At 57.7% G+C, this 57156-nt stretch carries 54 protein-coding genes and 2 tRNA genes (1 of these 56 only partly in view); 26 read left to right on the forward strand and 30 right to left on the reverse strand.

Annotated features, from left to right (window positions below; translation table 11 throughout):
- Positions 1 to 228 precede the first annotated feature (228 nt).
- The 6 genes from APU02_RS02365 to luxS all read left to right on the forward strand — a co-directional run bounded on the left by APU02_RS02365 (position 229) and on the right by luxS (position 4003).
- Positions 229 to 305, forward strand: a tRNA-Arg gene (locus APU02_RS02365).
- A 62-nt stretch (positions 306 to 367) separates the two neighbouring features.
- Positions 368 to 444: transfer RNA gene (locus APU02_RS02370), tRNA-Arg, on the forward strand.
- A gap of 269 nt (positions 445 to 713) precedes the next feature.
- The gene (gene yqaB, locus APU02_RS02375; RefSeq protein WP_060569131.1) at positions 714 to 1280 is read left to right on the forward strand and encodes a fructose-1-phosphate/6-phosphogluconate phosphatase; all 567 of its coding nucleotides are present in this window, start codon (positions 714 to 716) and stop codon (positions 1278 to 1280) included.
- Positions 1277 to 1705: a YqaA family protein gene (locus tag APU02_RS02380; RefSeq protein WP_060569132.1), complete on the forward strand. Its 429-nt coding sequence runs from the start codon at positions 1277 to 1279 to the stop codon at positions 1703 to 1705. Before yqaB ends, APU02_RS02380 begins: the two co-directional genes overlap by 4 nt.
- 76 nt (positions 1706 to 1781) lie before the next feature.
- Positions 1782 to 3338 carry a glutamate--cysteine ligase gene (gene gshA, locus APU02_RS02385; RefSeq protein ID WP_060569133.1) on the forward strand — a complete coding sequence of 519 codons (1557 nt, stop codon included), beginning with the start codon at positions 1782 to 1784 and terminating at the stop codon, positions 3336 to 3338.
- 149 nt (positions 3339 to 3487) lie between these two features.
- Positions 3488 to 4003 carry an S-ribosylhomocysteine lyase gene (luxS, locus tag APU02_RS02390; protein WP_060569134.1) on the forward strand — a complete coding sequence of 172 codons (516 nt, stop codon included), beginning with the start codon at positions 3488 to 3490 and terminating at the stop codon, positions 4001 to 4003.
- 100 nt (positions 4004 to 4103) lie between these two features.
- On the opposite strand, the gene emrB is transcribed toward luxS, so the two are convergent.
- The 4 genes from emrB to APU02_RS02410 all read right to left on the reverse strand — a co-directional run bounded on the left by emrB (position 4104) and on the right by APU02_RS02410 (position 9051).
- On the reverse strand, positions 4104 to 5642 hold the full coding sequence (emrB, locus tag APU02_RS02395) for a multidrug efflux MFS transporter permease subunit EmrB (protein ID WP_042288532.1): 1539 nt from the start codon (positions 5640 to 5642) through the stop codon (positions 4104 to 4106).
- Between the two features lie 16 nt (positions 5643 to 5658).
- Entirely contained in the window at positions 5659 to 6831 is a 1173-nt protein-coding gene (emrA, locus tag APU02_RS02400) for a multidrug efflux MFS transporter periplasmic adaptor subunit EmrA (RefSeq protein WP_042289046.1), read from the reverse strand.
- A 123-nt stretch (positions 6832 to 6954) separates the two neighbouring features.
- Positions 6955 to 7485: a transcriptional repressor MprA gene (mprA, locus tag APU02_RS02405; protein ID WP_042288528.1), complete on the reverse strand. Its 531-nt coding sequence runs from the start codon at positions 7483 to 7485 to the stop codon at positions 6955 to 6957.
- Positions 7486 to 7866: 381 nt separating this feature from the next.
- Positions 7867 to 9051, reverse strand: coding sequence for an MFS transporter (locus tag APU02_RS02410; RefSeq protein WP_060569135.1), 1185 nt, complete (start codon positions 9049 to 9051; stop codon positions 7867 to 7869).
- Positions 9052 to 9261: 210 nt separating this feature from the next.
- On the opposite strand from APU02_RS02410, the gene APU02_RS02415 reads away from it, so the two are divergent.
- Positions 9262 to 10662, forward strand: coding sequence for a DUF1996 domain-containing protein (locus APU02_RS02415; RefSeq protein WP_060569136.1), 1401 nt, complete (start codon positions 9262 to 9264; stop codon positions 10660 to 10662).
- Positions 10663 to 10714: 52 nt separating this feature from the next.
- Here APU02_RS02415 and proX read toward each other — a convergent pair whose 3' ends face one another.
- The 8 genes from proX to APU02_RS02455 all read right to left on the reverse strand — a co-directional run bounded on the left by proX (position 10715) and on the right by APU02_RS02455 (position 18737).
- The gene (gene proX / locus APU02_RS26010) at positions 10715 to 11710 is read right to left on the reverse strand and encodes a glycine betaine/L-proline ABC transporter substrate-binding protein ProX (protein ID WP_042288521.1); all 996 of its coding nucleotides are present in this window, start codon (positions 11708 to 11710) and stop codon (positions 10715 to 10717) included.
- A gap of 9 nt (positions 11711 to 11719) precedes the next feature.
- A complete protein-coding gene (gene proW, locus APU02_RS26015; RefSeq protein ID WP_060569137.1) occupies positions 11720 to 12784 on the reverse strand; it encodes a glycine betaine/L-proline ABC transporter permease ProW in 1065 nt (354 codons plus the stop codon).
- A complete protein-coding gene (gene proV, locus APU02_RS02430; protein WP_060569138.1) occupies positions 12777 to 13979 on the reverse strand; it encodes a glycine betaine/L-proline ABC transporter ATP-binding protein ProV in 1203 nt (400 codons plus the stop codon). The genes proW and proV overlap by 8 nt, the downstream gene beginning before the upstream one ends.
- Positions 13980 to 14332: 353 nt before the next feature.
- On the reverse strand, positions 14333 to 15292 hold the full coding sequence (gene nrdF, locus APU02_RS02435; RefSeq protein WP_042288515.1) for a class 1b ribonucleoside-diphosphate reductase subunit beta: 960 nt from the start codon (positions 15290 to 15292) through the stop codon (positions 14333 to 14335).
- Positions 15293 to 15302: 10 nt separating this feature from the next.
- Positions 15303 to 17447, reverse strand: coding sequence for a class 1b ribonucleoside-diphosphate reductase subunit alpha (gene nrdE, locus APU02_RS02440; RefSeq protein WP_060569139.1), 2145 nt, complete (start codon positions 17445 to 17447; stop codon positions 15303 to 15305).
- Positions 17420 to 17830: a class Ib ribonucleoside-diphosphate reductase assembly flavoprotein NrdI gene (gene nrdI / locus APU02_RS02445; RefSeq protein ID WP_042288511.1), complete on the reverse strand. Its 411-nt coding sequence runs from the start codon at positions 17828 to 17830 to the stop codon at positions 17420 to 17422. Before nrdI ends, nrdE begins: the two co-directional genes overlap by 28 nt.
- The gene (gene nrdH / locus APU02_RS02450; RefSeq protein WP_060569140.1) at positions 17827 to 18072 is read right to left on the reverse strand and encodes a glutaredoxin-like protein NrdH; all 246 of its coding nucleotides are present in this window, start codon (positions 18070 to 18072) and stop codon (positions 17827 to 17829) included. Before nrdH ends, nrdI begins: the two co-directional genes overlap by 4 nt.
- Positions 18073 to 18410: 338 nt before the next feature.
- Positions 18411 to 18737, reverse strand: coding sequence for a DUF883 domain-containing protein (locus APU02_RS02455; protein ID WP_042288505.1), 327 nt, complete (start codon positions 18735 to 18737; stop codon positions 18411 to 18413).
- 162 nt (positions 18738 to 18899) lie between these two features.
- On the opposite strand from APU02_RS02455, the gene APU02_RS02460 reads away from it, so the two are divergent.
- Complete coding sequence (locus tag APU02_RS02460) at positions 18900 to 19244, forward strand: DUF2002 family protein (RefSeq protein ID WP_042288502.1); 345 nt, start codon at positions 18900 to 18902, stop codon at positions 19242 to 19244.
- Between the two features lie 32 nt (positions 19245 to 19276).
- Here the strand turns inward: APU02_RS02460 and alaE are convergent, their stop codons facing one another.
- The gene (alaE, locus tag APU02_RS02465) at positions 19277 to 19726 is read right to left on the reverse strand and encodes an L-alanine exporter AlaE (protein WP_060569141.1); all 450 of its coding nucleotides are present in this window, start codon (positions 19724 to 19726) and stop codon (positions 19277 to 19279) included.
- 498 nt (positions 19727 to 20224) lie between these two features.
- On the opposite strand from alaE, the gene stpA reads away from it, so the two are divergent.
- Positions 20225 to 20626 carry a DNA-binding protein StpA gene (stpA, locus tag APU02_RS02470; RefSeq protein ID WP_042288495.1) on the forward strand — a complete coding sequence of 134 codons (402 nt, stop codon included), beginning with the start codon at positions 20225 to 20227 and terminating at the stop codon, positions 20624 to 20626.
- A gap of 35 nt (positions 20627 to 20661) precedes the next feature.
- Here the strand turns inward: stpA and APU02_RS02475 are convergent, their stop codons facing one another.
- Positions 20662 to 21198: a rhodanese family protein gene (locus APU02_RS02475; RefSeq protein WP_060569142.1), complete on the reverse strand. Its 537-nt coding sequence runs from the start codon at positions 21196 to 21198 to the stop codon at positions 20662 to 20664.
- 9 nt (positions 21199 to 21207) lie between these two features.
- A complete protein-coding gene (locus tag APU02_RS02480; protein ID WP_060569143.1) occupies positions 21208 to 21507 on the reverse strand; it encodes a metalloregulator ArsR/SmtB family transcription factor in 300 nt (99 codons plus the stop codon).
- 181 nt (positions 21508 to 21688) lie between these two features.
- Here APU02_RS02480 and APU02_RS02485 point away from each other — a divergent pair, with 181 nt between their 5' ends.
- Together APU02_RS02485 and lysM are read left to right on the forward strand one after the other, a co-directional pair.
- Positions 21689 to 21847, forward strand: a complete 159-nt coding sequence (locus tag APU02_RS02485) for a YqaE/Pmp3 family membrane protein (RefSeq protein WP_042288486.1) — start codon at positions 21689 to 21691, stop codon at positions 21845 to 21847.
- 131 nt (positions 21848 to 21978) lie between these two features.
- Positions 21979 to 22428 carry a peptidoglycan-binding protein LysM gene (lysM, locus tag APU02_RS02490; protein WP_042288484.1) on the forward strand — a complete coding sequence of 150 codons (450 nt, stop codon included), beginning with the start codon at positions 21979 to 21981 and terminating at the stop codon, positions 22426 to 22428.
- A 6-nt stretch (positions 22429 to 22434) separates the two neighbouring features.
- Here lysM and csiR read toward each other — a convergent pair whose 3' ends face one another.
- The 5 genes from csiR to glaH all read right to left on the reverse strand — a co-directional run bounded on the left by csiR (position 22435) and on the right by glaH (position 28416).
- Positions 22435 to 23127, reverse strand: a complete 693-nt coding sequence (gene csiR, locus APU02_RS02495) for a DNA-binding transcriptional regulator CsiR (RefSeq protein WP_042288480.1) — start codon at positions 23125 to 23127, stop codon at positions 22435 to 22437.
- A 45-nt stretch (positions 23128 to 23172) separates the two neighbouring features.
- Positions 23173 to 24573 carry a GABA permease gene (gene gabP / locus APU02_RS02500; RefSeq protein ID WP_042288477.1) on the reverse strand — a complete coding sequence of 467 codons (1401 nt, stop codon included), beginning with the start codon at positions 24571 to 24573 and terminating at the stop codon, positions 23173 to 23175.
- Positions 24574 to 24676: 103 nt separating this feature from the next.
- Positions 24677 to 26128 carry an NADP-dependent succinate-semialdehyde dehydrogenase gene (gabD, locus tag APU02_RS02505; RefSeq protein WP_060569144.1) on the reverse strand — a complete coding sequence of 484 codons (1452 nt, stop codon included), beginning with the start codon at positions 26126 to 26128 and terminating at the stop codon, positions 24677 to 24679.
- 24 nt (positions 26129 to 26152) lie between these two features.
- Positions 26153 to 27421, reverse strand: coding sequence for an L-2-hydroxyglutarate oxidase (gene lhgO, locus APU02_RS02510; RefSeq protein ID WP_060569145.1), 1269 nt, complete (start codon positions 27419 to 27421; stop codon positions 26153 to 26155).
- Positions 27422 to 27438: 17 nt separating this feature from the next.
- Positions 27439 to 28416: a glutarate dioxygenase GlaH gene (glaH, locus tag APU02_RS02515; protein WP_060569146.1), complete on the reverse strand. Its 978-nt coding sequence runs from the start codon at positions 28414 to 28416 to the stop codon at positions 27439 to 27441.
- Positions 28417 to 28695: 279 nt separating this feature from the next.
- Here glaH and APU02_RS02520 point away from each other — a divergent pair, with 279 nt between their 5' ends.
- Positions 28696 to 30183: an alpha/beta hydrolase gene (locus tag APU02_RS02520; protein WP_239692841.1), complete on the forward strand. Its 1488-nt coding sequence runs from the start codon at positions 28696 to 28698 to the stop codon at positions 30181 to 30183.
- Here the strand turns inward: APU02_RS02520 and APU02_RS02525 are convergent.
- The 3 genes from APU02_RS02525 to APU02_RS02535 are packed head-to-tail and all read right to left on the reverse strand — an operon-like array spanning position 30180 to position 33128.
- Positions 30180 to 31694 (reverse strand): tripartite tricarboxylate transporter permease, encoded by a 1515-nt coding sequence (locus tag APU02_RS02525; RefSeq protein ID WP_042288462.1) that lies wholly within the window; start codon positions 31692 to 31694, stop codon positions 30180 to 30182. The two genes, APU02_RS02520 and APU02_RS02525, sit on opposite strands and share 4 nt — an antisense overlap.
- 10 nt (positions 31695 to 31704) lie before the next feature.
- A complete protein-coding gene (locus APU02_RS02530) occupies positions 31705 to 32136 on the reverse strand; it encodes a tripartite tricarboxylate transporter TctB family protein (protein ID WP_042288459.1) in 432 nt (143 codons plus the stop codon).
- A 14-nt stretch (positions 32137 to 32150) separates the two neighbouring features.
- Complete coding sequence (locus tag APU02_RS02535; protein ID WP_060569148.1) at positions 32151 to 33128, reverse strand: tripartite tricarboxylate transporter substrate binding protein; 978 nt, start codon at positions 33126 to 33128, stop codon at positions 32151 to 32153.
- A gap of 153 nt (positions 33129 to 33281) precedes the next feature.
- Between APU02_RS02535 and tctD the strand changes: the two genes are divergently transcribed.
- The gene (tctD, locus tag APU02_RS02545; protein WP_042288453.1) at positions 33282 to 33956 is read left to right on the forward strand and encodes a transcriptional regulator TctD; all 675 of its coding nucleotides are present in this window, start codon (positions 33282 to 33284) and stop codon (positions 33954 to 33956) included.
- Positions 33943 to 35355 (forward strand): sensor histidine kinase, encoded by a 1413-nt coding sequence (locus APU02_RS02550; RefSeq protein WP_060569149.1) that lies wholly within the window; start codon positions 33943 to 33945, stop codon positions 35353 to 35355. Before tctD ends, APU02_RS02550 begins: the two co-directional genes overlap by 14 nt.
- Positions 35356 to 35444: 89 nt before the next feature.
- Here APU02_RS02550 and APU02_RS02555 read toward each other — a convergent pair whose 3' ends face one another.
- Complete coding sequence (locus APU02_RS02555) at positions 35445 to 35801, reverse strand: hypothetical protein (protein WP_060569150.1); 357 nt, start codon at positions 35799 to 35801, stop codon at positions 35445 to 35447.
- A gap of 190 nt (positions 35802 to 35991) precedes the next feature.
- On the reverse strand, positions 35992 to 36186 hold the full coding sequence (locus APU02_RS02560) for a DUF1482 family protein (protein WP_060569151.1): 195 nt from the start codon (positions 36184 to 36186) through the stop codon (positions 35992 to 35994).
- Between the two features lie 373 nt (positions 36187 to 36559).
- On the opposite strand from APU02_RS02560, the gene APU02_RS02565 reads away from it, so the two are divergent.
- Both APU02_RS02565 and APU02_RS02570 read left to right on the forward strand, forming a co-directional pair.
- Positions 36560 to 36757, forward strand: a complete 198-nt coding sequence (locus tag APU02_RS02565) for a hypothetical protein (RefSeq protein ID WP_060569152.1) — start codon at positions 36560 to 36562, stop codon at positions 36755 to 36757.
- 1 nt (position 36758) lies between these two features.
- Positions 36759 to 37514: a hypothetical protein gene (locus APU02_RS02570; RefSeq protein ID WP_060569153.1), complete on the forward strand. Its 756-nt coding sequence runs from the start codon at positions 36759 to 36761 to the stop codon at positions 37512 to 37514.
- A gap of 37 nt (positions 37515 to 37551) precedes the next feature.
- On the opposite strand, the gene APU02_RS02575 is transcribed toward APU02_RS02570, so the two are convergent.
- Entirely contained in the window at positions 37552 to 38388 is an 837-nt protein-coding gene (locus tag APU02_RS02575) for a MurR/RpiR family transcriptional regulator (protein WP_060569154.1), read from the reverse strand.
- A 290-nt stretch (positions 38389 to 38678) separates the two neighbouring features.
- Here APU02_RS02575 and APU02_RS02580 point away from each other — a divergent pair, with 290 nt between their 5' ends.
- From APU02_RS02580 to iolB, 10 genes are all read left to right on the forward strand, one after another.
- Positions 38679 to 40184: a CoA-acylating methylmalonate-semialdehyde dehydrogenase gene (locus APU02_RS02580; RefSeq protein WP_060569155.1), complete on the forward strand. Its 1506-nt coding sequence runs from the start codon at positions 38679 to 38681 to the stop codon at positions 40182 to 40184.
- 11 nt (positions 40185 to 40195) lie between these two features.
- The gene (gene iolD, locus APU02_RS02585; protein ID WP_060569156.1) at positions 40196 to 42121 is read left to right on the forward strand and encodes a 3D-(3,5/4)-trihydroxycyclohexane-1,2-dione acylhydrolase (decyclizing); all 1926 of its coding nucleotides are present in this window, start codon (positions 40196 to 40198) and stop codon (positions 42119 to 42121) included.
- A 254-nt stretch (positions 42122 to 42375) separates the two neighbouring features.
- Positions 42376 to 43362, forward strand: coding sequence for an inositol 2-dehydrogenase (gene iolG, locus APU02_RS02590; protein ID WP_060569157.1), 987 nt, complete (start codon positions 42376 to 42378; stop codon positions 43360 to 43362).
- A gap of 31 nt (positions 43363 to 43393) precedes the next feature.
- Positions 43394 to 44323, forward strand: coding sequence for a substrate-binding domain-containing protein (locus APU02_RS02595; protein WP_060569158.1), 930 nt, complete (start codon positions 43394 to 43396; stop codon positions 44321 to 44323).
- Between the two features lie 54 nt (positions 44324 to 44377).
- Positions 44378 to 45925, forward strand: a complete 1548-nt coding sequence (locus tag APU02_RS02600; RefSeq protein ID WP_060569159.1) for a sugar ABC transporter ATP-binding protein — start codon at positions 44378 to 44380, stop codon at positions 45923 to 45925.
- Positions 45926 to 45936: 11 nt separating this feature from the next.
- Entirely contained in the window at positions 45937 to 46965 is a 1029-nt protein-coding gene (locus APU02_RS02605; RefSeq protein ID WP_013098254.1) for an ABC transporter permease, read from the forward strand.
- Between the two features lie 8 nt (positions 46966 to 46973).
- Positions 46974 to 48107: a Gfo/Idh/MocA family oxidoreductase gene (locus tag APU02_RS02610; protein ID WP_060569160.1), complete on the forward strand. Its 1134-nt coding sequence runs from the start codon at positions 46974 to 46976 to the stop codon at positions 48105 to 48107.
- 12 nt (positions 48108 to 48119) lie between these two features.
- Complete coding sequence (iolC, locus tag APU02_RS02615) at positions 48120 to 50024, forward strand: 5-dehydro-2-deoxygluconokinase (RefSeq protein ID WP_060569161.1); 1905 nt, start codon at positions 48120 to 48122, stop codon at positions 50022 to 50024.
- Between the two features lie 11 nt (positions 50025 to 50035).
- Positions 50036 to 50926: a myo-inosose-2 dehydratase gene (gene iolE / locus APU02_RS02620; protein WP_060569162.1), complete on the forward strand. Its 891-nt coding sequence runs from the start codon at positions 50036 to 50038 to the stop codon at positions 50924 to 50926.
- 9 nt (positions 50927 to 50935) lie between these two features.
- Entirely contained in the window at positions 50936 to 51751 is an 816-nt protein-coding gene (gene iolB, locus APU02_RS02625; protein ID WP_060569163.1) for a 5-deoxy-glucuronate isomerase, read from the forward strand.
- 9 nt (positions 51752 to 51760) lie between these two features.
- Here the strand turns inward: iolB and APU02_RS02630 are convergent, their stop codons facing one another.
- The 4 genes in view from APU02_RS02630 to APU02_RS02645 are tightly spaced (each overlapping or abutting the next) and all read right to left on the reverse strand, a layout consistent with a single transcriptional unit that may run on beyond the window.
- Positions 51761 to 52153 (reverse strand): DUF4280 domain-containing protein, encoded by a 393-nt coding sequence (locus tag APU02_RS02630; protein ID WP_060569164.1) that lies wholly within the window; start codon positions 52151 to 52153, stop codon positions 51761 to 51763.
- Entirely contained in the window at positions 52150 to 53070 is a 921-nt protein-coding gene (locus APU02_RS02635) for a type VI secretion system ImpA family N-terminal domain-containing protein (protein WP_060569165.1), read from the reverse strand. The genes APU02_RS02630 and APU02_RS02635 overlap by 4 nt, the downstream gene beginning before the upstream one ends.
- Complete coding sequence (locus APU02_RS02640; RefSeq protein WP_060569166.1) at positions 53070 to 56624, reverse strand: type VI secretion protein IcmF/TssM N-terminal domain-containing protein; 3555 nt, start codon at positions 56622 to 56624, stop codon at positions 53070 to 53072. Before APU02_RS02640 ends, APU02_RS02635 begins: the two co-directional genes overlap by 1 nt.
- On the reverse strand, positions 56621 to 57156 hold the 3' portion of the coding sequence (locus APU02_RS02645; RefSeq protein WP_060569167.1) for a DotU family type IV/VI secretion system protein. The gene runs 211 nt beyond the window's last position; only the last 536 of its 747 coding nucleotides appear in the window; its start codon lies beyond the right edge, outside the window; it ends in the stop codon at positions 56621 to 56623. Before APU02_RS02645 ends, APU02_RS02640 begins: the two co-directional genes overlap by 4 nt.

Raw genomic sequence — 57156 nt, forward strand, 5'->3', positions numbered from 1 at the left:
GCGGTCGGAGGTTCGAATCCTCCCGGATGCACCATCTTCTCCGAGACAATAGTCACGCTGTTGTTTCAGGGGCTGCGGATTTACCGCAAGCACCAGAGAGGATAACGTTGCCCAGGCAACGGCCCGAAAGGCGAGGCGAAGCCGAGTCATCCTCCCGGATGCACCATTCCTTGCTTGATATAACGCCAGCCGTCATATCAATATCGGCAGTAAAATAAGTTTTCCGATGCATCCGTAGCTCAGCTGGATAGAGTACTCGGCTACGAACCGAGCGGTCGGAGGTTCGAATCCTCCCGGATGCACCATTCCTTGCTTGATATAACGCCAGCCGTCATATCAGTATCGGCAGTAAAGCAAGTTTTCCGATGCATCCGTAGCTCAGCTGGATAGAGTACTCGGCTACGAACCGAGCGGTCGGAGGTTCGAATCCTCCCGGATGCACCATCTTCTCCGAAACAATAACCACGCTGTTGTTTGAGGGGCTGCGGATTTACCGTAAGCACCAGGGAGGATAACGTTGCTTAAGCAATGGCCCGAAGGGCGAGGCGCAGCCGAGTCATCCTCCCGGATGCACCATCTTCTCTGAGATAATCCCCATACTTCCCGTTTTAATTGTTTCTTCTTCCCTGAACAATCCTCACTTTCGCCGTCAGCGACAAAATCCCGCCATTACGATAAAATAACGTCTGGTTTCTACGGTTTGCGAGAACACAATGTACGAACGTTATGCGGGTCTGATTTTCGATATGGATGGCACCATCCTGGATACTGAGCCGACACACCGTAAGGCGTGGGACGAAGTATTAAGCCGTTACGGTATGCATTTCGATCTTCAGGCGATGATCGCGCTTAACGGTTCACCGACCTGGCGTATCGCGCAGGCGATCATTGAACTGAACCAGGCGGACCTCGATCCGCACGCATTGGCGCAAGAAAAAACCGCGGCGGTAAAACGCATGTTGCTCGACAGCGTCGAACCCTTGCCGTTGGTCGAGGTTGTGAAGGCATGGCATGGTCGTCGTCCGATGGCGGTTGGCACCGGCAGTGAAAGCGCCGTTGCCGAAGCGTTGCTGGCGCACCTGGGCCTGCGTCGTTATTTTGACGCCGTGATTGCCGCTGACCACGTACTGCACCATAAACCGGCGCCGGATACCTTTCTTCTCTGCGCAGAACGCATGGGCGTGCCTCCGGCTCGCTGTGTGGTATTTGAAGACGCTGATTTTGGCGTGCAGGCAGCACGCGCCGCAGGCATGGATGTCGTGGATGTGCGTTTGCTGTGAGTGACGTACTGTCGCTCTTCTCTTTGTTCGCCAGCAGTTTTCTCAGTGCGACGCTGTTGCCTGGCAACTCTGAGGTCGTTCTGGTTGCCATGCTGCTTTCCGGGATTTCTCATCCCTGGGTCTTAGTCATAACAGCAACAATGGGTAATAGCCTTGGAGGGCTAACTAACGTTATCCTTGGGCGTTTCTTTCCGCTACGCAAAACATCGCGCTGGCAGGAGAAAGCATCAGGCTGGCTTAACCGCTATGGCGCGGTGGCACTATTATTAAGCTGGATGCCGGTAGTGGGCGATTTACTGTGCCTGTTAGCGGGGTGGATGCGCCTCCCGTGGGGACCAGTGCTCTTTTTTTTATGCCTTGGCAAAGCGCTGCGCTATATTGTCGTCGCGGCTGCAACCATTCAGGGCTCTTTATGGTGGCACTAATTGTGCCTGGAATAGCCTTCAGGGCAACCACTACAATTATGCTAATTAAAACGATTTTGACAGGCGGGAGGTCAATTTGATCCCGGACGTATCACAGGCTCTGACCTGGCTGGAAAGACATCCACAGGCTCTAAAAGGCATACAGCGCGGGCTGGAGCGCGAAACGCTGCGCGTGAATGCTGACGGTACCCTAGCGACAACGGGGCATCCGGAAGCGCTGGGCTCGGCGCTGACGCATAAATGGATCACCACGGATTTTGCCGAAGCGCTGCTGGAATTCATTACGCCGGTGGACGGTGACATTCAGCATATGCTGACGTTCATGCGCGATCTGCACCGCTACACCGCCAGAAAACTGGGCGATGAGCGCATGTGGCCGCTGAGTATGCCCTGTTACATCGCGGAAGGGCAGGATATCGAACTGGCGCAATACGGCACCTCGAATGTCGGGCGGATGAAAACACTGTACCGCGAAGGGTTGAAAAACCGTTACGGCGCGCTAATGCAGACGATCTCCGGCGTGCATTATAACTTTTCCCTGCCGATGGCGTTCTGGCAGGCGAAGTGCGGCGAGATGGACGGCGAAGCGGCAAAAGAGAAAATCTCGGCTGGCTATTTTCGCCTGATCCGCAACTACTATCGCTTCGGCTGGGTCATTCCGTACCTGTTTGGCGCGTCGCCGGCGATCTGTTCTTCCTTCCTGCAGGGGAAACCGACCACGCTGCCCTTCGAGAAAACCGACTGCGGCATGTACTACCTGCCGTACGCGACCTCGCTGCGCCTGAGCGATCTCGGCTATACCAATAAATCGCAAAGTAATCTCGGTATTACGTTTAACGATCTGCACGACTATGTGGCAGGATTGAAACGCGCGATCAAAACGCCGTCAGAAGAATACGCGGCCATTGGTATCGAGAAAGACGGTAAGCGACTGCAGATCAACAGCAACGTGCTGCAAATCGAAAATGAGCTGTATGCGCCAATCCGTCCCAAACGCGTGACCCGTAGCGGAGAGTCGCCTTCAGACGCACTGCTGCGCGGCGGCATTGAATACATTGAAGTTCGCTCGCTGGATATCAATCCCTTCTCGCCAATTGGCGTTGACGAGCAACAGGTGCGTTTCCTCGATCTGTTCATGGTCTGGTGCGTGCTGGCCGACGCGCCGGAAATGAGCAGCGGCGAGCTGCAGTGTACGCGTACCAACTGGAATCGGGTGATTCTGGAAGGGCGCAAGCCGGGGCTGACGCTGGGGATTGGCTGCGAAACCGCGCAGTTCCCGCTGACGAAAGTCGGAAAAGATCTGTTCCGCGATCTCAAACGCGTAGCGCAAACGCTGGACAGCATTCACGGTGGAGAGGATTATCAGAAAGTGTGCGACGAACTGGTCGCCTGTTTTGATAACCCGGAACTGACGTTTTCGGCGCGGATCCTGCGTTCGATGATCGACAACGGGATTGGCGGCACCGGTAAAGCGCTGGGCGAAGCCTGGCGTAATGTGCTGCGCGAAGAGCCGCTGGAGATCTTGCAGGAAGAAGAATTTATCGCTGAACGCGAGGCATCTTTACGGCGTCAACGTGAGGTGGAAGCGGCGGACAGCGAACCCTTTGAACGCTGGCTGGAAAAACAGGCCTGACAGACAAGAAAAAGGCCACTCGTGAGTGGCCAAAATTTCATCTCTGAAATCAGGGATGATGATAACAAATGCGCGTCTTTCATATACTCAGACTCGCCCCGAAACGAAGAGTTCAGTTTATTTTAAAAAATAATATCGGAGGTGGCTAAATGCCGTTGTTAGATAGCTTCACTGTCGATCATACCCGGATGGAAGCACCTGCCGTCCGCGTTGCGAAAACGATGAACACCCCGCACGGCGACGCAATTACCGTGTTTGACCTGCGTTTCTGCATCCCCAACAAAGAGGTGATGCCGGAGAAAGGGATCCACACGCTGGAGCATCTGTTTGCAGGCTTTATGCGTAATCACCTCAACGGTAACGGCGTTGAGATTATCGACATCTCGCCGATGGGCTGCCGCACCGGGTTTTACATGAGTCTGATCGGTACGCCAGACGAGCAGCGCGTGGCGGATGCGTGGAAAGCGGCGATGGCTGACGTACTGAAAGTGCAGGATCAGAATCAGATCCCGGAACTGAACGTCTATCAATGCGGCACGTACCAGATGCATTCCCTGAGCGAAGCGCAGGAGATTGCCCGCCACATTCTGGAGCGCGACGTTCGCGTCAACAGCAACGAAGAACTGGCGCTGCCGAAAGAAAAATTGCAGGAACTGCATATCTAGTTGCGTTGCCGGATAGCAAGGCTACGCGCCTTACCGGTCGACCACGGATAAACGCCGCCCGGCATAAAAAAGGCCAGTTCATCTGAACTGGCCTTTTTAATCAGTGCGCGCCGCCGCCACCGCCACCTGCGCCGAAGGGCGGTTTGGCGAACCAGACCAGGCCAAGCAATATCAGGAAGATGCCTGCCGACATCCAGAAAATCTCGTTGGCCGAGATGATCAGTCCCTGGTTAGTGATCTGCTGGGCGATCCAGCCTGACGCCTGCTGCTGCGTCATCCCCATGCCCTGAAGCTGATCGTACATTGCCTGGGCGTTCGGGTTATACGGGTTCACCGACTCGGTCAACTGCGCATGGTGCATTGATTCCCGATTGGTCCACAGGGTTGTGGTGATCGAGGTGCCAATGGAGCCTGCCAGCGTTCGCGTAAAGTTCGACAAACTTGATGCCGCCGCCAGGCGTTCAGGCGGCAGTCCCGACAGCGTGATGGTGGTCAGCGGCATAAAGAAGCAGGCCACCGCGAAGCCCTGGATAAACTGCGGCCAGGCCGAAGCGCCAAAGTCCATTCCCGGCTCAAACGTGTAGGCGCGCCAGTAGAAGCAGACGGCGTACATAATGAAGCTGAACGTCACCAGTCTGCGCATATCCAGCTTATGCGCGAAGCGGCCAATAATCGGCGACAGGATCACCGGGATTATCCCAACGGGCGCCGAGGCCAGACCCGCCCACGTCGCAGTATAGCCGTAGACCTCCTGCAAAAGCTGCGGTAGCAACACAATCGCCCCGAAGTAAAGCATGTAGGCAAGGCTGATACACAAACAGCCGATAGTGAAGTTGCGCGACTTAAAGAGCGAGAGATCGACAATGGGGTTATCGTCGGTCAGCTCCCAGACAATCAGGAAGCTAATGGCGACCACCGCCACCACCGTCAGAATGATGATCTCCTGCGAGGCGAACCAGTCCAGCTCTTTCCCCCGGTCGAGCATAATCTGCAAGCTCCCGATACCCACCACCAACAGCGCCAGACCGATGGCGTCAATCCGTCGTTGCTCAGTACGGGTTTCGCGACCGCGCAGGGTTTGCAGCGTCATCAGCACCACCGCGATCCCGATGGGGACGTTGATGAAGAAGATCCAGCCCCAATGGTAGTTGTCACTGATGTAGCCACCCAGAATCGGGCCGCAGATCGGTGCGACGATGACGGTCATCGACCACAGCGCCAGCGCGATAGAACGTTTGGCGGGCGGGTAGTTATTCAGCAGTAAGCTCTGGGAGAGTGGGATCAGCGGCCCGGCGACGATCCCCTGAACCACGCGGAAGAAGATCAGCATGTTCAGGCTGCTGGAGACGCCGCATGCCCACGAGGCGATGGCAAACGCCACCGTAGACCACATGAACAGTTTCACTTCCCCGACGCGCTTTGCCAGCCAGCCCGTAATAGGAATCGAGATGGCGTTCGCCACCCCGAAGGAGGTGATCACCCACGTTCCCTGGCTCAGGGAGGAGCCGAGGTTCCCGGCGATGGTGGGGATCGCCACGTTAGCAATGGTGGAGTCCAGCACCTGCATGAATGTCGCCAGCGACAGCGCAATCGTCATGATGACGAGCTGCGCGCCCTCCAGCGGTTTTTGCTGTTGCATAACACGCACCTCGGAATTAGCCGGCGTTGGCCTGCACAATCTCTTCGATCAGTTTATTCACCGGCGCAAGGTCGATCTCGCGAGCGTTACTTTCCGCAACCGGTGTGCTGCGCACGGTACTTGCCAGTACCTGTCCGTCACGGTTAGCCGTATCGACGGTCACCAGCGTAGATAAACCAATGCGCAGCGGGTGCTGGGCTAACTGCTGCTCGTCCAGTTCGATACGAACCGGTAGACGCTGTACCACTTTGATCCAGTTGCCGGTCGCGTTCTGCGCGGGCAGCAGGGAGAAAGCGCTGCCTGTCCCCATATCGAGACCGACGACCTTACCCGTGTATTTAACGTCATCGCCGTAGATGTCGCTGACCACCGTTGCCGGTTGGCCGATACGCATATGCGCCAGTTGGGTTTCTTTAAAGTTGGCGTCGACCCACAGATTCGTGGCCGGAACAACGGCCATCAACGGCGTTGTCGGGCTGATCTGAGCGCCGGGCTGTACGGCGCGTCGAGAGACATAACCGGTGATCGGACTAACGATCCGCGTACGTTCAAGCGCCAGCCAGGCATTACGCACTTCGGTCGCCGCCTGCTGAACAGCAGGCTGATCTTCGAGCTTGCTGTTCAGGATCATCGCCTGATTCGCGTTATATTGCTGTATGGCGACGTCAAGCTGCGCCTGGGCGCTGGCAACCGCGTCGCGGGCATGTTGCAGTTCTTCGCGACCAATCAGGTTGGCGTTACCCAGCGGCACGCGACGTTTAAAGTCGCTTTGCGCCTGGGCGAGGGCGGTTTTTTGCACGTCAATGTTCGCCTGCAACTGTTTGCTGTTGATCATCAACTGATGCGTCTGACGAACGCTGGAGGCCAGCGCGGTCTTCGCCTTTTCGAACGCCTGCTTCGCATCCGTCTGGTCGAGGGTGACGAGGACATCGCCCTGTTTGATAAAGTCCGTGTTATCCGCCCAGACTTTCGTCACGCTGCCGGATACCTGCGCCATGATTTGAACCTGGTTCCCTGCCACGTACGCATCATCCGTTTCTTCGAAATGACGCAATACTAAAAACCAATAGATCCCATATGCCACGGCAATAACGATAAAGAGCAAGGTCAGCAGAATCAGCGTACTTTTACGTTTGCTTTTCTTTTTGACCGGTTGCTGCGGGGTTTGCATCTCCGCATTTGCGCTCATGTTGTTCTCCACGATCTTATTTTTTGTCGGCTTGGCCGAACTGTTTATCAGAAAGGCCAGCACGCGCGGGTGCTGGCCAGTCAGTTTTCTTTCTTAATCTGGATTATTGAGCGAGTCGACGCGTTAGCTCAGCGCCTCAAGAATGGCGCCATCCTGGTCCATCTGATCGAGACGCGTCAGAAGCTTACGGGTGATGTGCTCAAGCTGATCTTTTTCTGCGGTGCTAAGGGAGGACCACAGCTGGTGCAGGCAGTGATGCTGCGGCGGTAACACCTCGCGCAGAAATTCGTGGCCTTTTTCGGTCAACTGCAGGTGCAGGCAACGGCGATCGTTGTCGCTTTCGCGGCGTTCTATCCAGCCGCGCTTTTCCAGTTCATCCGCGATACGCGTTGCGTTAGTACGGGACGAACCCAGCGCACAACTCAGTTCAGAAGGCTGAATGCTGTGGTTTTCCTGAGACTCCAGCGTAATCAACGCCATAAACAACGTCTCGTTAATCCCCTGAGCCTTCAGCATTTTATTGCGGTTTTCCAGCAGCTTGCCCTGCATGTGCATGCAAAGACGGGTGAGCAACACTTCCTGATACGGAAAGTCTTCGTGGCGGCTGGCGCGAAACTTTAGCATTTGTTCAATGGGCGTAAACGAACTATCCATTTGGGCATGACCTCATTAATTTCAGCCGATATAGTAACGACAGTGACAAATAAAGTAAATGTATTATTAAAGCAAAATGATTCTTACGGGTTATAAAATCGCCAGCGCCTCTGAGGCTAATCCGTAGCTCAGGGCACCCGACAATGGGGATAGGAAAACGCGGCGGGCAGGTTACTCATGACGGTGGATAAGCTTTCGGTGAATCCTTCCATGCATGGCGCCGGGTTGGGTTCGGAAAGGGGAGTGGGGCTTTCCATAGAAATTTATGCGATATCACCAATGTTAAAATAACCAGGGTAAATGATTGCTATAACCTTAACAGACTGGGGGGCTCCTTAACACCCTAAGGAGCCGAAACAGAGGTAAACGCTCGCTAACCGATTAATTTGCGGCTTCCTGTCGATGAAATCCTCGCCACCAGACCAACAAGTTGAGTACGGCAACGGTGGTTCCCGCCAGGCACACGCCTGCCCATCCGGCAAGTTGCCAGGCAGAGGCTGAAACTAACGAACCGGCGGCGCCGCCGATAAAATAGCTGGTCATATAGCCTGCGGTAAGTCGGTTACGGGCATCCGGGTAGAGCCGGTAAATCACCGTCTGGTTGGTAATGTGTACGCCCTGCACCGTGAGATCCAGCACCAGAATCCCGACGATCAATGCCAGTACCGAGGCGTGCCCCAGCCAGATAGCGAGCCAGGAAAGCAGCAGCAATAGCAAACCGTAGGTGGTGGTGAGATGAGAATGTCCCTTATCGGCGAAGCCGCCCGCCGGACGCGCGCCCAGCGCCCCCGCGGCGCCCGCCAGCCCAAACAGGCCTATCATCCCTTCGGAATAGCTGAACGGCGGCGCCGCCAATAAAAAGGCCATTGATGTCCAGAGGATGCTGAAGTTGGCGAAGGTCAGACAACCCAGCAGCGCGCGCGTACGCAGCAATTTATCGCGGGTAAACAGGCTGAATACCGAACCGAGCAATTGCGGATAATTGAGATGCGTCTCTGACTTCATTTTTGGCAAGCCGCGCCACAGGGCGACAGCCATCAGCGCCATAAGCGCAGAGGCTACCCAGAATACGGTGCGCCAGCCGCCGAGACTGGCAAGTAAGCCCGCTACCGTCCGCGCCAGCAGGATACCGAGCAACAATCCGCTCATAATCGTGCCGACCACCTTACCACGCTTGTCCGGTGTGGCGAGGGTCGCCGCCAACGGCACCAGAATCTGGGCGACCACCGAAAACAGTCCGGTCAGCGCGGTGCCGAGGATCATCATCGTCAGCGACTGGCTACTGGCGGTAATGAGCATTCCGCCTGCGGCCAGCAGCGTCATCGAGACAATCAGCGTCCGGCGCTCAAACATATCGCCAAGCGGCACCAAAAACAGCAGGCCGGCGGCATAGCCCAACTGTGCGGCGGTGACAATAAATCCCGCAGAGCTGGCAGATAGAGAGAAATTGTTGGCGATGGTGTCGAGCAGCGGCTGCGCATAATAATTGCTGGCAACCGCCAGGCCCGTCGCTACCGACATAAGCACGATCAGCGCCGGGCTAAGCGGGTGAGTATTTTTTGTCATTATGTTTGTTATCGTCAGTCAGGTGATGATTTCCAGGGGAATCAATCATAGCGGAAGTCAATGATTGTTGGCACATCGCGAGGTGATCGATTGTGCGTTTTTCACGAAGCGAGGGGGAAACCGGCAAACTGAAGAAAATCGGTCGCGAAAGCGTTCGGTGGCGGCGCGTCGCTCTGTTACCAATGTTCTTTTTCATCACAGGAGATGACGATGAAACTGAGCACGACGTTGACAGGACTTTCCCTATTGATGACCGCCGCAATAGCGCCCGCATATGCCGCACCGCAGGCGCATGTGGTATGCGGCTACAGCCACACGCTGGGCGATGACGCCATCATGATGTTTGGCATGCCGAACCAGGCGATGTGGCATGACTTCTTCGGTAATACCCATACCGATGCGGTATCCACTTACCCGACGCTGCGGGCGAAGGAAGAAACCACTTGCGATAATAAAGCGGACAGCTCCGCGTACTGGGCCCCGTCGCTGAAATTGCCGAACGGGACGGTAGTGCCCCCTGCCTATCAAAAAACCTACTATCAGGCCAAAAATACGACAGAGTATCCGCTACATCCGTTTCCGGCGGGACTTTCACTGCTGGCGGGCGATCACCACGGCGCGGCGCCAAATCCCCGCATTACTTTTTTGTGCGCCAACGGGAAAGGCTATACCACCAAAGCCGGAGAAGTATGCGGTCTGCGTAAAGCGGGGGACGCGGTACAGTTCAACATTGGCATCCAGTTTCCAGACTGCTGGGACGGTATTCACCTGAAACCCGGTCATGGTATGCCAAACGCCGCCTATGACAGCAACGGTCAGTGTCCGTCCGGCTATCCGGTGAAAATCCCGACGGTAAACATGAACGTGGCGTATGTGATCCCGGGAATTACGTCGCTGGACACCGCAAAAGCGCAGCTTTCTCTCGACCCGATCATGAACGGCGACGAGCGTGAAGAACGCTGGGGAAGCATCTACACCGCACATGCCGACTTTATGAACGGTTGGACGGAGGACGGCGCGCGCTTTATGACGGAACTGTGCATGAACAACGGTATGGACTGCGGGCTGAACGTACCGTATCGCTATGAAAAGGCGGTGGCGACGTGGATCAGCAGCGAGCAGCCGGAGACAGTAACCAATGCGGCGGAAAAGCTGCTGATTCAGGATAACTGGCAAAACGGCGGGCGCACGCATAACCCGGAAACCATGACGTTGGTGAAATTCGCGATCCCGGCGCTACCGGCGGGGCAGGATCCGTCATTGTTTAAATATCGCATCCGTATTTATGGCGGCAAGGTCGAGAGCAACGGCGCGGATCAAATCTTCTTCTACCCGACCAGCAGCGACTGGGATCCGCACAGTGTCACCTGGCAAAATCGCCCGGCCTGTCACTATCGTTCAGATGCCGTGTTGTATCTTAATAACGCGAAAGAATACCGGATGGTGGACGTGGACAAAGCCGTGCGCAAGGCGCTGACCGAGGGGAAAACGGAAATCGCGTGGTATATCGGCGGCGATCGCCAGGGGAATCATTATCAGTTCAACAATGCAGACACACGGGAAAGCCTGGTGCTCATGCTGACGGGCTATAAAAAGACGCCGGAGAGATAATTGCCTGTGCCGGATAAGGGGCCTGAGCACCTTATCCGGCAAGAGGTAAACCTTACTTCTGTGCGGCCAGCGCGTCGTTCACCCAGCCGTCAAACTGCTGCTGGTGGGCTTTGATCCAGCCGTCCACATGACCCTGAACGTCGGCTTCTGAGGCTTTACCCGCATGCATCATCGCGTTTTGCGCGTTGATGTCCGCCAGCGGCAGCTTCATGATTGCGAACAGTTTCGCCGCCGCCGGGTTTTTCTCGGCCCAGGCTTTGTTGGCGACGATGTGCATGGTGTTCACCGGGAAGCCATAGTTCGCACCATTAGGCAATTTGGTATCAATGTCCTTCTGCTCGCCAGGCAGGGAAGAGAACGGCACCTGCAGCCAGACCACATCTTTGCCCGGCTTCATAACGTCGCTCACCCAGTATGGCGTCCAGGTATAATACAGAATCGGTTTGCCCTCTTTAAATCGGGTGATGGTGTCGGCCATCATCGCCGCATAGTTACCGTGGCTGACCTCAACGGTTTTTTCCAGATCGAACGCTGTGTTCTGGTGATTAATTACTGCTTCACAGCCCCAGCCCGGCGAGCAGCCCATCATGTTCGCTTTTCCGTCGCCGTTGGTGTCAAAAATCTTTGCAATCTTCGGATCTTTTAACTGGGCGATATTGGTGATGTTGTACTGCTCGGCGGTTTTCTTATCGATCAGATACCCTTGCGCCGCGCCGGTAACAAAGACTCCCTCGCGATAAAACTTCTTGTCGCCGCCTGCTGCGGCATACATATCATCATGCAGCGGCTGCCAGTTCACGGCGGTAAAGGTGGCATCGCCAGAGGCGATGGAGGTGTAGCCGACGTTATAGTCGACCTCGCTCGGCTTGCTGACGGTGTAACCCAGTTTTTCCAGCGCGCGGCTCACCAGCAGCGTCTGGAAAGTTTCTTCGGTGATGGTGCTCTGTACCGGTTGAACGGTAATGCCTTTGCCCGGCAGGTCAGCCGCGAACGTGCTGGTAGAGACAAGGGTGGCAAACGCTGTGGCAAAAAGTACGCTATGTCGCATCGTTGTTCCTTATTTTGTAAATGGGCGGGTAAGTAACCCGACAGGGCCGGTGGTATACCAGCGACGGTTGCCGCGACTGCGGGAATCGCGACCGACGGCCTGAGTCAGGCGGTCAAGAATAATGGCGAGGATCACAATCCCCACCCCGCCGACGGTCGCCAGCCCCATATCGAGACGGCCAATACCGCGCAGCACCATCTGACCCAGACCGCCGACGGCAATCATCGAGGCGATAACCACCATCGACAGCGCCAGCATCAGCGTCTGGTTGACGCCAGCCATAATGGTCGGCATCGCCAGCGGTAACTGAACCTTAAACAGCATCTGCCGCGGGCTGGCGCCGAACGAACGTGATGCCTCGATCAGGTCCGCCGGCACCTGGTTGATGCCAAGAATCGTCAGACGGACAATAGGCGGCAGCGCAAAGATAATGGTCACTACCACGCCTGGCACGTTGCCGATACCGAACAGCATCACAATCGGCACCAGGTACACGAACGCGGGCGTGGTCTGCATGGCGTCGAGCAGTGGCCGGACGATCTTCGCCGCGCGCGGACTGCGCGCCAGCCAGATCCCCATCGGCAGGCCAATCGCCACGCAGAACAGCAGGGCGGTCAGTACCAACGCCAGGGTAATCATCGCCTGCGACCAGGCGCCGATCGCGCCGATCGCGATCAGCGAGATCAGCGTCGCCACGCCCATCCCAACGCCGGAGATCTGCCAGGCGAGCAGGGCGAAAATAACAATCGCTATCGGCGCAGGCATACCCAGCAACAGTTGCTGAAAGCCGTTAAGAATGTAATCCACCGGGACACGTATGCCCTGGAAAACGGGACGGAAATGGGTTACGACCCAGTCGATCCCGTGCGTGACCCAGCTGTCGAGCGGGATCAGGGTTTTATGGAACGGATCCAGAATAGAAAAATGCTCTGGCGCCGGTGCGGGCGCGCTGGTCAGCCAGTCTGCGCCACCGCCGTCAGTCGGCGTGCTGGCCGCCGAGCCCCAGGCGTCGGCGGACTGAGCGGCGCTATCGGCCGCCGGTGCGGTATCCCACGGATTCGATTGATCAGCCATTATTTGCCCCCTCGCGATCTAAAGCCTGTAGCAGCATGCGTTTTGAAATGATGCCGACATACTGTTGTTCTTCATCGACAACCGGCACCGCGCACGGCGCCTGTCCAACATGAGAGAGCAACTCGCTAAGCGGAGTTTGCGCATCAACGGCCAGCGGTTCGTCAATTAACGCGCCTTCGATCCCCTGAGTCTGGCTTAATGCGCTTTTTAATGAGTCGATAGAAACCACGCCCACATATTTATTTCCGCGCTCAATTACGTAGCCAAATTCCCGGTCTTCATCCTGCAATAATTTCAGTGCCGAACGCGGGCCGAAACCTGGCGTTTTACGAATCAGCCCCACCGGACTGCGACGGGCAATATCTTTCGCGCTAAACACCTGGCTAATATCAACGCCACGGAAGAATGTGCGCACATAATCATTGGCCGGATTATTGAGAATTTCGTCCGGTGTACCGACCTGGACCACTTCGCCATTTTGCATAATGGCGATACGGTCGCCAATGCGCATCGCTTCGTCGAGATCGTGGGAAATAAACACAATTGTGCGCTGATGCTTTGCCTGCAGTTTTACCAGTTCATCCTGCATTTCGGTACGAATTAACGGGTCGAGGGCTGAGAAGGCCTCGTCCATTAATAAAATGTCAGGGTTAATGGCTAAGGCGCGGGCCAGACCAACACGCTGACGCATGCCGCCGGAAAGTTCGTCAGGCCAGGCGTGCGCGTAATTCTCCAGACCGACCTGGCGTAAGGCGTCCAGCGCTTTTTCCCGGCGTTCCTCGGCGGAGACGCCTGCTAATTCCATGCCGAAAGCCGTATTATCCAGCACGGTCATATGCGGCATCAGCGCAAATGACTGGAAGACCATCGCAATCTTTTTTCTGCGCACCTCGCGAAGTTCAGCTTCGGATATTTTTGCAATATCCACGCCGTCGATCAGTACCTGTCCGCGGGTGGGTTCAATCAGGCGATTGAGAAGGCGTACCATTGTGGATTTACCCGAACCGGATAATCCCATGATGACAAATATCTCGCCTTCTTCAATGGCCAGACTGGCGTCTTTTACGCCAAGCGATAGCCCTGTTTTTTCCAGAATTTGCTCTTTCGAAAGTCCTTTTTCAATATACTTGAAGGCGCGTTGCGGATGCTCTCCAAATACCTTGTATAGATTCTTAACTTCTAATTTAATTGCCATGCAATAGAAAGATTCCCGTTATTTATTTATGTCGATATGTTACCCGATAGAAATAGTCACTTTTTTCTACCCTAACATACTGAGAATCTGAGACAACCCTGAATGTGTGAATTGGTGAAATAGCCCCAGGGGGAATTTGCCGGAATTCCCCGTGATATAAGGGCTGATCGCAAGTGTAAAAAAATGATATTTGTGGACACGGACAGGCAAAATTCGCCTGGATGAGGAAGCATTCAGGCGAATAAGGCATCAGTGAATGAGTGTAGTTCACTCGACGATATTTGTGTGATAAAAACGCGATCCGTAAAAATATTTACCCGAAAACTGTCGGGCTATTTTTAAGATAATTTGCGTTAAAAATTCCAGTCTTCATCTTCGGTTTCGACGGCTTTGCCCATGACGTAGGACGAGCCTGAACCGGAGAAAAAGTCATGGTTTTCATCCGCGTTTGGCGACAGCGCCGCGAGAATCGCCGGGTTAACCTCCGCCATCTCTGCCGGAAACAGCGCGTCATAGCCGAGGTTCATCAGCGCTTTATTGGCGTTGTAGCAGAGAAACGCTTTCACGTCCTCCGCCCAGCCGGTGTCGGCATACAGTTCTTCGGTATAGCGGACTTCGTTGTCGTACAGATCCATCAGTAAATCCAGCGCGAAGTTCTTCAGTTCTTCACGCGTCGGTTCCGGCAGTTTCTCCAGTCCTTTCTGGTACTTATAGCCAATGTAATAGCCATGCACCGCCTCGTCGCGGATGATGAGGCGGATCAGATCGGCGGTGTTGGTCAGTTTGCCGCGGCTGGAGAAATACATTGGCAGCCAGAAGCCGGAATAGAACAGAAAAGACTCAAGAAAAACACTGGCAATCTTCTTTTTCAGCGGTTCGCCGTGGGCGTAATGCGCCAGAATAATCTGCGCTTTGCGCTGGAGCGGCGCGTTTTCTTCACTCCACGCGTAGGCGGCATCGACATCTTTCGTCTGACAGAGCGTCGAGAAGATTGAGCTGTAGGAGCGGGCATGCACGGCTTCCATAAAGCTGATGTTCGACAGCACCGCCTCCTCGTGTGGAGTGAGGGAATCGGCCATCAGCGACGGCGCGCCAGCGATATTCTGAATGGTGTCGAGCAGCGTCAGCCCGGTAAAGACGCGGATAGTGAGCTGTTGCTCCGCCGGGCTTAAACTTTGCCATGCCGGAATATCGTTCGACAGCGGCACCTTTTCCGGCAACCAGAAGTTGCTGGTCAGGCGATTCCACACCTCCAGATCTTTGTCATCCTGAATCTTGTTCCAGTTAATGGCGCTCACGCGTGTTAATGTCATTCCGCTCTCCTTACAGTGCGCACGAGACGCAGCCTTCAATTTCAGTGCCTTCCAGCGCCAGCTGGCGCAGCCGGATGTAATACAGCGACTTAATGCCTTTTCGCCAGGCGTAAATCTGCGCTTTGTTAATGTCGCGAGTGGTCGCAGTGTCCGGGAAAAACAGGGTCAGCGACAGCCCCTGATCCACATGGCGCGTCGCTTCGGCATAGGTGTCGATGATTTTTTCCGGGCCGATCTCATACGCATCCTGATACATCGCCAGGTTTTCATTGGTCATAAACGGGGCAGGGTAGTAAACGCGCCCGGTCTTGCCCTCTTTGCGGATCTCCACCTTCGAGACAATCGGATGAATGCTGGAAGTCGCATGATTAATGTACGAAATCGAGCCGGTGGGCGGCACCGCCTGTAAATTCTGGTTGTAAATGCCGTAGCGCATCACGTCGTCGCACAATTGTTGCCACATTTCGCGCGTCGGCAGGGTAATGCCGCTGCGGGCGAACAGCGCGCGAACTTTCTCTGTTTTGGGCTGCCAGTTGCCCTGCAAATACTGGGTGAAATATTCTCCGCTGGCGTAACGCGATTGTGAGAATCCGGCAAAGGTCTGACCGCGCTCTCGCGCCAGCAGCATCGAGGTGTTTAGCGCATGCCAGGTGATGGTGTAGAAGTAAAGATTGGTGAAATCCAGCCCTTCCGGTGAGCCGTAGGCAATGCCTTCGCGCGCCAGATACCCGTGCAGGTTCATTTGCCCAAGCCCGATCGCATGTGACGCGGCGTTGCCCGCCTCTATCGACGGCACGCTACGGATGTGGCTCATGTCGGATACCGCTGTCAGGCCGCGGATAGCCGTTTCCACGGTGCGCCCGATGTCTGGCGAATCCATAGTATGAGCGATATTCAGCGAGCCAAGATTGCAGGAAATGTCGTGGCCGACCTGCGCGTAGTCGAGATTTTCATCATAGGTGGAAGCGCTGTTAACCTGCAAAATTTCCGAGCACAGGTTGCTCATATTAATACGGCCAGCAATGGGGTTCGCGCGGTTTACCGTATCCTCAAACATGATGTACGGATAGCCGGATTCGAACTGAATTTCCGCAAGCGTCTGGAAGAAGTCGCGGGCGTTAATGTATGTTTTGCGCACCCGCGCGTCGGCGACCAGCTCATCATAAAGCTCACTAACTGCGATATCGCCGAACGGTTTGCCGTAGATGCGCTCCACGTCATAAGGAGAAAACAGCGCCATTTGCGCGTTCTCTTTTGCCAGCCGAAAGGTCACGTCCGGGATCACCACCCCAAGTGAGAGCGTTTTGATGCGAATTTTTTCATCGGCGTTTTCGCGTTTGGTATCGAGAAAGCGCAGGATATCCGGGTGATGCGCATGCAAATACACCGCCCCCGCCCCCTGACGCGCACCGAGCTGGTTGGCATAAGAAAACGCGTCTTCCAGCATCTTCATGACCGGGATCACCCCGGAGGACTGATTCTCAATGCGCTTAATCGGCGCGCCCGCTTCCCTCAGGTTAGAGAGCAGAAACGCCACGCCGCCGCCGCGTTTTGATAGCTGGAGCGCGGCGTTCACCGCCCGGCCAATCGATTCCATATTGTCTTCGATGCGCAGCAGGAAGCAGGAAACCAGTTCGCCACGCTGCTGTTTTCCGCAGTTTAAAAAGGTCGGCGTGGCGGGCTGAAAGCGCCCCGAGAGCATTTCGTCGGTTAGCCGCGTGGCCAGCGTTTCATCCCCCTGTGCGAGCGTCAACGCCACCATCACCACCCGGTCTTCAAAGTCTTCCAGATAGCGTTTGCCATCGAAGGTTTTCAGCGTATAGCTGGTGTAAAACTTCCACGCCCCGAGAAAGGTTTGAAAGCGAAAACCGCTGGCGTGAGCGTGAGCAAACAAATCCAGCACGAACCGGCGATCGTAGCGGCTCAACACGCCGCTATCGTAATAGCCTTCGTTAACGAGCGTGTCGAGTCGTTCCTGCTGGCTGCTGAACGTCACGGCGTTAGGGCGAACGTGGGCGGCGAAAAAAGCATCCACCGCCTCGCTGTCTTTTTCGAACTGAATACGGCCTGCTTTATCGTACAGATTGAGCATCGCGTTCAGCGCGTGGTAGTCCCGTTTTTCCTGCATTACGCGTTCTGCGGTTGTCGTTGCCAAAATTCGCTTACTCCTTTTCGGACGTTCTCAATGTCGGCTGGCGTACCCATTAGCTCAAAGCGATAAAGCCAGGGAACGGCGCATTTTTGGGCGATCACGTCGCCTGCGCGACCGTAGGCTTCACCAAAGTTGCGGTTGCCCGAGGCAATGACGCCGCGAATGAGCGCCCGGTTGTGTTCATCGTTTAAAAAGCGGATCACCTGCCGGGGGACCGCCCCCGCCGTACCGCCGCCCCCGTAGGAGGGCACTACCAGAATGTACGGCTCGTCTACCCGGATACGCTCGCGTTCATTCAGCGGAATGCGAATGGCGGGCAGCCCCAGACGCAGGATAAAACGGTGCGTATTTTCGGAGCTGCTGGAGAAGTAGACGAGCGGGTTCATGCGCTGGCCACGCGCGGTTCCGGATGCAGGCGGTTGATCATGTCCGGGCGGAATCCCGACCAACTGATGTCTCCTGCAATGACGACTGGCAGTTGGCGAAAGCCCTGTGCGCGCAGCGTATCCGCAGCGTCGGGTTTCAGGTCGACATTTACCATCTCAAAGTCAAAGCCCCGGCTTTCCATCGCCCGTTTCGTGGCGTGGCATTGAACACAGTCATTGCGAGTGTAAATAGTAATGCGCATGATTCGTATTTCCATTTAAAATGAAAAGAACGGCGCGATGTGACGCGTCGGTTGAGTGTGAGTTGATAAAGGGAATACTAGATGTAGTTGAAATAAGTTTCAACCATACAAGATATGGGAAATTCCGATTGATGGTGGTCCTGATGATGAGCTCAGCGGGAATGGGCTGCTATGGGCGCAAGTGAGTCGAATGGCGGTATCCAGTGGGTCATTGACGTTGAAGGCGCTCGGTCGCTGGCGTCGATGTTAAAGGGGCAAAAGGGGAGGAGGGCGGTAGAGCAACGGGGGGAAATCTTATCCGGCCCACTGTGCAGGCAGGCCGGACAAGCGTCACGCGGTTAGCGACGCAGGCTCAACAGCGCGCCAACAAAGATCCCAATGGCCGCCGCCGTTCCGACGCTGCACCACGGTTTCTCACGTACAAAGGTATCGGCGCAGCCAACGGCGTCACGTGCCGCTTGCGAAACGCGGGTACGACCCTGCATCCGCGCGCGGGTCTCTTTCAGCAGCGCCTGCGCTTTACGCCGCGCGGCTTCCGCTTCGTCCTTCGCATCGCTACCCCATGACTTCAGCACGGCTTCCAGGCTATCCGCTAACTGGTTGACGTCATTATGAATATCCTGCACGCCTTCATCTACATCGTTGCGGTTCGGTCTGTTAAACATATGATCCTCCAGTGATTTCGATGTCGCTTTTCAGTTTAGTTCATATTTTTAACTTCTGAGACGCATCACGGCGTTATCGCGTGTTTATGGACTTTTCTGAAAGCGTTGCTAATGCTGAATCAGGTAAGGTAAGCCCGCAGTAAAAGATAACGAGGAAAATATATGTATTTACGACCTGACGAGGTGGCGCGCGTACTTGAAAAAGTGGGGTTTACCGTCGATGTGGTGACACAGAAAGCGTACGGTTATCGACGTGGCGAAAATTATGTTTATGTGAATCGTGAAGCGCGCATGGGACGCACGGCGCTGGTGATTCATCCTACCCTGAAAGAGCGCAGTTCATCGCTGGCGGAACCTGCGTCGGAAATAAAAACCTGCGATCATTACCAGCATTTTCCGCTTTATTTAGCCGGCGAGACCCATGAACATTACGGTATTCCGCACGGCTTTAGTTCGCGTATTGCGCTTGAGCGATATTTAAATGGGCTGTTTGGCGAGGCTAAATAATTGAGCGACTGGCAAGGCCAGTCGCTCACGCTTCAGGCTTTGATCTGTTGGTAACGGCTAACCCGAAACAGCCGGCGGCAGTAATCGAGAAAATAGCCATACACCGCCCCCATCATCATCGATACCACGATATTCGAACTCACCGCTGCCGTAATCTGGTGCCAGTCTGCACCCACTGTCAGCAGGATCGCTACGTATACCGGCGACTGAAAGGTTACATACGCCAGCACATCCGCCAGATTTTTCATCCAGCCCGCGGAGCTTAAACGGCGCGCGCCTTTCATAAACAGATCGCGATACATACCGTATGGCCAGGCGATCAGAATATTAACCGGAATAGCGACCAGTCGCGATGACAGAGACTGTTCAAAGGTCATCCCGGAAAGAAAGATCTCAATCAACATGTTCACAACAGAACAATAAACAACCATCGCAAACGTGTCAGCGACGGCATGACGTAAGCGTGACTGCGGTGAGAACATGCTAATGCTCCTGTCAAAAGAGGATAAAATCGATAGTAAACAATCTTTGTATAGTGGTTTTGGGTGGTATTTTCGCTTGATGATAGATTATATGACTACCTTGTAACTATCAACTAGAGAAATCTTTTTATTTTTTGGCTTTTTGTCGATAAAATACTCTGCGGCGGCGCGTTTAGCGCGTTGCGTGGAGTTTTCGTTGTTCATAGAGTGGAAATCATTAAAAATCAGTGGGTTATTATAAAATGCCTGACGGCAAAGTTTGTTATAAGCGAAAATTTGACAAAGGTAGCGCCTGAGCTTATTCCGCTAGCGCATACGGCGCGCTAAAAATTAGCCTGAATATAATTCAGAAAGCATTAAAGAATAGGGTGATGGGCACGCCAGAGAATGAGAACGGAATAATACCCGTGGTATTATTACCTCTGGAAAATGATTTTATGATCGAATACACTACCCGGCGTAATACATATGTTTTAGCGTTATAAGGTTTTAATTATTATGAATGTGATGTTACATAACTTAAATAATATTCGCACATTACGCGCAATGGCCCGCGAATTCTCCATTGACGTCCTTGAAGAAATGCTCGAGAAATTCAGGGTGGTCACTAAAGAAAGACGCGAAGAAGAAGAACAGTTACAGCGTGAACGTCAGGAACAGCAGGAGAAAATTAAGACGTGGCTGGAACTGCTGAAAGCCGAGGGAATTAACCCGGAGGAGTTATTTGCCGGTGAAAAAGCGAACGTGCGCGTGACTAAAAAACGTCAACCGCGCCCGGCGAAATATCGCTTTACCGATGTAAATGGCGAAAGTAAAACCTGGACCGGCCAGGGGCGTACGCCGAAACCGATCGCCAAAGCGCTGGCGGAAGGAAAATCCCTCGACGATTTCCTGATCTAATCACAACGGCGGTGAGACAATGCTCACCGCTTATTTCACTCAGGCGCGTGCGCGCGACGATTCCACGGCATTTTATCAAGCAGGCGCGCCATGCCGCAAAAGCCGGTTAATCCGGCAAAGACTAATCCCGCGCCGACAAAGCCGCTCAGCAGAAAAAAGCCGCTGCTCAGGGTATAGCCCAGCACCACGCCTGCCAGTGTCAGCCCGCCTGCGGCGATCTGCACCTGACGCATCAAAGGCAACGGCTGCGATTTATCTTCCACTGTCGGTAATCCGGCGTTTTTCCAGCCCTCGATCCCCCCCTCAAGCAGCCAGGCTTCTGCCGGCGCGGCGACAGCTTCCAGCCTTGCCGCGTTGTTTTGCGTGCGCTTGCCCGACTGGCAGTGAAAGATAATCTGCTCGCTTCGCAGCTGCGCCGGTAAACCGTGTAGCTCCAGCGTGGGCAACGGGGCGAGCGCCGCCTGCGGTATGTGTTCACGCAGATACTCGTCGGCGTCGCGAACGTCAATCAGTTTTGCGCCTGCGGCGATACGCGCCTGCGCTTCACGCGCGGTAAGTGTCCCGATAGCCATGTTCACTCCTTATGGACAATAAAGGTTTTTTAGTGTGGCAATGAGTGCATTCACCGCCGTGTTCTTAATGGAATAGAGAATACGCTGGGCGTCGCGCTGACTGTCGATAAGCCCTTCATCGCGCATTCGCGCCAGATGCTGAGAGGTGGCTGACGCGCTAAGCCCTGTGATGCGCGCCAGCTCGCCCGCGCTGGTGCCAGGTGAACCGCAGAGCATGCACAGGATCAGCAAACGTTTAGGGTTACTCATTGCTTTAAGCAGGGCCGCCGCCTGTTCAGCGCTGGCCTGAAGCTGTTCAAGATCGTTCATGGTTAATTTAGTTTTTGCTAAGTTAAGTAGATTCTAAAGTAATGGTAAAAAGAGCGCCAGTGTAAAGAGCGTAAAAGAGGGTAAAAGCGAAAGGCGAAACTGGCGGGTTGGCGTAAAATTACTATGCTTAGAGATAAAATCTCTTTTTAAACAAAGATTAATTTGCATGTATGGAGTGTGTATGGGTTTCTGGAGAATTGTATTTACCATTATTTTACCGCCGCTTGGCGTTCTGTTAGGTAAGGGGTTTGGCTGGGCCTTTATTCTGAATATTGTGCTGACCCTGCTGGGCTATATCCCGGGTCTGATCCACGCCTTCTGGGTGCAAACCCGTAGCTAAGGTCTTTCTTAACCTGTTACCCGCCCGGGGCATTCTGCCAGCCGGGCTTCGTTTCTTAATGGCTTTCGGAATTTTAAGCGAAACTTTCTGCTACACTTCGGGTGTATTTATTGCAAACAATCGAGGTGAATATGGGACTTTTCAACTTTGTAAAAGACGCTGGCGAGAAACTTTGGGATGCCGTAACCGGTAATCACGATAAAGACGATTTAGCGAAAAAAGTACAGGATCACCTGAACAAAACCGGTATTCCGGATGCTGATAAAGTGAATGTGCAAATTGCCGACGGTAAAGCGACGGTAACCGGCGACGGCCTGAGTCAGGAAGCGAAAGAAAAAATCCTGATTGCGGTCGGGAATATTTCCGGTATTGGTAGCGTAGAAGATCAGGTGAAAACCGCCGCGCCCGCCGCGGAAAGTCAGTTCTATACGGTGAAATCCGGCGACACCTTAAGCGCTATTTCTAAACAGGTATATGGTAACGCTAATCTGTATAATAAAATCTTCGAAGCGAATAAGCCGATGCTGAGCAGCCCGGATAAAATTTATCCCGGACAGGTTCTGCGTATTCCGGAAGAATAAAAGCAGTCACGGCTTTTCCATTCGCAGCTTGCCGGACATGGCTTGCTGAATAACGGGAATAGGCGTCAGCATATGCTGGCGCATTAATTCACTGGCGCGCCCGGCATCGCGCGCCAGAATCGCCTCTGTCAACGCCTGATGTTGCTCGTGTTTATCCTCAAGCATCTCTACCGACAGTACCGTAGTGCGCAGCCAGATAAAGCGATACCGTGCTGCCAGATCGAACAACCGCTCGCGCATTTGCAACAGATAGCGCGAACCGCATCCGGCAACAATGGCGGTATGAAACGCCTGATGACGTAAATCCCACTCGTCAAGCAGTTGTTCGCTGGCGTGGCTGGCTTCCAGTTTGCTCAGCATATGCGCCCGCGCCAGGATCTCTGCTTCCCATTCATCATCGCCACGCGCAATGGCCAGCCCGACCAGCATCGCCTCCATATTGGCGCGGGCGTCGAAGATATCGAGCAGTTCCTGCTCGGACATCGACGCGACCCGATAGCCTTTCTGATTTACCACAGTAACCAGCCGCTCAGCCACCAGTTGAGACAGCGCCTCTCTGAGCGGGCCGACGCCCAGCGCATAACGTGACGTGAGTAAGCTCATGCGCAGCTTTTCATCCGGCTGGTACACACCGCGAATAATGTCATTCTTGAGCCAGCGGTATCCATCAATGGCCGTCGGATGCGAAATGGCGGTCATGGTCTTACTCCTGAACAGAACGCCCGGTCTGCGCAGGGATCAGCGCTACCGGGTAGGGTGCATGGGTGACTTATGCCACAATACCAGCTTTTTCCAGCGCGACATAATCGGTACGGTACAAACGATACCGATACCTAACAGACAGGTGGAAATCACCTCCAGCTGCTGCGCGGGCCGAAACAGCATCACCACCAGCACAAAGCAGATAAAACCGATCACCAGCCAGGTGAGCCACGGATACAGCCACATTTTAAGGGTGAGTTCGCCGCCTTCCGCCAGCAGGATTTTACGCATCCGCAGTTGCGACACGGCGATCACCAGATAAACCAGCAGGGCGATGGCGCCGGAACTGTCGATCAGAAATTTAAACACTTTCGCGGGCGCGTAATAATTCACAACCACCGTCAGAAACGCTGCGCCGGTCGACAGCAGCACCGCCACGTAAGGCGTTTTGCTGCGGTTGGTTTTCCCCATTATCGCCGGGGCATCGCCGCGGCGGCTCAGGGAATAGAGCATACGGGAAGCGGTATACAGCGCGGAGTTCAGACAGCTGGTCACCGACAGCAGGATCACTGCGTCCATAATCAGTTTGGCGTGAGGAATATTCAGTAACTCCAGCACCGAGCGATACGATCCTGTCTCCTTCAACCCTGGCGTATTCCACGGGATCAGCGCCACGACCACAAAGATAGAGCAGAGATAAAAGAGTGAGATCCGCCAGATCACCGAGTTAGTGGCGCGAACGATGTGCTTATCCGGCGTGTCCGATTCGGCGGCGGCAATGGTCACGATTTCCGCCCCCATAAAGGAAAACATGGTGATCAGCATTGCGCTCAGCACCGCGCCAAAACCGTTGGGCATAAAGCCGCCGTGATCCCACAGGCGCGAAATGCCGCCAACCTCGGCCCAGGGATAAAAGCCGCTTATCGCCGCCGCGCCCAGCGCGATAAAGGCCAGAATGGCAATCACTTTGCACAGCGCCAGCCAGAACTCAAACTCACCGTAGTTTTTGACGCTCAGCAAATTACTGCCGGTTAATGCCAGCGTGATGACCAGCGAGAACAGCCAGATGGGGATCCCCGGTATCCACGAATGAAGAATGATCGCCGCAATATTGGCTTCAAGCGGAATGACCAGCACCCAGAACCACCAGTACAGCCAGCCGATGGTGTAGCCTGCCCAACGTCCGATGGCCTTGTCGGCATAGGTGGAAAAGGACCCCGTGTCCGGCGTGGCGACGGCCATTTCCGCCAGCATTCGCATTATCATCACCACCAGCAGCCCGGCAAACAGATAGGCCAGTAGTACCGCAGGACCGGCCTGGGCGATGGCGACGCTGGAGCCGACAAACAGACTGGCGCCAATAACCCCGGCGATAGACAGCATGGTGACGTGGCGTGATTTCAGCCCGCCCCCTAAATCATGTGATTGCGACAGTTGCCCCATACTTTTACCCCGTTATTGTTATGTTGCCCGTTTGCCGGATGGCGCGTTGCTGATACAGACTGGGCATCCGGCTTTCAACGATGCCCGTTCCGGACAAAAAAGATCATGACAGACCGATGCACATATATTTGATTTCTAAGTAATCTTCGATGCCATATTTCGATCCTTCACGGCCAAGACCGGAAGCTTTGATCCCGCCAAACGGCGCGACTTCGTTGGAGATAATGCCGGTGTTAATTCCCACAATGCCGTACTCCAGCGCTTCACCGACGCGAAAAACGCGGCTTAAATCGCGAGCGTAGAAGTAAGCGGCAAGGCCAAATTCGGTGTCATTCGCCTGACGGATGACGTCGGCTTCGTCGCGAAAGCGGAACAACGGCGCCAGCGGACCGAACGTCTCTTCTTTAGCGACCTTCGCGCTGGCCGGTACGTCTACCAGAATCGTGGGCTGGAAGAAATTGCCCCCCAGCGCGTGCGACTCGCCGCCGGTGAGCACCCGCGCCCCTTTCGCCAGCGCGTCGGCAATGTGCTCCTGGACTTTACCGACCGCTTTGTCGTCGATCAGCGGCCCGGTGGTCACCTCCGGATCCAGGCCGTCACCGAGGCGCAAGGTTTGCACCGCCTGATGCAATTTTTCTGCAAAGCGTTCATATACCCCCTCCTGCACGTACAGACGGTTGGCGCAGACACAGGTTTGTCCGGCGTTACGAAACTTCGACGCCAGCGCGCCTTCGACGGCTTTATCGAGATCGGCATCGTCAAAAACGATAAACGGTGCATTGCCGCCCAATTCCAGCGACACTTTCTTAATGTCTCTGGCGCACTGCTGCATGAGCTGTCGACCAATTTCCGTCGAGCCGGTAAACGACAGTTTGCGCACCAGTGGATTGCCGGTGAGTTCGTTGCCTACTGCGCTTGCCGACCCGGTCACCACGCTGAACACGCCCGCTGGAATCCCCGCCCGGTTCGCCAGTTCGGCCAGCGCCAGCGCGGAAAAGGGAGTCTGGCTGGCGGGCTTCAGCACCATCGTGCAGCCTGCCGCCAGCGCCGGACCGGCTTTTCGGGTGATCATTGCCGAAGGAAAATTCCACGGGGTGATCGCGGCCGTCACGCCAATCGGCTGCTTGATGACAATCAGACGTTTGTCGGCCTGATGTCCCGGAATCGTGTCGCCGTAGATCCGCTTGCCCTCTTCGGCAAACCATTCAATAAACGATGCCGCATAGCTGATTTCCCCTTTGGCCTCCGCCAGCGGTTTTCCCTGTTCCAGGGTCATCAGACGGGCGAGATCGTCCTGGTGCTCCAGCATCAAATTGAACCAGCGACGCAAAAATGTCGCCCGCTCTTTGGCGGTGAGCGCGCGCCAGGCGGGCAGGGCACGGTTTGCGGCGTCAATGGCTTCGCGGGTTTCCGCTGCGCCCATCTTTGGCACGCTACCCAGCGTCTGGCCGTTTGCGGGATTGACAACGCTAATCACTTCGCCGCTGCTGGCGTCGCGCCAGCGACCGTCGATAAACGCCTGCTGGCGGAACAAACCAGAATCATTAAGTTGCATAGGGGCTTCCTGTCGTAAAAAGGGTTAACGGGTAAAGGCGGCGTGTAAGGTGTCCACGCTGCGCGCCGCACGCAGTGTGCGCCCGGGGTTGCTTTGGCTGGCCAGCAGGGTTTGCACTTTGCTGACGATGTGCGCGCCGATAGGCATGGCCGACGTCGCTGCCGGCGAAGGCGCGTTGCAGGTGTGAACAGAACGCGGTGTGGTCACAAACAGAAAATCGTCGATCAGCTTGCCGTCCGGCGATACCGCCTGCGCCCTGACGCCCGCAGGCCACGGGTGCAGATCGGCGAGGGTCAGGCTCGGACAATATTTCTGCACCAGCCGCAAATAGCCGCTTTTGCACAGCGAATTTTTCATTTCGCCAAGCCCGGAACGAAGGTTTTTTTGCAGCACGCGACGAACGCCGGCGGAGCCGAAGATCTCCAGCGTATCGGCCAGCGAAAAGTCGCGCTTGCGATAGCCTTCACGTTTAAAGGCCAGCACCGCGTTTGGCCCAACGGTGACGCTGCCGTCGATCATGCGGGTAAGATGAACGCCCAGAAACGGCATCGCCGGATCGGGGATCGGGTAGATGAGATGATTGACGATCTGATTATGCTCTGGCGCCAGGCGAAAATATTCGCCACGGAACGGGCAAATGATAAAACCCGGATCGACGCCCAGCATTTTCACCAGCCGATCGGCCATCAGCCCCGCGCAGCTTATCAGCGTGGCGGCGTGATACTCTTTACCCTGCCGCGTTCGCACCACCACCCCTGCCGCATGCTCGTTCAGGGCGCTGACCTCCGCGTGATAGATCACCTCGCCGCCTCTGGCCTGGAAAATTTTCGCCATTGCCGCCGCGACGTCGCGATAGCTGACGATCCCGCTCGACGGCACGAAAATGCCGCCCAGACCGGTGATGTTGGGTTCACGCTCGCGAAGCGCATCGGCGTTCAGCCATTCGCGTTCCAGACCGTTGGCGGCGGTGCGATCCCACAGCGCGCGCATCCGTTCCATTTCCCGTTCCGAGGTCGCGACCAGCATTTTTCCGCAAGTGTTGTAACGGATGCCATTTTGATCGCAAAAGACTTTGGTGGCGCGGTTTCCGGCAAAGCAAAACTGCGCCTTCAGACTGCCAGGCGTGTAGTAAACGCCAGCATGGATCACGCCGCTGTTATGGCCCGTTTGGTGGCTGGCCGGGCCGGACTCTTTTTCCAGCAGCGCAATGCGGGCGTCGGGGTAGACGTCAATCAACTGCATGGCGGTCGACATGCCGATAATGCCGCCGCCGATAATCACAAAATCATACATCCGCTCTTCCTTCCCACTTAGTGATGCGTCTGGTAACGGTGGGCGGAATACGCGAAATAGCCGCGCTGGCGCATTAACTCACGGCGCAGATCCGGGTGCGGGGTAAAACGATCGCGCCCGTGTAGCCAGAACAGGTTATTGATCAGCAGGAACTTGCCTACCGGAACCGGGACGGAAAGAATATTTTTGCTGGTTTCCAGCGCATCAGAAAGCTCGCTCAGCCAGACGCCTTCCTCAAAATCTTTCGGCTGGACGAACTGGTCAATGTAGCGCATCACCGGGCGACCCTGCGGGTCCACGTCAAACACCGGATGGAACACGTCCTGGCTGACGTTTTTGCTCGGCGGCGCGGCAAAGCGCATTGGGCGACGCGCCAGCGGATGGCGGAAGTATTCTTCCAGATGCTCCCAGTCGTCGAGATGCAGCAGCAGCGAGTTGCCGCCGGTCATATTCTGCTCGTCAATTTTCATCATCAGCACAAAATCGGTGATCTCCTCAACGTAAGTCCCGTCGTTGTGCAGCTCCATCACCCGGTGCGGCTGGCGCAGGTAGCTGTCAGAGTTGTCCACGTTTTTGACCACAAAGCGCGCATAGTACTGGCCGCTCATCGCATCGAAATTCGAGCGCCCGATGAGATGCGCCACTGCCGTCGCCAGCTTGACCATGTCGTCGGCCTGACTAACGTTATCGATCCCTTCAGCATTGATCAGTAACGCCCCTTCGGCGCGATCCAGCAATGTTTTCAGCAGCAGCGGTTGCAACTGATTGCCGCACAGATCGTCGAGGATCTTCGCGACCTTAAAGCGCAGGAAGGATTTATACTCCAGCGCCTGCACCGGCCACTGCGCTACCTGCGTGAGGAACGCGTTTGTGGTTGGGGCGGAAAAAGTCAGCTCCAGCAGTCGCGAAGACTGGGCTGAAGGCGTCAGGGTGAACCCGCTATAGCGTTGATCGGTGTCTTCAGGGGTCGGTTTTACGGCGGTCAGTGCGTTCATCGGAAACATTCCTCTCTGTGAGTCGTCGGGGAGTCAGGGTGATGCTCATTTCGTAGCCATAAATTAAAAATATCTACATTTTTAATAAACGCGCACAAAATAATCGCTAATGTGTATTTTTTGTGATCTATAGCTACAAATATTTAACATTGCGGGTTTCTGATTGACGCCGACGACAGGACAGAGTGGGGAAGAAAAGATTGAGGAATCCGTGAGTTAGCCTAAACTAACGCCGTTTATCGCGCGTCAGGTACGCAGCACAACGGGATTAACGTCATGATTAAACACGGCTTTCGTCGGCTGAAATGGGTAAGCGCCGGACTGATCGCGCTGATTAAGCACGTCTCCCTGACGTTGCTGGCGGTACTGATTCTCTTTCTTGGCGTGCGGGTTTATCAGACCGAACGCGGTCCCGACCTTCAGCTCTGGCATACCTGGCATGGCGAGGAAATGTCCGCGAAGACGCTGGAGAGTGCCACCTTTGCGCAATATCAGGCGCACGAGGCGCGCTTATTCGACGCGCTGAAAGTCGAGATCAGCGACAAGCTCGGCGCCGAACAGCAAACGCCGATCAACCGCTACTGGGCCGGAAGCCGGGTTTATCCTCAGCAGTTTACGCCGAACGGAAATCGTTCATTCGTCCTGCTGCCGCAGGGGGCGCCGCGTGGCGCGGTGGTCATGTTGCATGGTTTAACCGACTCGCCGTACAGCCTGAAGCACGTGGCGCAGCGCTACCGGCAGTGGGGGTATATCGTCGTGGTACCGCGTTTGCCCGGACACGGCACCGCCCCCGGAGCGCTGACTGACGTGGCATGGCAAGACTGGCTGGCAGCGACGCGGCTGGCGATACGGGAAGCGACGCGGCTTGGGGGGCGTGACCTGCCGTTGCATCTGGTGGGTTACTCCAACGGCGGTGCGCTGGCAATGAAATACACGCTCGACAGCCTGGAGGACGCGTCTTTGCGTCGTCCCAGCCAGATAGTACTGCTGTCGCCGATGATTGGCGTCACCGCTTTCGCCCGTTTTGCCGGACTGGCCGGTCTTCCGGCATGGTTTCCGGCGTTTGCCAAAGCGGCGTGGCTCAACGTGACGCCTGAATATAATCCTTTCAAATACAATTCGTTTCCGGTTAATGCCGCGCGCCAGTCGTATCTGCTGACCCGCGCGCTGCAAACGCAGCTCGTCGACGACGCGAAGCGCCGCCGTTTAACGGCATTGCCGCCGGTGCTGACCTTTCAGTCAGTGATGGACTCCACCGTCAGCACCCACGCGGTAGTGGACTCGCTGTATCGTTATCTTCCGGCAAACGGCAGCGAACTGGTGCTGTTCGATATCAACCAGGCTGCCAGTCTGCGCCCGCTGTTGCGAACGTCTTCTTACACCGCTGCCGCTACGCTGTTGCCGCCAGCGCCGCGCGCTTACCGCGCCACGGTCATCGCTAACGCCGCGGCAGACACGCTGGCGGTTGTGGCGCGCGACACGGCAGCCGGGAATCAGGAAGAAAAGATTCAGCCTTTGCATGAAGTCTGGCCGCAGGAGATGTATTCCCTGTCGCACGTAGCGGTGCCATTTCCCGTGACCGACTCCCTGTATGGCCTGAAACCGGAGCAGATAAACCGCTATGGGCTGAGTATGGGGACGATTGCGTTGCGTGGTGAGACTGGCACACTGCTGGTGGGAGCAGACACACTGATGCGCGTCACCTCGAATCCGTTCTTCGGTTATCTTGAAGAACGGATCGAGGCAGTTGCCGCGCCGCAGGATTAGCCAACTTCAATCTGCGGCTTTGCCTGACGTTTACGGATGATGCGTAACACGGGAGGGACGATAATCACTGCCACCGCCATCACCAGCAGGGTTTTGGTCACGCCGCTTTCCCACAGAATAGCCATATTGCCGTTGCTGATGGACAGCGCGCGGCGCAGGTTCTGTTCGAGCATTTCGCCGAGGACGAAGCCTAAGATCAGCGGTGACATCGGGAAATGCATCTTGCGCAAAATATAGCCCAGCACCCCAAGCGCCACCATCAGCACCAGATCGAAGGTGGTGCTGTGGACCGCGTACACGCCAACCGCTGAAACAGCGGCGATCGCCGGGACCAGAAACCACAGCGGAATGGTTAGCATGCGAGTAAACAGGCCGATCAGCGGGATATTCATGACCAGCAGCATCACGTTGGCGATCAGTAGCGCGGCGATCAGCCCCCAGACGATGTCCGGTTGTTCAGTAAACATCGCCGGGCCGGGTGTGATGTTGTACAACGTTAGCGCGCCCATCATCACCGCGGTAGTGCCGGAACCGGGAACCCCCAGCGTTAACATCGGGATAAACGAGCCACAGGCCGACGCGTTGTTTGCCGCTTCCGGCGCCGCCACCCCGCGAATATCGCCTTTGCCGAAGCTGTCGCTGTTGCCGCTGATTTTCTTCTCGGTCATGTAGGTGATGGCGCTGGCAATCGTCGCGCCCGCGCCGGGCAGCACGCCGACAAAGAAACCTATCACCGACGAGCGCAGCGTCGTGCCGGCACACTGAACGCCTTCTTTCAGATTAAACATCATCCGTCCGGTTTTACGGACCAGCGTTTGCCCGCTGCTGGTGTGCTCCAGCATCAACAGGATTTCAGACACTGAGAACAGGCCGATCACCACGACGATAAACTGAACGCCGTCGGAAAGGTGAACGCTGTCAAAGGTAAAGCGATACACCCCGGTATTAGCGTCCACGCCGACGGTAGCAAGACCCAGTCCGATCAACGCGGCGAGAAACGATTTCAGCGGGTTTTGCGCCATCATGCTGCCGAGGCAGGCGATGGCAAACACCATCAGCGCGAAATATTCCGCCGGACCAAACGCCAGCGACCATTGCGCCAACAGCGGCGCGAACAGGATGATCCCGCCGATGGCGATCAACGAGCCAAAGAATGAGCTGACCGCGGAAATCGACAGCGCGACGCCGCCGCGCCCCTGTTGCGCCATCGGGTAACCGTCAAGGGCGGTCATGATCGCCGCCGCATCGCCGGGTACGTTGAGTAAAATCGACGAGATGCGCCCGCCATATTCACAGCCGATGTACACGGTCGCCAGCAGGATCAGCGCCGACTCGGCGGGCAGGTGCAGGGCAAAGGCCAGCGGCAGCAAAATCGCCACGCCGTTGATTGGCCCAAGTCCGGGCAGCAATCCGACAATGGTGCCGACAAAGCAGCCAATCAGCGCGATCAGCAGATTTTCCGGGGTCATCGCCACCGCGAAACCCTGAGAAAGATATATCCAGGTATCCATCATTTCTCCGTTAACTCAGCCAGGCGCCGAGCGGTAAGGTGACGTCGAGCAGGCGGTCGAAGGCGTACCAGAGGGCCACACCGAGGATCACGCCGGAGATCCCCGCCGCAGGTAGCGTGGCGCCGAACAGCAGGCCAATGACCAGCGTCAGGATCGCGGTGGCGACGGGAAAGCCCAGCCATTCAAAGCCCCAGGCGTACATCAACAGGATGATGACCATCGTCAACAGCTTTTGCAGCACGTGACGGCGTGGCCAGTCCACCACATCCGGATGGCGCAGCAGTAGCGCCAGCGCGCACAGCGCCATCAGGCCAATGATCCCCAGAGGAAACGGGCGTGGGCCGACCGGCTCGTAGCTGTATTCACTCTGGATCTGCCAGGCGATAAACAGCCCAGCGATACAGAGCAGCAGCCAGATCCCGGCGAAAATACGATCGCTCATGGAGGCCTCCGCGTTTATTTAGCCAGGCCGAAGGCTTTGGCCTGATCCCGGTAACCGGTAACTTGTTTTTTGACATACTCGTCAAGGGCTTTGCCGGTCATGTTGAATTCAAACAGGCCGCGCAGATCGCGCTGCTTTTTAAATTCTTCGGTCTGCTGCAGCTTTTCGAACGTCTGCACCCACCACTGGTATTCGGCGTCGCTCACTTTCGGGCCAACATAGAAACCGCGAATGATCGGCCAGACCAGATCGTAGCCCTGCTCTTTGGCGGTCGGGACGTCAGCCAACTGCCCCGGCAGGCGATTTTCTGAGAACACCGCGAGCACGCGAATTTTGTCGCCGTTCAGGTATGGCACCATTTCGCTGAGATCGCCGGAGACAACCTGCACGTGGTTGCCCATCAGCGCGGTCACCGGCTCGCCGCCGCCCTCAAAGGCGACATAGCGCATCTTGTGCGGATCGACCTTCGCCTGTTGCGCCAGCAGCGCCGACTTCATCCAGTCCTGGCTGCCGATAGACGCGCCTGCGCCAATTACCACGCTGTTGGGATCTTTTTCCATGGCGGTGAGCAGATCCTTCAGCGACGTCCACGGCGAGTCGGCGCGTACGGCGATCATGCCGTAGTCGGTGCCCACACTCGCCAGCCAGCGCACATCATCAACGCCGTAGCGGCCAAATTTCCCCTGCGACAGGTTTAACAGCGAGCCGCCGGAGAAGGCGACCACTGTCCCGGGCTCGGCCGGACGCTGCGCCACGATGGCGTTATAGGCCACCGCGCCGACGCCGCCGGGCATATAAGTGACGCGCATCGGTTTTTCGATAGCGCCGGTTTCCATCATGCTTACCTGGATCAGTTTGCAGGTAAGATCAAAGCCGCCGCCGGGCTTCGCCGGGGCGATACATTCGGTACGTGACGGCGCGTCCTGCGCCAGTACAGAGGTGCTCATCAGTAAAACGCTTGCAGTAAGAGTACGAAGTAATTGTTTTTTCATTGTTTATCCTCACGCCGGATGCCCGGATAGTAGGGTTCGGAACAACATTTTTTTGATTATGTGAACCTGCATGTAGCAGTTCGGTTGCGTGATTGTTAAAACATTAACCTTTCATTTCCCTTTCATTGCGGCAGAAACTTTACAGGATGTGATATGCGTCTCTTATTGGCGGAAGATAACCGTGAGCTGGCTCACTGGCTGGAAAAAGCGCTGGTGCAGAACGGGTTCGCCGTGGACTGCGTGTTCGACGGACTGGCTGCCGACCATCTGTTGCACCGCGAAAGCTATGCGCTGGCGGTGCTGGACATCAATATGCCCGGTATTGACGGGCTGGAAGTGGTGCAGCGTCTGCGCAAACGTGGGCAGACGCTGCCCGTCCTGTTGTTAACAGCACGCAGCGCGGTGGCGGATCGGGTAAAGGGGCTGAACGTCGGCGCAGATGACTACCTGCCCAAGCCGTTTGAGCTGGAGGAGCTTGACGCGCGGCTGCGCGCCCTGCTGCGGCGCAGTGCGGGCCAGGTGCAGGAGCTCCAGCAACTGGGCGATCTGGCGTTTCACGACGAGGGGTATTTTTTGCTTCAGCAGCAGCCGCTGGCGCTCACCCCGCGAGAGCTGGCGCTACTGACGGTGCTGATGTACCGGCGAACGCGCCCGGTGTCGCGTCAGCAGTTGTTTGAACAGGTATTCAGTCTGAACGATGAAGTCAGCCCGGAAAGCATCGAACTGTATATTCATCGCCTGCGCAAAAAACTCCACGGCAGCAACGTGCGAATCACAACCCTGCGCGGGTTGGGCTACGTGCTGGAGTGCGGCGATGAGGTGGGTTAAACCGCAGTCGCTGTACCTGCAACTGCTGCTGTTTCTGGGGCTACCGTTGCTCCTGCTGTGGGGATTGTCGGCATTTAACAGCTATGTCAGCGCGCTACAGGCCGCGACCCAGGCCTATGATCGCACTCTGCTTTCTTCTGCACGCACGGTGGCGGAACGGCTGGAAGTGCGTAACGGCAGGCTGGAGGTCAACGTTCCGTGGGTGGTGCTGGACAGCTTTGAGCTCAACATGAACGATCGGTTGTATTACAAAGTGGTGGATCCGGCGGGGCGGGTGATCTCCGGCTATGACGATATGCCCGTGATGCCGCCTGCGACCTCGCGAACCCGGCTTTATCCGGCGCTGGCGTGGTTTTATCACACCCAATATCGCGGGCAGGCGATACGCGTCGCGCGTCTTCTGCAGCCGGTGAACGAAGGCGGGATCGTCGGAATGGCGGAAATCTACGTGGCCGAAACGCTACAGTCCCGGCGCTATCTGGCGGGACAACTGCTGTTTTCGTCCTGGGTCACGCAGGGGCTGCTGGTGTTGCTGACGCTGGTGCTGGTCGGCTGGTTGCTGCGTCGGGTGCTCAAACCCATGCGCCAGCTCTCTTCGCTGATGGTCCGCCGTGAGCCGGGGTTGCTCACGCCGTTACCGGAACTGCTGCCGTGGTCGGAAACTCGCCTGCTGATCGTGGCCTTCAACCGTTACCTTGATCGGCTGCGCGTGCTGATCTCGCGTCAGGAACGTTTTAGCGCCGACGCGTCTCATCAGTTAAAAACGCCGCTGGCGGTGTTGAAAACCCAGGCGGCGGTGGCGCTGGCGAGCCGGGAGCCGCAGCAATGGTACGAGAGCTTACGGGCGATGAGCACAACGCTGGACAATACCATTCTGCTTACCGAAAGGCTGTTGCAGCTTTCGGCGGTAAAGCGCAAAGAGCAGGGCGAGCGCCAGTTTGCGCCGGTAGATCTGTTCGCCGTAGTGCAGCAAAGCTGTTTTACCCGACTGGCGCAGGCGCGCAGTAAACAGATCGATCTCGGCTACGAGGGCGTACAGGCGTCGGTCTGGATGGAGGGGGATGAGGTCTTACTGGGCGAACTGTGCGGTAATCTCCTGGACAATGCCTTGAAATACACGCCGCCGCAGGGAACGGTGACGGCAAGGCTTGACCGCGAGGGCGAGGCCGTGGTGCTGGTGGTAGAGGACAGCGGGCCGGGAATAGACGACGACCAGATCCCCCTGGCGCTGTTGCCGTTTCACCGGCTGGAAAACGCAGGCTCCCAGCCCGGCGCGGGGATCGGCCTGGCGCTGGTCAATGATATTGCCCGGCTACACCGCACCCATCCGCAACTGACACGCAGCGAAACACTGGGCGGATTACGCGTAAGAGTGCGGTTTCTGGTCATGACGCATTAGGGTTTAACCTGGCGGGAACGCACGAAAAATATGTTCTGCGGCCTGAAATAAAAAAAGCCGCTTTCGCGGCTTCAGTCAGGGGAGAAGAATTATTCGCTGACCTTTTTCTCAACCGAGGCGGCGCCTTCTTTGGTCTTATTCCAGCCTTTTTCTGCGCCTTCTTTGGTGGCATTCCAGCCTTTCTCGGTGCCTTCTTTGGTTTTATTCCAGGCTTCCTGAGAACCTTCGCTGACTTTACTGCTCAGGTCGTTGCGGGTGCCTTCGGCTGCATGTTTTGCTTTTAGCTGTTGTTCTTCACCCTGGTTTTGCGCCTGATGCAGTTTCTCTTTGGCGGTATTGGCATTTTCGTGCGCGGCGGCTACGTCATTATCGGTGGCGTGTGTGGTCGCGGCAAAAACTGGGGAAGCCAACAGAAGAGCAGATAAGGCGATCGTTGTTTTTTTCATAATATCCTCGCTTAACGTTATCAGTTAAATGCGTGATTAAGCATGGCAGGTCAACGAAGCGCTGGCTTTAAGAAAAAACTGTAAATGAAAATAATGTTTTCTGAACGCTAAATGCATCCATTCACAAAATAAAATAATCGCGTTGACGCTAAGAGGATATTTATTGATATCACGATTATTACAATTCGCTTTATTTTTGCGTTGCTGAACGATCGCTCTGTTTCACATCCACTAACCCTTTTTCCGGGTCAAGAAAGAAGCATTGGGTGGGGGACGATTTTGTCTCGGATGCCGCCTCGCATTGCGCGAGGGTACTGTATGCGCCAATCACTTCACTCTTTGACTCTCCGCCTGCGAGCGCGAAGATCAATGCAAGAACATACATGTTTTTTCCTTAAAATCATTAACGGCGCTGGCTACATGACGGGCGAACGTGCCGCTGTAATGGACTCCAGCAGGATCATTCTTTGTACGGATAATGTTAGCGAATCGTAATATACGTATAAAATTCTTAAAAGCAAGCTGATTATTCTGAAAGTATGTGTTCGGACTTTACTAATATTTTCTTAATGATTGCGCAACGAAATTATTAAGCGGTATAGCGGGTGAATTAACCCAGCGCGCACGCAACGGCACGCGCTGGCCGCGCCGCGTTGTACTAATCGCATGACGTAACCAGGGCTTTTCAGCATAACCTTAAGGCAGCCGCTGCGAATGCCGACCAGACTTATCCTTTTTGTTTATGAGGAGGTTGCGTAATGAAACGCCTGTTTATGTCCATTTTTTCCAGCCCGGAGTCGCTGTTACAGGTGATGAGCCATCAGGAAATAATCGAAGCGGTGGAGGATGGCGACCGCATTATTATCGACCAGGACGGTAATGCCTCGGTTAATTTTAAAAGCAGAGAAGTGCAACACGATTTCCAGCGTCATGTTAACGCGCTGAAGAGGGCATGACATGGGAACGGCGATATTCATGGTGCTGATGGTGTGCGGATACTGGTACACCAGTCGCGATCTGTCCACACGTTTTAAGATCAAACGATCGTTTGGCTGGGATGTCTATTTTCTGGTGGCGCTGTATGGCTGCATTTTTGTGTTGCAGGGCGTCCTTGCTACCGGGCTGCTCTGGCTGCTGTTATTGGCGCTCTCCGCCGCTGACAATACCTTTCAGATCACCTCGCAGAAATATGCCGACTGGCAAATTGAATTTATGAACTGGAGCTTTCTCGGCATCCAGGCGCCGGTAGTGGTGATGCTGGCCTTTGCCATCCTGTTTTGCCTTTATCGTTCTAACTGGGCGGGCAGCGCCAGGCTGGATGGTGAAGACCGGAAAACGCTGTATAAGCGTCTGGCGCGCTCGAGCGGTATCGAACAGCTGCTGTATCAGTGTATGGAACAAGGGGAACTGGCGCTGGTGACGCTCAAATCGCGGCGAATTTATATCGGCATGATCCATACCGCCACGCTGGAATATGAAAAAACAGCCAACATCGTGCTGATCCCAATGCTGAGCGGCTATCGTGACGGGGAAAAAATGAACCTGTGCATTGAGCACAACTACAGCAAATGGTACGCCGAGCATGACATTACGCTGGATTCAGAGCCCAGAAGCGCAATGGACTTCCGCAAGGTGATTATGCTGGATCAGATAGAAAGCCTTTCCCTTTTCGACCCTGCCAGCGCCAGCGCCTTGTCGATGGAACCGCGCTAACGTGCGTGCGAAGAACGCGTTTTTTACCGGTTTACGGTTAGGCGCTTCCCTTGTCGCCCAACCGGTAAGCCAGCGCCACGACCAGCGACTGTACCAGACACAGCGTTGCGGACTGGGAGCGAAACGCGTCAACCTGCGCCTCTTTCACCACAAAACAGAGTTCACTGAACGTGGCCAGTGGACTTATCTGGCTGTCGGTGATGACAATCTGACGCGCGCCGGCCTTCGCCGCGGTTTCGCTCACCATCACCGTCTCTTCCGCATAGGGCGAGAAACTGACGGAAACCACGATATCGCGTGAGCTAATACGGTTGATCTGTTCGCGCAGCATCCCGCCCATCCCGTCGAGCAGTATGGGACGGCAGGCCAGATGGCTCAGGGCGTAGGTGAGGTAAGCGGCAACGCTGAACGAGCGACGTAAACCGGCGACATAGATAGTGTCGGCTTCCGCCAGCAGTTGCACCGCTTGTTCCAGCATTGCCGGTTCGGCACGGGCGGCAAGCTGCTGTAGCGCCTGCGCATTTGAGCGGGCGAATTCCTGCAAAATATCCAGCGGCGTTTCCGGCACCGCTTCGCTTTCCATTTCACGAAACAGGCGGGCGCGGTCGCTGTAGCTGGCGGTCTCTTCAACCAGATTCATGCGAAACAGTTGTTTCATTTCATTGAAACCGGTGAAGTCAAAGGCGTTGGCGAAGCGGATGAGCGTGGAGGGCGGCACCCCGGCGCGCTCGGCAATGACAGCGACCGTATCAAAGGCCACGCTATTAGTGTTATCCAGCACATAGCGGGACACCTGCTGCAACCTTTTGCTCAGGCTGTCGTAGCGATCGCGGATTTGCTGTTGCAGTTCGTTCAGGTTGGTTGCGGTACTCATTTATCCCCCTGGGTTAGTTTTCTGATTCTAAACGTAAAGCGCTTCTTTTAAATGTCGGACGTCCGATTCGCGGCAAAAATGAAACAGAAGATTCACGCTTTTCCCTCTCTGAAATCCTCGAAAGATCGGCTTATCCTGCGTATCGCGGCTGTTAACATAAAAATCCATCCTTGATCACAATAATCACTATTTGTTTTATTTCAACTTAAAATGGAATATTTATTTCATATATAGTGATTTCATAAAGAGCGTTCAGGTAACAATCACGAACCCACAGCGAGAGGTTAAGGATGGAGACGGTAGCGAATTTTATTCACGGCGAATGTGTCACCGGTTCAGGCCAGCGCGTTCAGGCGATCTTCAACCCGGCCACCGGCGAGCAGATCCGCCAGGTGGTGATGAGTACGGCGCAGGAGGCTGAGCAGGCGGTTGCCGCCGCGCAGCAGGCCTTTCCCGCGTGGGCACGTCAGGCTCCGCTTAAGCGTGCGCGGGTGATGTTCCGTTTCAAGGCGCTGCTCGAAGAGCACATGGAAACGCTGGCCCGCATCATCAGCGAAGAGCACGGCAAGGTTTTCTCCGACGCGGTGGGCGAGCTAACCCGCGGCCTGGAAGTGGTGGAATTCGCCTGCGGCATCCCGCATCTGCAAAAGGGTGAGCATTCCGCCAATGTGGGGACCGGCGTCGACAGCCATTCGCTGATGCAACCGCTCGGGGTCTGCGTCGGCATCACCCCGTTTAACTTCCCGGCGATGGTGCCGATGTGGATGTTCCCGATTGCGCTGGCGACCGGCAACACCTTTGTGCTGAAACCGTCGGAAAAAGCTCCCTCCCTGGCGCTCGCGCTGGCGCAACTGCTGAAAGAGGCCGGCCTGCCGGACGGCGTGTTTAACGTGGTACAGGGCGACAAAGAGGCGGTTGACGTACTGTTGACCGACCCGCGCGTGCAGGCAGTGAGCTTTGTCGGCTCCACGCCGATTGCGGAATACATTTACCAGACCGCCTCCGCCCACGGTAAACGCTGTCAGGCGCTGGGCGGTGCGAAAAACCACTGCATTTTGATGCCGGATGCGGATATGGAGATGGCGACCAACGCCATCATGGGCGCGGCCTACGGCGCGGCGGGCGAGCGCTGCATGGCGCTCTCGGTGGTGCTGGCGGTGGGCGATAAAACCGCTGATGACCTTTGCGCCCGGCTGGAAAAACAGATTGCCGCACTGCGCGTTGGGCCGGGTCTGGACCAGACGCCGGAAAACGAAATGGGGCCGCTCATCTCCGCCGCGCACCGCAGCAAGGTGCTGGGCTACATCGACAGCGGGGAAGCGCAGGGGGCGAAACTGCGCGTGGACGGTCGCGGCTTTAGCGTGCAGGGCCACGAGCAGGGCTACTTCGTCGGGCCGACGCTGTTCGATAACGTCACCCCGGAGATGACCATCTATAAAGAAGAAATTTTCGGTCCGGTGCTTTCTGTGGTGCGCGTAGCAGATTACGCCAGCGCGGTGGACCTGATTAACCGCCATGAATATGGTAATGGCTCCGCCATTTTCACCCGCGACGGCGGCTGCGCGCGCCGCTTCTGCGAAGAGGTGCAGGCGGGTATGGTGGGCGTCAACGTGCCGATCCCGGTGCCGATGGCGTTCCACAGCTTCGGCGGCTGGAAGCGCTCGATTTTTGGCGCGCTCAACGTCCACGGCAACGACGGCGTGCGTTTCTACACCCGCATGAAAACCATTACCGCGCGCTGGCCGGAAATGCAGCAGGACAGCGGCGCGGCATTCTCTATGCCGACGTTGGGCTGACAGGAGGTGTTATGCAAACCGAACGTATGACCATGGCCCAGGCGCTGGTCCGGTTCCTTAATCAACAGTACGTCAGCGTTGACGGCAACGAAACGCCCTTCGTGGAGGGCGTGGCGACCATTTTTGGTCATGGCAACGTGCTGGGTATCGGCCAGGCGCTGGAGCAGGATCCGGGCCATCTGCAGGTAATGCAGGGCTGCAACGAGCAGGGCATCGCCCATATGGCGACGGGGTTCGCCAAACAGCATCGCCGTCAGCGTATTTTCGCCGTCACTTCCTCCGTCGGGCCGGGCGCCGCCAATATGGTAACCGCTGCAGCTACTGCCACCGCGAACCGCATCCCGCTGCTGCTGCTGCCGGGAGATATCTACGCCAGCCGCCAGCCGGACCCGGTTTTGCAACAAATTGAGCAGTATCACGATCTCAGCATCAGCACCAACGACTGTTTCCGTCCGGTCTCCCGCTACTGGGACCGCATCAACCGACCGGAGCAACTGATGAGCGCCATGCTCAACGCGATGCGAGCACTCACTGACCCCGCGGATACGGGCGCGGTGACCATTTGTTTGCCACAGGATGTACAGGGCGAGGTCTGGGATTATCCGATGAGCTTTTTTGCCCGTCGCGTGCATCACATTGAACGTCGATCGCCCGACCCCCAGCGGCTTGAACACGCGCGGGCGCTGATTGCCCGTAAGCGTCGCCCGCTGGTGGTATGCGGCGGCGGGGTACGTTATTCCGGCGCGCATGAGGCGTTGCGCGAATTTGTCGAGACGCTGCATCTGCCGTTCGCTGAAACCCAGGCCGGAAAGGGGTCGCTGGTCAGTGACCACTCGCTTAATCTGGGCGGGGTTGGCGTCACCGGCGGGCTGGCGGCCAACCAGCTTGCGCCACAGGCCGACCTGGTAATTGGCGTCGGCACGCGCCTGACCGACTTTACCACCGGCTCCAAGGCACTGTTTGCCCATCCGGACGTCGAGTTTCTGCTGTTGAACGTAGCCGAATTTGACGCCCTGAAGCTCGACGCCACCGCGTTGATTGCCGATGCCCGGACCGGGCTGCAGGCCCTGACCCATGCGCTGAAGGATTACCGCAGCGGCTGGGGAGAGGAGATTGCTCAGGCGAAAGCCGCCTGGCGCAACGAGTGTCACCGCCTGTGGGATCGCCAGTGGCATCCGGCAGATGCGCCCGAGGTGGCGGGACACCTGGACGCGCAGCTGGCGGAATACGGCGAGGCGCTCAACACCCGCCTGACCCAGACGCGGGTGCTGGGGCTGATTAATCAGCATGTTGAAGACAACGCCATCGTGGTGGGGGCAGCCGGATCGCTGCCGGGAGATTTGCAGCGCCTCTGGCAGGTTAAAACGCCCGACACCTATCATCTGGAGTACGGCTACTCCTGCATGGGCTACGAGATAGCGGCCGCGATTGGCGCGAAGATTGCGAGACCCGAACAGCCGGTATACGCCATGGTGGGGGATGGCTCCTACATGATGCTGCACTCCGAGCTGCAAACCGCGGTGCAGGAGGGGATTAAGGTCACCGTTCTGCTGTTTGATAACGCCAGCTTCGGCTGCATTAACAACCTGCAAATGGGGCACGGTATGGGAAGCTTTGGCACCGAAAATCGCCGACGCAACCCGGAAACCGGGCAACTTGACGGACCGCTGGTGAAGGTCGATTTCGCGCAAAACGCGGAAAGTTACGGCTGCCGCGCGTGGCGGGTACACGATGAACCAGGCCTGCTGGCGGCGCTGGCGGCGTCCCGCGCCCATCCTGGCCCGACGCTGCTGGATATTAAGGTGCTGCCGAAGACCATGACCCACGATTACGCCTCGTGGTGGCGAACCGGCGATGCGCAGGTGGCAGACTCGCCCGCGGTGCGCGAAGCCGCCGCGTTGACGCAAGCGCAGGTAAAAAAAGCGCGTCAGTATTAGTTTTCCCGCCGTAACGAAATTTTCATTTCATTTTCTCTTCCTGTGTTTTCCGCGCCCTCCCCATCCGGGAGAGGGCGATGTTCTTTCCGTATATCGCCGCTCATGTTGTGAGATTGATAACAAAAATTATCTCGTTCATCTCAAAACTGTTAACTCGCACTCAAAAACATAATTTTCACTATTTATAAAAATGAAATAAATGTTTTATTTAAAGGGTCGTTAGTTCATTGCATTCACCAATACCGGGAGCCGTTATGTTTAACATTGCTTTACTGGGCGCTGGCCGAATCGGCCAGGTACATGCAGCTAACATCGCCAGCCACAGTGCGACCACGCTGTGGTCGGTGGTCGACCCGAATCAGGCATTTGCCACCCGTCTCGCCACGCAGTATCAGGCCCGCCAGCAGAGCCTGGAGGAGGCGATGACCGACCCTGACGTTCATGCCGTACTGATTGCTTCGGCAACGGATACCCACGCGGATCTGATTGAACTGGCCGCCCGCCACGGCAAGGCCATCTTCTGCGAAAAGCCGGTACACCTCGACCTCGCCCGCGTGCGCGACTGCCTGAAAGTGGTCAAAGAGTACGACGTGCCGCTGTTCATCGGCTTTAATCGCCGCTTCGACCCGCAGTTCCGCCGCGTGAAAACCGAGGCGCAGGCCGGGCGCATCGGCAACCCGGAATCGCTGCTGATTATTTCCCGCGATCCGTCTCCGCCGCCTGCGGAGTACGTGCGCGTCTCCGGCGGCATGTTCCGCGACATGACCATCCACGACTTTGACATGGCGCGCTTCATCATGGGCGAAGAGCCGGTGTCGGTGTATGCGCAGGGCAGCAACCTGGTGGATCCGGCGATTGGCGAGGCGGGGGATATCGATACCGCGTTTATCGTTCTGAAATACGCCTCCGGCGCGATGGCGACCATCGTCAACAGCCGCCGCTCCTCGTACGGCTACGACCAGCGTCTGGAGCTGCACGGTTCCGAAGGGCTGCTCTGCGCGGGCAATATTCTTGAAAACCAGGTGCAGCACTACGGAAAACAGGGCTGCACCAGCGCGCTGCCGGAACACTTCTTCCTCCAGCGCTACAAATCCGCTTACGCCGCGGAATGGGAACACTTTGTTGCGGTCCTGCGCGGCGAAGCGGTGCCGGATTGTAGCGGCGATGACGGCGAACGAGCGCTGTACCTCGCGGATAAAGCGCTGGAATCACTGCGCAGCCAGCGCGAGATCGTCCTCTAAACACACCCACCCTACACAGAGAGACATAATAATGAAAAAACTGATCGTAGCCGCCCTCATCGCCGTAACGTCCGGGGCCGCCCTCGCCGAAAACGAGCAAATTGTTTTCAGTACGCCAAACCTGGCCATGCCGTTTGAAGTTCACATGCAGCGCACGGCGGTGAAGGCCGCAAAAGAGATGGGCGTGCAGCTTCAGGTGCTGGACGGGCAGGGCAGCTCGCCGAAACAGGTGGCTGACCTGGAAAACGCCATCACCCGCGGGGCGCGGGGCTTTATCGTCTCCCCGAACGACGTGAACGCGGTCTCCAGCGCGGTGGATGAAATTCAGGAGGCGAAGCTCCCGGTCGTCACCCTTGACCGCTCCGTCGACAGTCAGAAGAAAGTGCCGCACTTTGGCGCCAACAATTACAAAGGCGGCCAGGCGATTGGCAACTTCGTGAAAAGCAAGTTCCCCAACGGTGCGGAGATCATACTGCTCACCGGTCAGCCCGGCTCCTCCTCCAATATTGAACGCACCAAAGGGATCCGCGACAGCCTGAAGGCGGGTGGCGATAAATACAAGATCGTCGCCGATCAGACCGGCAACTGGATGCGTTCAGAAGGGATGCGCATCGTTGAAAGCGTCCTGCCATCTCTGCCGAAACGCCCGCAGGTGATCCTCTCCGCCAACGACGATATGGCGCTGGGGGCGATTGAAGCCCTGCAAAGCCAGGGCGTGAAGCCGGGCGAAATACTGGTGACCGGCTTTGATGCGGTACCGGAAGCGCTGGCCCGCGTGCGCGAGGGCTGGCTGGCGGTGACGGCGGATCAGCGTCCGGGCTTTGCGGTCAAAACGGCGATGAGCCAGCTGGTGGCCAACGTGCGCGACAAAACCGCCATCACCGGGGCTGACTACCCGCCGACGCTGATCACCAAAGAGAACCTGCAGCAGGCTGAGCGCATCGGCGAGGCCGGTAACTGATCTATCCGCATCCGCCGCGCGAGCGGCGGCGCACTCTGAAGGAGGAGCAGACCGATGTCGCAACCCTTACTGAAAGTGACCGACCTGGCGAAAAGCTTTTCCGGCGTCTGGGCCTTAAGCAGCGCACAACTGACCGTCGGCAGCGGAGAAATACACGCCCTGCTGGGGGAAAACGGGGCGGGAAAATCCACGCTGCTGAAGGCGCTCGCGGGGGCGCAGCCGCAAACGCGCGGGGAGATCTGGTTTAACGGCGAAGCGCTGCCGCTGGACGATTCCCCGGTGGAGCGGCAGAACAAGGGGATTATCACCATCTATCAGGAGTTCAACCTGCTGCCCAACATGACCGTCGCGGAGAACATGTTTCTCGGGCGCGAGCCGCGCAGGCGTAACCTGATCGTCGACGAAAAGGCGGTGAATCAGGAGGCGCAGGTCATCCTCGATTACCTGCAGCTGAACGTCGCCCCGACCACGCCCGTCGCCCGCCTGAGCGTCGCGCAGCAGCAGATGGTGGAGATCGCCCGCGCGTTAACCCTGAACGCGAAGCTGATCGTTATGGACGAACCGTCCGCCGCGCTGAGCGACAGCGAAGTGGAAAGTTTGCACCGCGTGGTGCGGGAACTAAAGGGGCGTGGGGTCAGCATTATTTACGTTACCCACCGTCTGCACGAAGTGTTTCAACTTTGCGATCGCTTCACCGTGTTTCAGGACGGTCGTTTCACCGGTACCGGCGCGGTGGCGGAGACCACCGTCGAACAACTGATTCGCCTGATGGTCGGGCGCGACGTGGCGTTTAACCGTCGTCCCGCCAGCGAAACCCACCATGAAGATAAACCTGTCCGCCTGGCGGTGAAGGGGCTGAGCCGCGAAAAGCCGCCGCTGGATCCGCACGGCATCGCCCTGCACGACATCAGCTTCCACGTCCACGCCGGGGAAGTGTTAGGCATTGCCGGGCTGGTGGGCGCGGGACGCACCGAAGTGGCGCGCTGCCTGTTTGGCGCGGACGCGTTTACCTCGGGCAGCTTTGAGCTGGACGGCGTGCCGTACCAGCCGCGCGATCCGCTGTATGCCCTCGACCAGGGCGTGGCGCTGGTTCCTGAAGATCGCAAAAAAGAGGGGGCGGTGCTGGGGCTGTCGATTCGCGACAACCTGTCGCTCTCCTGCCTTTCGTCTCTGCTGCAGTGGCGCTGGTTCGTGAACACCCGCAAAGAGGACGACCTGATTGAGTCCTACCGCCAGGCGCTGCAGATCAAAATGGTCAACAGCGAGCAGGAGGTGCGCAAGCTCTCCGGCGGTAACCAGCAAAAAGTGATCCTCGCGCGCTGCATGGCGCTCAACCCTCGGGTGCTGATCGTCGACGAGCCGACGCGCGGCATCGACGTGGGGACCAAATCGGAAGTGCACCAGGTGCTGTTTGACATGGCGAAAAAGGGCGTGGCGGTGATCGTGATCTCCTCCGATCTGCCTGAAGTGATGGCGGTGTCCGACCGGATCATCACCCTCAGCGAAGGCCGGGTGACCGGCGAGATCCACGGCGACGACGCTAACGAAGAACGGCTGATGACGATGATGGCCATCAACCACAACGCCCTGAACGCGGCATAACGGAGTTTCTCATGACGCAGATGATTTCTAAAACGCAGGCCCCGGTCAAACGCGCCGGACGCATCGATCCCATCGCCTTCTTCGAGCGCTTCGGGGTACTGATTTTCATGATCCTGCTGCTGATCTTCTTCCAGTCGCAGAACAGCAACTTTTTCTCTGAACGCAATATTTTCAACATCCTGACTGAGGTCTCCATCTACGGGATCATGGCGGTGGGGATGACCTTCGTCATTCTGACCGCCGGGATCGACCTCTCCGTCGGCTCCATTCTGGCGGTGTGCGCCATGACCGCAGCGTACGTGATCAAGGGCGACAACTTTACCACCGTCGACCCGAACGCCTGGGGCGGCATGAGCTGGCTGATTGGGCTGGGGATTTGCCTGGCGATGGGCACGGCGATTGGCTTTCTGCACGGTCTGGGCGTCACCCGCCTGCGCCTGCCGCCGTTCATCGTCACTCTCGGGGGGATGACCATCTGGCGCGGCCTGACCCTGGTGATTAACGACGGCGCGCCGATCGCCGGTTTCGATCAGGGCTACCGCTGGTGGGGGCGCGGGGAGCTGCTCGGCATCTCCATTCCGATCTGGATCTTCGCCATCGTCGCCGTTGGCGGCTATCTGGCGCTGCACAAAACCCGCTGGGGCCGCTTCGTCTACGCCATCGGCGGCAACCCGGAGGCGGCGCGCCTGGCGGGTGTCAACGTGAAGCGCGTGCTGGTCAGCGTCTACGTGCTGATTGGTTGCCTGGCGGGGCTGGCGGGCTTCATCCTCAGCGCGCGTCTGGGGAGCGCCGAGGCGGTGGCCGGGATCTCCTTTGAGCTGCGCGTCATCGCCTCGGTGGTGATTGGCGGCACCTCGCTGATGGGCGGCTACGGGCGCATCGGCGGCACCATTATCGGCTCCATCATCATGGGTATTCTGATTAACGGCCTGGTGCTGATGAACGTCTCGGCCTACTACCAGCAGATTATCACCGGATTAATTATCGTTCTGGCGGTGGCGTTCGACACCTACGCCAAGAGCCGTCGCGGCGCACTGTGAGGATCGTGATGAAAGAGGTTCGTATTGGATTAATCGGCACCGGGTATATCGGCAAGGCGCACGCCATCGCCTATGCCCAGGCCCCGACGGTGTTCAACCTGCGCGGCAGGCTGGTGCGCGAGATGGTGGCCGAGGTAAACCCGGCGCTGGCGGCAGAGCGCGCCCGGGCGTTTGGCTTCAACCGTTCAACGGGAGACTGGCGGGCGCTGGTGGCCGACCCGGCTATTGACGTGGTGGATATTTGCTCGCCCAACCATCTGCATAAAGAGATGGCGCTGGAAGCGATCCGCCACGGCAAGCACGTCTACTCGGAAAAGCCGCTGGCGCTGAACGCCCACGACGCGCGCGAGATGGTCGACGCCGCCAGGCGGGCAGGGGTGAAAACCCTGGTGGGGTTCAACTACATGAAAAACCCGACGGCGCAGCTGGCGAAGGAGATTATCGCCCGCGGCGAGATTGGCGAGGTGATCCACTTCTACGGCACCCACAACGAAGACTATATGGCCGACCCGCTGTCGCCCATTCACTGGCACTGCTTCAGGGAGACCGCCGGGCTGGGAGCGCTGGGCGACCTCGCGGCGCACATCGTCAATATGGCCCAGTACCTGGTGGGCGAGATTGAGCAGGTCTGCGGCGACCTGAAGATTGTGGTCCCGGAACGCCCGGCGAAGGCCGGATCGTCGGACATGATTGCCGTCGAAAACGAGGACCAGGCCCACGCGATGGTACGTTTCGCGGGCGGGGCGCAGGGTGTGATTGAAACCTCCCGCGTCGCCTGTGGCCGCAAGATGGGGTTGTCGTACGTCATCACCGGGACGAAAGGCGCCATCAGCTTTACCCAGGAGCGCATGGCCGAGCTGAAGCTCTATCTGCATGACGATCCGGTCAACCGCCAGGGGTTCCGCACGCTGCTGGTCGGCCCGGCGCACCCGGACTACGCCGCGTTCTGCATGGGCGCGGGCCACGGGATCGGCTTTAACGATCAAAAAACGGTGGAGGTGCGCGACCTGGTGGACGGCATTGCCGCCGACGCCCCGATGTGGCCGGACTTCGAAGAGGGCTGGAAGGTGTCGCGCGTGCTGGACGCCATCGCACTCTCGCACCAGCAGGGCCGCTGGCTGAACGTGAACGACATTGTTTGAAGAGGTATCAACGTGGAAAAGCAGTTTGATGTGATATGCATGGGCCGCGTGGCGGTAGACCTCTACAGCCAGCAGATTGGCGCCCGCCTGGAGGATGTCTCGAGCTTCGCCAAATATCTCGGCGGATCGTCCGGCAACGTGGCGTACGGCACCGCGCGCCAGGGTCTGCGCTCCTCAATGCTGGCGCGCGTGGGCGATGAACATATGGGCCGCTTCCTGCGCGAAGAGTTAAGCCAGGTGGGCTGCGACACCAGCCATCTGATTACCGATAAAGAACGCCTCACGGCGCTGGTGCTGCTCGGCATTAAAGACCGGGACACCTTTCCTCTGATTTTTTACCGCGATAACTGCGCGGATATGGCGATTACCGCCAGCGATGTGGACGAAAGCTACATCGCCTCCGCACGGTGTCTTGCCATCACCGGGACTCACCTTTCTAACCCCCAGACCCGCGAGGCGGTGCTGACGGCGCTGGGCTATGCCCGCCGTCACGGCGTGCGCACGGTGCTGGACATCGATTACCGCCCGGTGCTGTGGGGGCTGACCTCCCTGGGCGACGGCGAAACGCGCTTTATTCCCGCCGATCGGGTCACCCGCGAGCTGCAGGAGGTGCTGCACCTCTTCGACGTCATTGTCGGCACCGAGGAGGAGTTCCACATTGCGGGCGGCAGCACGGATACCTTACAGGCGCTGGAAAGGGTGCGCGACGTGAGTCAGGCCACGCTGGTCTGCAAGCGCGGCGCGCTCGGCTGTTCGGTCTATACCGACGCCATTCCGCCCCGGCTGGACGACGGCCTGACGGTGACCGGCGTGCGCGTGGAGGTGCTGAACGTTCTCGGCGCGGGGGACGCGTTTATGTCCGGCCTGCTGCGCGGCTACCTGAACGACGAGGGCTGGGAGCAGGCGTGCCGCTACGCCAACGCCTGCGGCGCGCTGGTGGTCTCGCGCCACGGCTGCGCCCCGGCGATGCCGAGCAAAATCGAGCTGGACGATTATCTCTCCCGCGCCGCGAATGTGCCGCGTCCGGATCTCGATCCGCGCCTGAACCATCTTCATCGCGTCACCACCCGCCGTCGTGAATGGCCCGAGCTGTGCGTGATGGCGTTCGATCACCGCAGCCAGCTTGAGGATATGGCTATACAGTGCGGCGCGTCGCTTGGGCGCATTCCGGCCCTGAAGCAGCTGATCCTGCAGGCCAGCCGCGAGGCGGCGAGCCGCGCCGGGCTGGAGGGCAAAGCCGGTCTGCTGTGCGACGGCACCTTTGGTCAGGACGCGCTGAACGCGATCACCGGGGAAGGGTGGTGGATCGGGCGGCCCATTGAGCTGCCGGGCTCGCGGCCGCTGGAAATGGAGCACGGCAATATCGGCACCCAGCTCATCAGCTGGCCGCAGGAGCACGTGGTGAAGTGCCTGGTCTTTTTCCATCCGGAAGATGCCCACGGCCTGCGCCTGGAGCAGGAGCAGAAAATTGCCGAAGTCTACCGCGCCTGCTGCCGGTCCGGGCATGAGCTGCTGCTGGAGGTGATCCTGCCCGCGACCATGCCGCGCAGCGATGAACTTTACCTGCGCGCCATCTCCCGCTTCTACAACCTGGGCATTTACCCGGACTGGTGGAAGCTGCCGCCGCTCTCAGCCGACGGCTGGGCGTCGCTCGGCGAAATTATCGAACGCAGGGATCCGCACTGCCGCGGAGTGGTGATCCTCGGGCTGGACGCGCCGGCCGAACAGCTACGCGCCGGGTTTAACGCCGCGGCGGGGCACGATCTGGTGAAGGGGTTTGCCGTGGGGCGCACGCTGTTCGGCGACGCTTCCCGCGCATGGCTGAAGCACGATATCGACGATGCGCAGCTGGTGTCGCGCATTCGGGACAATTACCTGCAGCTTATCGCCTGGTGGCGCGAGCGCGGGCACGCATAATGGAGACGACAATGAGTGTACAACTGGGCATCAACCCGCTGACGTGGACGAACGACGATCTGCCTTCGCTCGGCGCGGAGACGCCGCTGGAGACCTGTCTGAGCGAAGGCAAAGAGGCCGGTTTTGCCGGTTTCGAACTGGGCAACAAATTCCCGCGCGAAGCGCGCCTGCTTGGCCCCATTCTGCAGCGCCACGACCTGCTGCTGGTTTCCGGCTGGTACTCCGGCCGCCTGCTGGAGCGCAGCGTGGAGGAGGAGATCGCCGCCGTGCAGTCGCACCTGACGCTGCTGCGCGAGCTGGGGGCGAAGGTGCTGGTGTTTGCGGAGGTGAGCGGCTGCATTCACGGCGAGCAGCAGACTCCGGTGCACCTGCGCCCGCGCTTCCCGCAGGATCGCTGGAAGGAGTATGGCGAGAAGCTCACCGAGTTTGCGCGCTATACGCAGCGGCAGGGGGTGCAGATTGCCTACCATCACCATATGGGCACGGTGATTGAGTCTGCCGACGACGTGGACAACCTGATGACCCATACCGGCGAAGAGGTGGGACTGCTGCTGGATACCGGGCATCTGACCTTTGCCGGGGCCGATCCGCTGGCGGTGGCGCAGCGCTGGGCGACGCGCATCAACCACGTCCACTGCAAAGACGTGCGCGCCGACGTGCTGGCGGACGTGAGAAACCGCAAAACCAGCTTCCTCGACGCGGTGCTGAGCGGCGTGTTTACCGTGCCGGGGGACGGCTGCGTGGATTACCCGCCGATTATGCGGCTGCTGAAGGCGCAGGACTATCACGGCTGGCTGGTGGTGGAGGCCGAGCAGGATCCGGCGATTGCCCATCCGCTGACCTACGCCCGTCTGGGGTATAACAACCTGAGCCGCCTGGCGCGCGACGCCGGGCTTATCTGAGGAGGTGACATGTCACGTCTGCTATCACGCTGGCAACAGCCGAACGGTGAGGGGCGCACCCAGTCCGTCACGCCGGAACGCGCCGGCTGGGAATATGTTGGCTTTGAGGCCTATGAACTCCAGGAGGGGCAGGAGCTGACGCTGCCCGCGGTCAGCGAAGAGCGCTGTCTGGTGCTGGTGGCCGGGCGCGCCTCCGTCAGCACGCCTTCCGCGCAGTTTAACGACATTGGCGAGCGGATGAGCCCGTTCGAGCGCATCAAGCCGTGGGCGGTTTACGTCACCCCGCAGGATACGGTGCAGGTGAAGGCGCTGACGAGGCTGGAGCTGGCGGTCTGCGCCGCTCCCGGCAAAGGCGCTTATCCGACGCGGCTGATTGCCCCGCAGGATATCGACGGTGAGGCGCGCGGCAAGGGGCATAATCAGCGCTACGTGCACAACATTCTGCCGGAAGACAAGCCCGCCGACAGCCTGCTGGTGGTGGAGGTGTGGACCAGTGAGGGCTGCACCAGCTCGTACCCGAGCCATAAGCACGATACGGATAACCCGCCGCAGGAGACCTACCTGGAGGAGACCTACTACCATCGCCTCAACCCGGATCAGGGGTTCTGCATGCAGCGGGTTTACACCGACGACAAAACGCTGGACGAGTGCATGGCGGTCTACAACCGCGATGTGGTGATGGTGCCGAAGGGCTACCATCCGGTGGCGACGATGGCCGGGTATGACAGCTATTACCTCAACGTGATGGCCGGGCCGGTGCGCAAATGGATGTTCACCTGGGAAGACGAGCACGCGTGGATTAACCGGGATTATCCCGCCAGGTGAACAGGAGAATTACGTCACGATGGTCGTCACCTGTCCCGGAAACACAATCTGAATCACGCCGCCCCAGTTGCACATCAGCTTCGACTGCGCGGTCAGGGCGGGCATGCCGCCCACCAGTATTGTCGGCGAACCGGGCATCCAGGGAGCTATGGTTACGGGAATGCAGGGCATCGGCGTCAGCACCCCGATTGCCGCGGCGGTCGCGGCGGCCACGGTCGGGTTAGCCATACTGCTGCACATCCCGAACGGCAAAATGTTCACGAACGATTTGTTGTCCATGATATTCGCCATTGGCACGCTGTTTACCAGAGTACGGCTGATGGGCACTACGCACAGCGTGGAAGGCGCGAGGCCAAACGAGCATTGCAGCGTCGCGCCATTACATACTCCTGGACAACTCATGGTAAGACTCCCAGTTGCCGCCACAGTCGGCGGGCGGCCTCATCGCCGCTGATCAGTTCATTAAGCAACTCCGGCAGCGGCGTATTTCCCCACACACAGGCGCGCTGCAACAAGTAGGGCACCGGGCTGTGCGGCTCGGTGCTCTGCAAATAATCCGCGATCTGCCTGAGCATCTGATAGGCTTCTTCGCGGCTGCCGAAAGCCGCTCCATGGACAAGCATCGGTGCGGCTGGTTGCGCGGCTGGCAGTATCTGTTCAGGCAGTGCGCTGCCCAGTGCCTGTTGACAGGTTTTAATCTTTTGCTCCAGGTTAGTAAACGAGGGGGCAGAAGCCTCTGGCCAGTGCTGGCAGACGGCGTTCAGGCGTTGCAGCCATTCCAGGCTTGTCGCCAGCGCCTGCACAATCGGCGCCTGCTTCTCGGGGGAGAGAAATCTGGCAACGTTGCCCTGCTGCCACCTCGTCAACGACACGCTCTCATCCTCGGATAAAAACAGCGGCGCGTCAGCCACCAGCAGCGCGTAGCGCTGCGCCAGCCAGCTAAGTGGTGCGGCGCGATAGTCGTAATCACCCGCTTGAATTTGTGGATGCAACTCTGTCGGATAACGCTCCAGCGCCAGTACGGGCAGCGCCAGCGCATCGGGCAGGGCAAGCAGCCCGCGCAGGCGCAGCCACGCCTCGCCGAGCCAGCCCATGATCACCAGATCTTTACTGCCCGTGACGGTCAGTTCGCTGGCAATGCGGGCGACCGCTTCCCAGTCAGCGCGCCGGGGCGTGCTTTGCCAGACGCCGGTAGGCAGCGTCTCGTCATCCTGCTGGCGGGCGGCGACCAGTTGGTCAAACTCTGGCGAGTAGCGTATCGACTCGCCGCAGGGGCAGTCGGCGCGGACAGGGGCCAGCAGTGCTTCAATATGTTCCATTAATCCTCTCCTGATAATCCTTGTTCGGTGAGCCTTACCCAGGGCAACGGCGCTTTACCTTCCGCATCCAGTAACGCCACCTGTAAATACACGGTAGTCGTTGCGCGCAGTTGACCGTCGCCCACGGGAAGGGTGAAGCGCAGCGGCAGCGGCTGGGCCAGTGCGCCGCCGACGCGCTGTTGTGCAATCATTCGCAACAGCGACCACGCGCCTTGCCAGCGCCAGCGCCCCGTATCGCCGACAACGGTTATGCCTGGCTGTGATGCGCCCGGCAATGGCCGCCATGCGGAGTTTTTCGCCCAGCGCAGGCTTACGCTCAGAGCGTCGCCGCTGCGCCAGTGCAGATCCACCTGTGCGCCGCCGGGGTAGCTGAGGGTCTGTTGATTTCCGCTCAGCCGCCAGTCGACTATTTGATCTGCGCCGGACTCGTTATTGCGCGAGGTGCGCCAGAGGACGCGTACCGCAACGCCCTTCGGTGAGACGAGAGCCGCCAGTAGCGGTTTTGCCGCTGCCAGTTGTTGGATCAGCGGCGGCTGTCCGGTCAGAGATTCCGGCGGCAGCGTATCAAGCAGTACGGTAAGTTCGCGGACCCGATCGACATCTGCGTCCGGCGCGTGCGGCACGGCGGTAAACGGGAAATGCCCCGCCAGCCAGACGTTATACAGGTTGAAGATCTTCTGCGTCGTGCTGACGCTGGCCTGCTGGCGCAACTGGCGGCAGTTTTGCTGCGCGGCGCCGACCAGCGCTGTCAGCGACTGGCTGTAAAAATCATTGCCGCCGGAGGCGGTGAACTGCGCCAGTTCGCTCTGGCAGTTTTGCGCGGTCAGGGTCGGCAGCGCGGTTGCGAGGGTGGTCATTTGCGCCGGGGGACTGGTCGGGTCCTGCTGTAGCAGACGCTGCATGGCGTTCAGGGAATTAACCCAGCGGACGATTTGCTGATTCTCCGCCGCCGACAGCCATGGGCGCTGTCCGTCAAGCCAGGTGACGTCCTGTTGATAGCGGGTGAGCGTGGCGGAGATCTGTTCCGCCTGGGCCGTCGACCAGGCGGCGATCCGTTCGCCACTGGCCTGCGCCTGCTCCGGCGTGGCATAGGCAATCGCGGGAGGCGCCATGTTTGGCAGCAGCGCGCCGCCCTGCTGGCTCACCCGCGCCATGACCTGCGCTGCGATTTGCTGGCGCAGCCGGGCGGCGCGCTGTGGTCGGGCGAGTTGACTAAAGGCGTCGATTACCCGGTCCGCATCGGCAATGCTGACAGCGCTTCCTTGCGCCGAATCTGGCGCGTCCGCATACAGCGCCAGGTTCATGGCGTTCTCCACCGCGTTCTGCGCCAGCGCGACCAGCTTTGGCCGCCACAGACTGTCAGGCAATTGCTGGACATAGCGCTGGTAACCGCTGAACAACTGCTGTGCCTGCTGCAACTGAAGTACGCCAGGATAGCCCGTGCTGGCTATCGGCGTCAGGTCCACGCCACGCTGCCAGAAAGGGTGGTTGAGCAGATCGCGCAGACTTTTTTGCAGGGCGAGAATATCCGGCGAAACGCTGAAATTGCCATCTGGTGACTGTTCGGTTAACGAAGAGAAATGCAGCCGCGAATCATCCACTTGCGCCATGAAGCGCTGGCGTAGCAGCGCTTCATGGCGTAGCAATTGCGGAATGACGCGATTGTCGATAAGCCGCAGACCGCGCGCCTGGGTCAGTAGCTCATCAAGGGGAAGCCGGACAGGGGAGTGCGCCGCGTCGCGGCTCAGGTTGTTGATGGTCGCCAGCGTTGCCTGTAGACGACCAATCTGGCGCACCAGCGAGCGGACAAACAGTGGCGTGATCCGCGTATCGTTACTGAACAGCGCCAGGAGTTTCTCCAGCCGTTCTTCGCTGTCATCGAGACTGGTGTCCCCGTAGTTCTGTTCCAGCCAGCGCATCGTTTCACGAGAAAACAGCTCGCTGTTTCGCCGGGTCAGTTCGCTGGCGTCCGGCAGATGCAGACGGGCGATGTTGAGAGTGGCGAACAACGCATTCAGGCTGTCTTGCGCGGGCAAAGAATCAACGTCAACGGTGACCCCCCAGATGGAGGACGAGACGTTCACCAGCGTCGTGACTGTCGGCTGTTTTACCTGCAATAGCTGAAGTAGCGGCAGATAGCGGGTCTCCATCTGCTTTGTTTCTCCCAGCAGCGTCTCAATCTGCCGGTAGCGTTCGTCCGGCAGCAGATCTTCCCGCGCGTCCTCTTCGTTGCGCAGGACGTTCAGGTTTTGCTGACAGACGCCGTTAGCGGCGGGCAGCAGCAGGCTGGTCAGGGTGGCGCTATGCAGGGTCTCGCGCAGCTTGCCGTCCGTACGGCTGAACAGCGAACCCGGCCAGACAACGGAGCTGAACTGCCACTGCGGAATGGCATTGAGAATGCGCCAGTAAAAAGCGGCTGTACGCTCGCCGGGCGCGCCGGGTTCTGCGGTCTGGCTGGCGAGCAGTTGCAGGCGATCGTGCAGCAGCAGGGCGTTGGTGTGCTGATACTGCCAGCGCCAGGTCATCACGGCCAGCCACAGCACGCACAGGCAACTGTAGCAGGTGAGGGTAACAAACTGCCGTCGCAGGTTCAGACGCAGCAGTCGGCGAACCGGCATCGCCAGTCCGCGTTCGGCGGCGATTTTCCCGTCCAGCAGGTTCTGGCAAAACTGCATCTGCGGCTTATCGTCCGTTATGCTGCGGGCAACGAACCAGATGCCGCGCAGCAACGGCGGCTCGTCACGGGCATTGTTGCTGAGTAGCGAATCAAAATAATCATGCAGCGGCGTGGCGAGGGGCAGAAAAGACGCCGGCAGGCGAAACAACGACGGGGGAATCTGCCCATTCAGGGCGCCGAGTTCGCAAATTACCTGACGCAGGGCGTGACGGGTGTTGTCCAGCGCATCGTCGATCCACTGCGGCTTCCAGACAGCCTCCCGGGCCACCGGAATGGGGCTGCCAATAGCACTGCGTCGCGCCTGCTCCGGCAGCATTTCCAGCAGCGCCTGCATGCCGTCCAGGCTCTCAAGACCGCCGATCAGCAGATAAATCGGCAGGCTTAGCCCGCACACCTGTTGGATCTGTTGGCAGTTATTGAGCAACTGAACGCGGGTGTTATCGCCGCCGATCAGCGCCTCCAGCGGCAGAGTGACGATCAGCGCATCGAGCGGGCGCTGGGGGCGGCTTCTTACCAACGCTGCAAGGGTTTTTTGCCATTCGTTCTGGCGGATAAGATGTTTCTTGCCGGGGTTTTGCAGGGCCTGGGGCACACAGAGCAGGCTGCACTGCGGATTAAACCACCACTGTCCAAACCAGTGCTCCAGCCCGTCGGTGAGTGACCAACTGCGACAGAGCAGGCGATTCATTTCTTCGTCGCCCAGCATCAAAATACGCGTACTGTCATAGCGATCCTGCCCGCCACAGGCTCGCTGTATCTCCTTCTGCGCGCGGTTAAAGGCGTTATTACGGTAGTCCCATTGCCACCAGACGACCCAGCAGGTCAGCGCCAGTAAAACCAGTACGATAATCACCAGCGTCAGCCAGGGCTGCGTCATGGTTTATCCCCTCCGCAGATCTGGCCGATCGAAAAGGTCGGCAGCGTAGTGGCGCCAATGGCGTCTTCAATGCTCAGCCAAAGCCGCTGGCTTAACAGCAATAGCGCCAGCAGGACGATGATGCCAATCAGGTGCAGGCGCGAGTTGTCGGGTAAGCGTCGGCGGAGCGGGAGCTGTAGCGGCGAACCCAGTGAGTTGGCGTCAAGCCGTGCTGCGATCCCGTCAGCCGCCGCGTCCTGTTGGAAGGCGAAGCGCCAGAGTAGCCGGCAGGTCTCCTGATGCGCCTGAGCATCAAAATCGCTGCGTCTGACGCCAAAGCCGAGCGTCAGGCAGCGCAGGTAGAGGGCGGCCAGATCGCGCTCGGCTGGGTTGCGCGCTTCAAGCAGAGTTTGCACGCGCAGAGGAAAACGATCGCCCGCGCTGTGGCTCTGCCACAGGTGATATTCCAGCGGGCACGTCTGCCAGAAGCTCAGCGCGGGCCAGTCGCTGTAGAGTACGGTTTCATCAATCAGCGCCACCAGGGCATAAACCG

This window comes from Citrobacter sp. 50677481 (genome assembly GCF_001463265.1).
GTDB classification, from domain to species: Bacteria; Pseudomonadota; Gammaproteobacteria; order Enterobacterales; family Enterobacteriaceae; genus Citrobacter_A; species Citrobacter_A sedlakii.

Coding starts and splice junctions, on each gene's coding strand:
- nrdF (WP_042288515.1), bottom strand. CDS start 15,292: ATGACATTAACACGCGTGAGCGCCATTAACTGGAACAAGATTCAGGAT.
- APU02_RS02575 (WP_060569154.1), bottom strand. CDS start 38,388: ATGAGTACCGCAACCAACCTGAACGAACTGCAACAGCAAATCCGCGAT.
- APU02_RS02460 (WP_042288502.1), top strand. CDS start 18,900: ATGTATTTACGACCTGACGAGGTGGCGCGCGTACTTGAAAAAGTGGGG.
- APU02_RS02555 (WP_060569150.1), bottom strand. CDS start 35,801: ATGAAAAAAACAACGATCGCCTTATCTGCTCTTCTGTTGGCTTCCCCA.
- APU02_RS02560 (WP_060569151.1), bottom strand. CDS start 36,186: ATGTATGTTCTTGCATTGATCTTCGCGCTCGCAGGCGGAGAGTCAAAG.
- APU02_RS02565 (WP_060569152.1), top strand. CDS start 36,560: ATGAAACGCCTGTTTATGTCCATTTTTTCCAGCCCGGAGTCGCTGTTA.
- APU02_RS02550 (WP_060569149.1), top strand. CDS start 33,943: ATGAGGTGGGTTAAACCGCAGTCGCTGTACCTGCAACTGCTGCTGTTT.
- lhgO (WP_060569145.1), bottom strand. CDS start 27,421: ATGTATGATTTTGTGATTATCGGCGGCGGCATTATCGGCATGTCGACC.
- csiR (WP_042288480.1), bottom strand. CDS start 23,127: ATGACCGCCATTTCGCATCCGACGGCCATTGATGGATACCGCTGGCTC.
- APU02_RS02595 (WP_060569158.1), top strand. CDS start 43,394: ATGAAAAAACTGATCGTAGCCGCCCTCATCGCCGTAACGTCCGGGGCC.
- proW (WP_060569137.1), bottom strand. CDS start 12,784: ATGGCTGATCAATCGAATCCGTGGGATACCGCACCGGCGGCCGATAGC.
- alaE (WP_060569141.1), bottom strand. CDS start 19,726: ATGTTCTCACCGCAGTCACGCTTACGTCATGCCGTCGCTGACACGTTT.
- glaH (WP_060569146.1), bottom strand. CDS start 28,416: ATGAACGCACTGACCGCCGTAAAACCGACCCCTGAAGACACCGATCAA.
- APU02_RS02485 (WP_042288486.1), top strand. CDS start 21,689: ATGGGTTTCTGGAGAATTGTATTTACCATTATTTTACCGCCGCTTGGC.
- luxS (WP_060569134.1), top strand. CDS start 3,488: ATGCCGTTGTTAGATAGCTTCACTGTCGATCATACCCGGATGGAAGCA.
- gabP (WP_042288477.1), bottom strand. CDS start 24,573: ATGGGGCAACTGTCGCAATCACATGATTTAGGGGGCGGGCTGAAATCA.
- proX (WP_042288521.1), bottom strand. CDS start 11,710: ATGCGACATAGCGTACTTTTTGCCACAGCGTTTGCCACCCTTGTCTCT.
- APU02_RS02635 (WP_060569165.1), bottom strand. CDS start 53,070: ATGGAACATATTGAAGCACTGCTGGCCCCTGTCCGCGCCGACTGCCCC.
- APU02_RS02525 (WP_042288462.1), bottom strand. CDS start 31,694: ATGGATACCTGGATATATCTTTCTCAGGGTTTCGCGGTGGCGATGACC.
- APU02_RS02605 (WP_013098254.1), top strand. CDS start 45,937: ATGACGCAGATGATTTCTAAAACGCAGGCCCCGGTCAAACGCGCCGGA.
- APU02_RS02630 (WP_060569164.1), bottom strand. CDS start 52,153: ATGAGTTGTCCAGGAGTATGTAATGGCGCGACGCTGCAATGCTCGTTT.
- emrB (WP_042288532.1), bottom strand. CDS start 5,642: ATGCAACAGCAAAAACCGCTGGAGGGCGCGCAGCTCGTCATCATGACG.
- iolE (WP_060569162.1), top strand. CDS start 50,036: ATGAGTGTACAACTGGGCATCAACCCGCTGACGTGGACGAACGACGAT.
- APU02_RS02475 (WP_060569142.1), bottom strand. CDS start 21,198: ATGGCTATCGGGACACTTACCGCGCGTGAAGCGCAGGCGCGTATCGCC.
- tctD (WP_042288453.1), top strand. CDS start 33,282: ATGCGTCTCTTATTGGCGGAAGATAACCGTGAGCTGGCTCACTGGCTG.
- APU02_RS02455 (WP_042288505.1), bottom strand. CDS start 18,737: ATGTTTAACAGACCGAACCGCAACGATGTAGATGAAGGCGTGCAGGAT.
- yqaB (WP_060569131.1), top strand. CDS start 714: ATGTACGAACGTTATGCGGGTCTGATTTTCGATATGGATGGCACCATC.
- iolD (WP_060569156.1), top strand. CDS start 40,196: ATGCAAACCGAACGTATGACCATGGCCCAGGCGCTGGTCCGGTTCCTT.
- nrdH (WP_060569140.1), bottom strand. CDS start 18,072: ATGCGCATTACTATTTACACTCGCAATGACTGTGTTCAATGCCACGCC.
- APU02_RS02415 (WP_060569136.1), top strand. CDS start 9,262: ATGAAACTGAGCACGACGTTGACAGGACTTTCCCTATTGATGACCGCC.
- nrdI (WP_042288511.1), bottom strand. CDS start 17,830: ATGAACCCGCTCGTCTACTTCTCCAGCAGCTCCGAAAATACGCACCGT.
- APU02_RS02535 (WP_060569148.1), bottom strand. CDS start 33,128: ATGAAAAAACAATTACTTCGTACTCTTACTGCAAGCGTTTTACTGATG.
- APU02_RS02640 (WP_060569166.1), bottom strand. CDS start 56,624: ATGACGCAGCCCTGGCTGACGCTGGTGATTATCGTACTGGTTTTACTG.
- APU02_RS02600 (WP_060569159.1), top strand. CDS start 44,378: ATGTCGCAACCCTTACTGAAAGTGACCGACCTGGCGAAAAGCTTTTCC.
- iolB (WP_060569163.1), top strand. CDS start 50,936: ATGTCACGTCTGCTATCACGCTGGCAACAGCCGAACGGTGAGGGGCGC.
- APU02_RS02530 (WP_042288459.1), bottom strand. CDS start 32,136: ATGAGCGATCGTATTTTCGCCGGGATCTGGCTGCTGCTCTGTATCGCT.
- APU02_RS02410 (WP_060569135.1), bottom strand. CDS start 9,051: ATGACAAAAAATACTCACCCGCTTAGCCCGGCGCTGATCGTGCTTATG.
- emrA (WP_042289046.1), bottom strand. CDS start 6,831: ATGAGCGCAAATGCGGAGATGCAAACCCCGCAGCAACCGGTCAAAAAG.
- stpA (WP_042288495.1), top strand. CDS start 20,225: ATGAATGTGATGTTACATAACTTAAATAATATTCGCACATTACGCGCA.
- APU02_RS02570 (WP_060569153.1), top strand. CDS start 36,759: ATGGGAACGGCGATATTCATGGTGCTGATGGTGTGCGGATACTGGTAC.
- gabD (WP_060569144.1), bottom strand. CDS start 26,128: ATGCAACTTAATGATTCTGGTTTGTTCCGCCAGCAGGCGTTTATCGAC.
- iolG (WP_060569157.1), top strand. CDS start 42,376: ATGTTTAACATTGCTTTACTGGGCGCTGGCCGAATCGGCCAGGTACAT.
- APU02_RS02610 (WP_060569160.1), top strand. CDS start 46,974: ATGAAAGAGGTTCGTATTGGATTAATCGGCACCGGGTATATCGGCAAG.
- APU02_RS02580 (WP_060569155.1), top strand. CDS start 38,679: ATGGAGACGGTAGCGAATTTTATTCACGGCGAATGTGTCACCGGTTCA.
- APU02_RS02480 (WP_060569143.1), bottom strand. CDS start 21,507: ATGAACGATCTTGAACAGCTTCAGGCCAGCGCTGAACAGGCGGCGGCC.
- lysM (WP_042288484.1), top strand. CDS start 21,979: ATGGGACTTTTCAACTTTGTAAAAGACGCTGGCGAGAAACTTTGGGAT.
- mprA (WP_042288528.1), bottom strand. CDS start 7,485: ATGGATAGTTCGTTTACGCCCATTGAACAAATGCTAAAGTTTCGCGCC.
- proV (WP_060569138.1), bottom strand. CDS start 13,979: ATGGCAATTAAATTAGAAGTTAAGAATCTATACAAGGTATTTGGAGAG.